Below are 57,671 nucleotides of genomic sequence, written 5' to 3'. Positions count from 1 at the left end.
GAAGAATCTCAAGAAAAGAAAGTGGCTGGTTTAGAAATAATCGAAGTAACCGCCCGTAAAACGACTGAAAACTTACAAGAAACACCGGTTGCTATGACATCAGTTGGCGCAGCCGAGTTAGCTGAAAATGGTATTTCTGTGATGACAGAAGTACAACGTTTCTCGCCAAACACCACACTGCAAACCAGCCGTGGTACTAACTCTACACTAACAGCCTTTATACGTGGTGTTGGTCAACAAGATCCACTTTGGGGTTATGAACCAGGTGTTGGTATTTATGTTGATGACGTCTACTTAGCTAGACCACAAGGTGCGGTATTAGATCTTTTAGATATTGAACGTATCGAAGTATTACGTGGTCCACAAGGGACTTTATACGGTAAAAACACGATTGGTGGTGCCGTTAAGTATGTCACTAAAGAAATGTCTGGTGATGCTGAATTTGACATTCAAGGGACACTTGGCAGCTATAATCAAAAAGATTTAAAAATGACTGGGCAAATGCCTTTAGTTGAAAATACCCTTTACTTAGGTTTTGGTTACGCGAATTTAAATCGAGATGGGTTTGGCGAGTTTTTAATTTCTGATTTACCGAATCAAGATAAAGAAAACTACAACAAGGACTTAACAGCTGCACGTTTAACCTTAGAATATCATGCTACTGATGATATATTTATGCGCTTAGCATGGGATAAAACCCAAGACGACTCAAACGCTAAGGGCGGTTACCGTTTATTACCAAGCTTATTAACCAATGCTCCTGTGCCTAATAATGTTTTTGATTCTTATACCAGTATGCCAACTGAAAATAGTGTTGAATTATCTGGATTAAGTTTTATGGTCAATTGGCAAGCGTCTGACAATTTAGCCTTGAAATATGTCGCGACTTCTCGTGACGGGTATTCAGATACCAACATTGATTTTGACAATACCCCGTTAGATATTTTTGACGTACCAGCTTTCTATGATGATGAAAATAACAGCCATGAATTACAAGCATCGTACAATGGTGAAGGATATAGCATTGTTGGTGGCTTATATTTATATGATGGTGAATCTTGTGGCCATTTCGATGCCATTTTAGGTTTCTTAGGTCGCGCAGCTTATGGCGCTTCATTAGGTGCCACAGGTTTAACGCGTGAAGTAACGGGTTGTAACAACAGTGAAAGTAGCGCGATATACCTACAAAGTAGTATCGATTTATCAGAAAAGCTTTCATTAACATTGGGTGCACGATATACCAAAGAAGATAAAGAAGCTTACGTAAACAACGGTATCGCTTTTTCAAACGTTTACCCAAGTTCTGGTTGGATTGACGGCTACACCAGAGACCCGAGTATCACTTTCCCACAAGTACTAGGTGAAGATACCAATGGCGATGGCACATTAGATGCGCCTAAAAAAGCAGATTGGTCTCAGTTTTCACCGCGTGTAGGTCTTGAATATCAAATGGATAAAGACACCATGATATTTGCCAGTTATTCACAAGGCTTTAAATCAGGTACATTTAACCCACGTGCAACGTTAAACGAAATGGCAGCAAATCCAGAAATTGTTGATACTATCGAATTTGGTATCAAGAAAGATTGGAACGATGAGTTACGTACCAACGTGACATTATTCTCTATTGACCACAAAGATCGTCAATATATTACCATCACACCTGATGCCAATGATCTAACGGTATTGAATCAAAACTTAGGTAACATCAAAGGTTCGACTGGTGACGGGGTTGAAGCTGAAGTTACTTGGGCTGCAACCGATGATTTAAGAATCGACTTTTCTTTCGGTTATATTGATTCAGAAATAGAAGATGATCCTACGGTAGCCGTGCCATTAGTTGGCATATCTAACACACCTAAGTACACAATGAACCTTGCAGCAAATTATACCTTAGATACTGACATAGGTTATTTTGTCTTTAGTGGCGGATATTACTACCGTGACGAATATCTTTTATTTGAAGATAGCGACATGTTAACCCAAGACGGCTATGGCAATGTAAATGCAAGCATAACTTGGGAAAGTACCGAAGGTAATTGGTACGGTGGTTTACATGGTAAAAACTTAACCGATGAAGAAGTGATGGTTGGTGGTTATAACTTTGCCGTAGACAATGGTGATGGTACTTATGGTGCTGGTTTAGGTGGTGATACGACCTTAATTGGTTACTTTGCCGACCCACGTACTATTCACTTAACTCTAGGGTATAGATTCTAAAATCGCCTATATCGGGGGCGTTATACTAGCGCCCCTCTATTCTTTCGTGTTTAAATAAATGTATTAAGGTCAAACATGAGTATAGAATTTGTGAAGTTAGCCATTGCAGATGACCACCCATTATTTCGTGCAGCACTGACTCAAGCGGCAAAAAAATCATTACCTTTCAGTGAAATTATTGAAGCAGAATCTTTCAACAGTATTATTGATGTGATCCAAGAAAATCCAGACATAGAATTAATTTTTCTTGATTTAAATATGCCTGGCAATGATGGTTTTACCGGCTTAGCGACTATCAGAAACGCTTATCCAGATATACAAGTTGTCATGGTATCGGCGACAGAAGAAGCCAATATTATTAATCGTGCCATTGATTTAGGAGCAAGTGGTTATATACCAAAATCAGCTTCCCTCGATGAAATTTCTGACGCGATAGATTTTGTCTTAGATGGTGAAACTTGGTTACCGCCTGGGATCAATTTATCAACCGAGACACCTTCCGAAGAAAAAGAAATTGCCGAGAAACTAAGCAAATTAACCCCAGCTCAATATCGAGTTTTGCAAATGATTGCCGATGGTTTATTGAATAAACAAATTGCTTATGAAATGAATATACAAGAGCCGACCGTTAAAAATCATGTTTCAGCCATTCTGCAAAAATTTGAAGTGAATAATAGAACACAAGCAAGTACGCTTTTTCAAAAACTAAAACAAACACCAAATAATCACACAAGCCTACAATAAACTTACAGTCAAAAAGTCATTTAATAATAAGTTAATTATAGTAATATCTATAAATCGTCCGATTGATGGATAAACAATATCACTTGTATTAAAACGCTACTTTTCTGTTTACCGGTATTTTATTGTTCTTTGCTGCTTGCTGAAGAAAAGGCTTTGGTGACTGTTTATACCTATCAAGAAAAACCGCCTTTAGTAACAAATGCGACTAAAAAGCAAGGTATGTATTACGACTTTACCCGACGTTTAAATACCATAAGCGCTAAATACCGCTTTGAAATAGTGACTATACCGCGTAAGCGTATTGAACGAATGTTAGCAAGTAATACACTTGACGGCATTTTACTCGGCGTAAATCCAGTATGGTTCTCAGATAAAGAAGAATTAAAGTATCATTGGACCCCTCGTATCTTTAGTGATCGAGATGAAATTGTTTCGTTAATACAACAATCCATTGAATTTATTAAGCCACAATCACTTGAGGGTAAAGTGTTTGGTGGTGTAAGAGGCTTTTACTATTACGGGATCAGTGAATTAATCGCTAAACAGCGGATCATTGAAGTGAATACGGCCCATGAAGTTGACTTATTCTCGATGTTGTTGAATCAACGCATCGACGTGGCGGTCATTAGTCGCTCGACCTTTGATCACATGCTCAAGAAAAACCCATGGAAAAATAAGTTTCATTTATCAAAAAAACCACATGATATATACGATAGAAGAATTCTTGTTCCGCTAAAATATTCAGAGGTTTATCAACATATTGCTCCAATTATTGAAGATTTACAATTTGATAAAGCTTGGCAAAATCACCTTAAAAGCTATTAATCATTTGACGGTTTAACTCGCAACGAGTTTTTTAATGGTTCGTTTTAACGCGGCAGGTTTTACCGGTTTATGAATAAACATAAAACCATTGGCAACGACCTGTTCATGAATATCTTCAGAATGATCAGCCGAATTTATAATCACAGGAATATTCGTTTGAAGCTTGTCGTTGATAAAGACAACGGCATCAACGCCTGTTTTGCCAAAATCTAAATGGTAATCGGCAACAATGATATCAGGCTGTGCTTTCTCGCACTGCTGCAAAGCTTCTTGTTGATCTTTCGCTGTTGAAACCACACAACCCCACTCGGTGAGGCGTTTTTGCATCGCCAGCAGTACTGGCGCGTCATTATCTATCACTAAAACCCGTAAACCGACTAAATCTTTTCTCACGATAGTAGTGGTTTGTTTCGGTGCTATCGAATGGCTTTTAATATTGATCACCGGTAAATATAATGAAAATTGACTGCCTTTCCCTATTTCAGAGGATAATTCGAACTCAATACCTAAAATTTTACAAATACGCGACGTGATCGCTAATCCTAATCCCAGTCCAACTTCTTGATGGTTTTTTTCTACAAGTCGTTTTTCTACTTGTTCAAAGTCGTTAAATATCCTTACCTTATCTTTTTCTGCAATGCCAATACCTGTGTCTGAAATAGTGAGTTTAAGTGAACCTTTAGTCTCTTTTATCGATAAAGTAATTTTACCGTTATCAGTATACCTTACGGCATTAGACAATAAGTTTTGTAAGACTCTACGAAGTAAAGTTTTATCTGAACGCGTGCCGACAGCACATAACTTTTCTTCAAATATTAATCCTTTGTTCTCAGCTATAAGCTTAAATTCATCACAAATAGGGCGAATAAATTCGTCGAAATGAAAATCTTCAACAACCGGCTGAGTGGCACCGGCATCTAATTTAGTTAACTCTAAAATCGAACTTAATAATTGTTCAGCATTACTTAACGAATTATGAATATTTTGACTGAGTTCACGTAGTTCTTTTTTGTCGAGGTGATCAGCTAAAGTGCTATCTTCGGTTTTCTCTGCCAGAATAGACGAAAATAAACTTGCCGCATTAAACGGTTGCAACAAGTCATGACTTAGCGCCGCAAAGTATTTAGTTTTATTAATATTTGCCTGCTCAGCGTCTAACTTTGCTTCTTGTAAATGTTGATTAGCTTGTTGTAAATCTAAGGTACGTTTTTCAACGCGTGACTCGAGATGGGCATTAATTTCTTCCAGTGCCTTTTGCGTTTTCACAAATTCAGTAATATCAGCGTAGGTAGTGACAAATCCCCCTCCGGGTAATGGATTACCAGACATTTCATAGACCTTGCCATTTTTTTGCACCCGTTGAAACCGGTATGATTTGCCTTCTTCTAAGTAAGCAATACGCTTAGCAATTTCAAGCTCACCGTACAAATTAGGAAAATAGCCACGTTTAGCATTAAATTTCAGTACTTCTTCGACCGGTCGACCGACAAAGATTTCCGCTTCAGGGTAATCAAACATTTCAATATATCGCCGATTCCAAGCAACGACTTTCAGGTCTTTATCCACCACAGAAATACCTTGTTCTACATTTTGAATTGTGGCTTGCAATAATGATCGATTAAATCGTAAAAGCTCGCTGGCCTCATCGACAATATCAACGACATCATTTAATAACGCATGGCGTCGTCGTTTCGCTGAATCTAATAGTAATTTAGCAGATGCCCCACCAATAACACCGGCTAGTTCTTGCTCTACCGCTAACTCAAAAGTCACAGGGGCAATATGTTCCCAATTCATGCTATTTGATTGAAAATATTTTGCTAACAACTTATCGGCGAATCGTTGTCCAAAAAAGCGCACCACTAAATTGTATAAATCACGCACGGTCAATGGCGAAGTTCTTTGCTGATTATTTTTTTGTTGATTATCAGAATCAATAAAATGAATAGCCTGCATTTGCTCACTGATATCAGGAGCACTCACTAATGAATAATAAACAAAAACCGCCAAACTTGATGCTAAACTCACCACAACACCATGAGAAATAAAGTCGAGCTCTAAGCCAAACATCATCGTGGGTCTTAACCAAGTAATACCTAAAAAGCCTTGCTCGATTAAACCGTCAATGTTGATAAAAGTTTTATTTAATGAAGGTAATAATAAGGTATATGCCCATAATGACGTACCAACAACAATACTCCGGTAGGCTGCTTTCATATTGGCTTTTCGCCATACTAATCCCAATAATAATGCCGGAGAAAATTGTGCAACCAAAGACATTGCCATTAAACCTGTCACGGCTAATAATTGCGTGTTAGACGTTACTCGATAATAGGCATAAGCCGCCAGTAATATCACCACAATAGTAATGCGGCGTATAATTAATAGTTTATTAGGACTTAATCGCTCTTGTTGATGTAAGCCACTTTCATTGGCTAATAATTTTGGCGTTATTAAATCATTTGACACCATTATGCTCAGTACAATCGTTGCCACAATCACCATACTTGTGGCGGCAGAAAATCCGCCGAGATAAGAAACAATAGTCATAAAATCATTTTCTACCAACATAGGCAGTTGCAACATAAAACTGTCTGAGCCAACCGTTGAGCCATCAAATAATATTAATCCGGCATAGGCAATGGGTAATGCAAAAATGTTTAAGGCAATCATATACAAAGGGAATAGCCAACGAGCAGTATTAAGCTCTTTTTCATTGTCTTGCTCGATAAAGGCCATATGAAATTGTCGAGGCAGACAGAACATCATTAAAATGCCTAAGATGGTTTGAGTGATATAAACATAACTCGGCGGTGAACTTATTCTTTGTACTGCTTGATTATTAGCCGCTTGAGTAAATAAATCATTCACCCCATCAAACATCACATAACAGACAAAAAAGCCAATCGCTAAAAAAGTAAAAAGCTTAATGATCGATTCAAAGGCAATCGCCAACAATAAGCCGGGATTATGCTCAGAAGGGCGAATTCGTCGGGTACCAAATAAAATCGCAAACACCGCTAATGTCACCGTAAACAGTAACGTCACATCAATATTATCTAGTGCGGGTGAGTTTAGTGTTACAACATTAAAACTATTGGTTATCGCTCGAAGCTGTAGTGCAATATAGGGAATAATGGCAAAAAAAGCCGTGATGGTAATGAGACCTGCTAAGCTTGAAGATTTTCCGTAGCGTGAAGAGATAAAGTCAGCCAATGAGGTCAGCGATTGCTCCCGACAAATTCGTGCAACTTTTAGCACTAATGGCCACGCTAAAATGAACACGATAATGGCGCCAGTGTAGGTAGGTGTTAGCCACCAACCTGTTTTAGCGGTTTGTCCTGTCACACCATAAAATGCCCAAGAAGTACAATAAACACCTAAACCTAAACTATAAACTACGGGCTTAGCTTTCGACGATATAGTGTATTTATCGCCGAGATAAGCAATCGCAAAAAGCAGAATTAAGTAGAAAAATGTCAGTAAGACTAATATTGAAATTGGCAGCATATCAGCGAATTATTTTTATTATTTAACGACTATCATAAGTGATTCATAAATTATTGCGAATAGTTCGAAAGTAACAGATGCTTGATCACCTAACAGGTACAGTTATTCTTTAATAAAACCTAAACGTTTTAGATGTTTATCGTAAACCTGTTGGTATTCACCACTGGCTTTAAATTTAACTAAGGCTTGATCAAATTCATCACAATACTGTTGTTGATTAAATCCCATTGAACTAACCACAGGCGGAAAGATAGGATGGATCTGATAATCGGCGGCATCATTAGTACCATGAGTCCAATGTTTTAAACTATGTAGAAATATATACTTATCGCCAATACTCACATCGACAAGATCATTGGCAAGTAATTTTGCTTGATCCATCGGATTCGAAACTTCTTTATAAAATGAAGCCTGTGAAATTGCCTTGTTATAAGCCACACCTAATAGCTTTGTCGCTCCTTGATATGACACCACAGAATATTTTGATAAGACTGAAATATCCTCTATTTGATATGCATTCACTTTTTTACTAATCGCAACATCTGAAAAGCCAAACAGTGGCTGGGTAATGCAACCGGTAATATATTGATTTGATACGATATTAGCCGCACCGTCTAATGCGTTAATATTTAACCCCATTTCTAAACGTGCATTAGAAAGCATATATTGATAGGTTATTGTTTTGTTTGGAATATATCGATAAACACCATCGATTAAATCTTTAAATAAAGCAGGAGAACCAGGCGTTGAAAATAATGGAGGAAAATTGCCGAGGCCAATCACTAACTCTTCCCCATGAGAGATTGACGACTTAAATATGATGAAAATAATCGCAAAGCAATTCAAATAATAAGTGATTAGCTTTGTTATTCTTGTCTTCAAAATGATTATTCCTAGTCAATCACGCCTTTCTTATCATGCCTGATTCTTATAGATTTGTGTATTAAAAAGACAATGATTTACTGAAGCAAGTCATTATTAATAGGGAAAAAGTCTGTTGCGGCATTGATAAGTGAATTAGCCGTTAACACCGTGACCCCATAAACTTGCGTGGTCACTTGATAGTTTTCAGCTACTTTTTTTAACAACAAATCAAAATCGCCATCGCCTGATAATAACACGACAGTATCAACTTCAGGGGCCAATTCCATAACATCAATTGTGATCCCTACATCCCAATCACCTTTGGCAGAGCCGTCAGCACGTTGAATAAAGGGTTTGAGTTTTACATGAAAACCAATATGTTTTAATGCTTTTTGAAATTTATGCTGAGCATCATCACTCCGTTGGATCGCATAGGCGTTAGCATGAACAATCTCACCTTGCTCACTTAATTGTTGCCAAAACTTACGATAATTAAACTGACGCCCAAAAGTATCTCGCGTGGTGTAGTAGATATTTTGTACGTCAACAAAAACGGCAATTTTATTCACTTGGATCCTTTAAAGGCCTAACCTTGTTAATCAATGACACTCGCTTTATTAGGCTAAATTGAAAAAGTAAAACACTTGATGCAATCCTAGTTCGAAATAAGACAAGTCTTTTGATTAATGCTACACTATTTATTCTGATAAGTCTGAGAAAAACAAGATGTTAGCACTACGTTCATTTTTTTATATGCTATTAAAATTTCCCGTTCAATTATGGGTAAAATGTCGGATCGTTGCCGATAAAGTCCTTGAAACTCAACAAGGTAATCACAATAAACCCATTTTTTATATTGTAAGACATCAATCGGCAAGCGATTTATTAACGCTACAAAAAGCCTGTAAAAAATTAAATTTTCCTGATCCTTTAGAGACCATCACCATTGATGGTAAAACTTTCCAGCGCACGCTTTGCTTAGAAAAACCAAGCCAAGTACTCTTTTCAAAAGGCGCCATTAAAGGAAAAGCGAAAGAGCAAGGCCTAGCACTATTAGCATTACATAAAAACAACCCACAGCTTGACGTACAACTGATCCCCGCTAATTTAGTGTGGGGCAGAAAACCTACCATTGAAAAAAATAACGCCAATGTAGGTACCATACTCGCCGACCAAGAATCGCCAAGCTGGTTACGTAAATTTTTTATTGTGTTATTTCTAGGAAGAAATACCCTAGTACGTTTTAGCCAGTCATTGTCATTGCGCTATATGGCAGATAAACATGGAACTGACGATGCAATCGCACGAAAATTATTACGGGTTGCTCGCTTTCATTTTCATCGTCAAAAAATTGCGGCAACAGGACCAAGATTAATGCACCGACAACAAATGTTTAAAGCATTAATGAAAAATCCTTCGATTAAAAAATTAATACAAGACGAAGTGGAAAGCAAAGGACAAAGCGAAGCCGTTGCCAAAAAACACGCCTTAAAAATCATGGATGAAATAGCCGGTGATTATCGCGAATCCATGGTTCGAGTAGGTGAACGCGTGTTGCACTGGCTATGGAATCGTCTTTATCAAGGTATTGAGGTCAACAATGCGAATACCTTACGAGAACTTGCCGATGATGGTCATGAAATCATTTATGTACCTTGTCATCGCAGCCATATGGATTATTTATTACTCACTTATATTATTTATCAACAAGGCCTAGTCACACCAAGGATTGCCGCCGGTATCAATTTAAACTTTTGGCCTGCTGGCCCTATTTTCAGAAAAGCTGGTGCTTTTTTTATTCGTCGTAGTTTTCGCGGTAACCGCATGTATTCCACAATTTTTCGTGAATATTTAGGCTTATTATTTGAACGTGGATATTCAGTGAAATACTATTCAGAAGGTGGTAGAAGTCGAACGGGCAGGTTATTAGATCCTAAAACGGGTATGTTAGCAATGACCATTCAGAGCCTTTTACGAGGAATTAATCGCCCGCTCACCTTAGTGCCTGTCTATTTAGGCTATGAACATGTCATGGAAGTGGGTACTTACCATAAAGAATTAAGCGGTAGTAAAAAGAAAAATGAATCAGTATTTGGAGTGTTTAAAGCCATAAAAAACCTGCGCAATTATGGTAAAGGATTCGTCAACTTTGGCACCCCAATTAACATCAATCAGTTTTTGACCGAGCAAGTGCCAAACTGGAAAGATGATATAGATGCCATCGATCCACAAAAACCAAGCTGGTTAACCCCTAGCGTTAACGTGTTAGCTGATCAAGTGATGGTTGCCATCAACAAGTGTGCGGCGTTAAATGGCGTATCACTAATTGCCTTAATTTTACTGGCAACTAAAAACAAAGCTTTGTCTCGTCAAGAGCTTATAATTCAATTGGATTTCTTTTTAGCGATTCAAAAACAAGCCCCCTATAGTGAGGAACTAACTTTACCAGAGCAAAATGGTGAACAACTACTCAATGATGCAATTACCTTAAATAAAGTCACGGTCGATCAAGATAGTTTTGGCGACATCATTTCACTGAGCGAGTCGGCAGCATTGGAAATGCGCTATTACCGCAATAATATTTTGCACGCTTTTATGCTGCCAGCTTTAGTTTGTCGAATTTTAGAAAAAAATGCCAAAATATCGCAACAAGAATTAGAAAAACAGGTACAGCATATTCTGGTGTTGCTTAAACGAGATTTATTTTTATGGCAAAGTTGTGATGAAATATCTCGACAAGTTTCTCAGGTGCTTGCAACACTCGCTTCGCTTAACACGGCAAAACAAAGTAAAGCAGGCTTTTGGTCATTGATTAATGAGAATAAGACTCTCAGTAGTATTAATTTACTCGGTGAGTGCGCTGACGAAACATTACAAAGACTTACGATCATTTCAATCCTCATCAATCGTTTATCGCCCATCAATAAAAACGATTTTGTCGAAAAAGTGGTCGCTATTGCCAAACGTTTAACGGTGTTAAATAGTATCAATGCCGCAGAATTTATTGATAAGAAAACACAAATGACGTTAATTGATGCAATGCGTGATGAAGGGCTTATACAGACGGATGAAGATGGTTTGTTACTGGCCAACAGTACCTTAGATATTACCCGCTCATATGTGACTAATTTAGTGGATATTTCCGTGTTACAAAGTATTTTACGGTAACGAGGTAACGACGCTTTTTAATCACGTTAGTGCTTTTAGCATAACAGCATTAATCAGCGTCACTTTTATATAAATCATGGCTAAGCTTGTCGATTGGTTGCTTCGTTATAAGTATTCAATGTAAACACCGACAAATATAATCAACCCAACCCAGTGGTTATTTAAAAACGCTTTAAAGCAATTGTCTCTATCCCGATTTACAATCAGCATTTGTTGATAACAAAATAACCCTGCGCTTAAAACTAACGCTAATTGAAAAGGCCAACCAAACGCTAAAATATCACCGACGGTAAATAACAGCGCTAAGGTCATTAATTGCAAAAAGCCAACAATGCGTTTGTCATGTTTGCCAAACAAAATAGCCGTGGATTTCACCCCTATTTTCAAGTCATCGTCACGATCAACCATGGCATACATAGTATCGTAGGCGACTGTCCATAATACATTGGCAAAAAATAATAACCAAGCCACAACAGGGATCTCGCCTTGCAGTTCGGCAAATGCCATGATCATTCCCCAACTAAAAGCAGCCCCTAAAACCACTTGGGGTAATTGGGTATAACGTTTCATAAAGGGATAACTTGCCGCTAACAACAACGCAATCATCGATAAATAAATTGTATAAAGGGAGAGGGTTAACACTAGCGCAATCGCGCCACCAATGAGAAAAGCAAATAAGCTTAATGCTTGTTCACTGGTCATAGCTCCTGAAACTAAAGGTCTGTGGGCTGTTCTTTTTACCTTGCCATCCACTTTTCTATCGGCAAAGTCATTGATTACACAGCCTGCACTTCGCATAATAAAAACGCCGAGTGAAAAAACCAAAATAAGATGCAAATTAGGAAAGCCATCTGCGGCAATCCACAATGCCCAAAAGGTTGGCCACAATAATAAATAAGTGCCGATAGGCTTATCCATACGGGTAATTTGTTTAATTGCCAGCCACTTATTTGACCAAGCTTGTTTTTGATTGATACTCATTGGTTAACTTTATCTTGATAGGCAAAAGAGTTAGGTAAAAAGACTTCCGCCACCATTAATGGTTTGTCATTGACCACAAAGACAGAACGTCTACCCCATAAAGGATCAACGACACTTAGTTGATAATAACTCGCTAGTTCAGCTACCTTAGACTGCTGATCAAAACTTGCCACTTCTATACCTTTACGTTTGAGTTCTGGGTGGTTAAATATTACTTGCCCTAACGATTGCTCACCTAATTTAGCTAAATGCGCTTCCTTGCCTGTTAATGATCGTAAAGGTAATAAACTTCGGGCAAAAACTTGCGGCTTATTATCACAAAAAAGCAGTACTTCTCGCACCAACACTTCTTCACCAGCGAGGATATCTTCGTTACTCTCATCTACAGAACAGGTTTCAATACATTGCCCTAACACTTGCACTCGAAAATCTTGACAGTGTTGCTTTAATCTTGCCGTTAACGAACTCGGATCTAATAACCAGTCTTGAAGATAAAGATTTAATTGGGTGGGGTTTTCTCGACACCATTTTGTATGCAACTGCACAGGAAATAAATGATGAGGTTGAGTTTGTTGTACCATGAAATATTTAAACCATTTACGACGAAAGCGCGCGTATGATATCAGGTTTTTATTTCTAGCCAAACCACTGACGGTATGCGACTTTCAATATAATTCTGATTATTAAAATAAATAAAATGAAAAATTTCACTAAAATCGCTACAATTAATGCCGATAACTTAGCATTACTTATCGTAACTTTTATTTTTCTAGGACGTAGTCTATATGCTTAAAAGCTTTCTTATACTTTTCATCACACTAATCACCGTTAATCAAACAAAAGCGGCCGACTATGCTTACTTTGGTTTCGAACCTGAGATCATTACCAATTATGTCGCGGTAAAAAAGAAGATGGGTTATGTCAGACTCACCGTTGAATTGATGATTGAAGATTCGTCCAATTTCGAAGCAGTAGAACACCATTCTCCGTTATTACGTGATGCCATTATTAATATTATTGGTCAACAACCAGAAGCAAAGATTAAATCCATTAATGGTCGCCATGAAATACAAAAGCTTTGTGAAGAGCAAGTAAAAAGCTTATTAACCAAAGAAACCGGACAACCATTAATCAAAAAATTACTGTTTACGCAATGGCTAGATAACTAAGCAATGTCAATAAAAAGTAGCTGAAAAATCGGCTACTTTTCAATATGTTTAGCTGGGTTGGCAAACCTTAACCAAGCTAAAAAACATCCTGATATTAACCCTAATAAATGCGCTGTATTGGCCATTTTCACCGGCAACACATCAACAAAGCCGAGTAACAACCAAAATAATAAAAAACCAATAATGGCTTTAGATAACACTAAACCTTTTTCCGGTGCTAACCAACCAGCCCACCAAACGTAACCCACCACAGCATAAACAACACCTGACAAGCCCCCAAAATTTGGACCTGAAACTATAAATTGGCCGAGGTTTGATACAATAGCCGACAACAAAAATAACTGGATCAACTCGGCTTTGCCCATCACTTTTTCGATACTGCCACCTAATTGCCACCACCACATGGTGTTAAAGGCAATATGTAATAATGAAAAATGAAAGAAAACCGGCCCGATTAAACGAAAAGGATTTTCAAAAAAATGGGCTACGCTCAGTTTATTAAAGAAATGAATTTCGTTAAATATGGTCATTTGCCAACCTAAAATACTGCCCAGATAAATCAACCAGCACAAAGCGAAAACGCTTAACGTCACAACACCAGCATGTGCTAAAAACTGCTGTTTGAAGGTCGAAATGAATGAAGGACCATTCTGCACAATATTTGTGGTTTCACTGCTTTGCCAAGCCGCTTGTTGATATTTCACATCATGAGGATTTTCAATAAATTCATTGAAAATCTCGCGCGCTTGTTCGTATCGTTCAGGTGAACATAAAATCACAAACTGCTCATCTTCAATCTGCACGGCACTTTCAATATTTTGGCTGATTAAATAGTTTGAGAATAGCAGGGCAATATTATGTTGATGAACACTAACCAGCGGTTGTAAAGAATGTGATGAACCCGTCATGAATCTGCATTACTTCCTGAAGCGACCAAATCAGGATAATGTAATTGCCAATCAACAAAGCCACCATCAAGTGAGTAAACTTCCGTAAAATCTTGACTAAGCAGGAACTGAGCGGCTTGTTGACTAGAATTACCATGATAGCAGCAAACGACCACAGGCGCGTCAATGTCTGCTTCACGAATAAAAGTTGATAAATTATCGTTCGTTAAATGAATTGAATCAGGAATATGACCAGCCTGAAATGAATTAGGATCTCGAATATCAACCACCACATGACTCTTATCATTAATCACCGCATGTAATTCGCTGATATGCATATGTTTAAAACCTGCTTCACTCACTTTTCATACTCCTATTATTCTCACTAGTACTTATGGATAAATCCCGCAATTTATTTAGTCTACGATATGACTGTAGAGGTGACTGCTTAATTAATCTTCCCAGTTAAGAATTACTTTACCTGATAAACCTGAACGCATGATATCAAAACCTTGTTGAAAATCATCGATATTAAAATGATGAGTAATGATAGGCGACAGATCTAATCCCGATTGAATTAAGCTTGCCATTTTATACCAAGTTTCAAACATTTCGCGACCATAAATACCTTTTATTGTTAATCCTTTGAAAATAACTTGGCTCCAATCGATTGCCATGTCGTTTCCTGGTATGCCTAACATGGCAATTTTGCCGCCGTTATTCATATTGGCAAGCATATCGGTAAAGGCCATAGGTACACCAGACATTTCCATACCCACATCAAACCCTTCTGTCATGCCTAGATCATTCATGACATCTTTTAAGTTTTCTTGGCTAACATTCACTGCACGAGTTGCGCCCATTTTTTTTGCTAAATCAAGACGGTATTCATTTACATCGGTGATCACAACATGCCTTGCGCCAACATGTTTCGCCACGGCTGCTGCCATAATACCGATAGGACCGGCACCAGTAATTAACACGTCTTCTCCGACTAAATCAAAAGATAATGCGGTATGCACTGCATTACCGAAAGGGTCGAAAATCGCAGCTAAATCATCTGAAATTTCATCAGGAAGTTTAAAGGCGTTATAGGCGGGAATAACCAAGTATTCAGCAAAACTGCCTTCACGATCTACCCCAACCCCCACGGTATTTCGACACAAATGGGTACGACCACCTCGACAATTTCGGCAATGGCCACAGGTAATATGCCCTTCGCCAGAGACGCGATCGCCGATAGAAAATCCTTTTACTTCTTGGCCAATACCAACAACTTCACCGGCATATTCATGACCGACAACCATAGGAACTGGAATCGTTTTTTGCGCCCAATCATCCCAGTTATAAATATGAATATCGGTACCGCAGATTGCTGTTTTTTTAATTTTGATCAATAAATCGTTATGGCCTACTTGAGGTTTCTCCGATTTAGTCATCCAAATACCTTCTTTGGCATGTAACTTAGCTAATGACTTCATCCTGATCCCCTTAAATTATGCCCATTTCTTTACCAATAGTGGTAAAAGCCGCAATCGCTTTATCAAGCTGCTCTTTGCTATGTGCGGCGGAAATTTGTGTTCGAATACGTGCTTGACCTTTTGGCACCACAGGGAATGAAAAACCAATCACGTAGATACCTTGGCTTAATAAACGGTCTGCCATATCACTGGCCACTTGCGCATCACCTAACATCACAGGAATAATAGCATGATCAGCACCGCCACAAGTAAAGCCAGCCGCTTCCATATTAGTTCTGAAATAGCTCGCGTTATCCTTTAAGGTTTTACGTAGCTCATCACCTTCGGCAAGTAAGTCAATCACTTGAATCGATGCATTAACAATCGCTGGCGCTAATGAATTAGAAAATAAATATGGGCGTGAGCGTTGACGCAACCATTCAACCACTTCTTTTTTTGCAGACGTATAACCGCCTGAAGCGCCGCCCATTGCTTTACCTAATGTACCTGTGATGATATCAACACGTCCCATGACATCACAGTATTCATGACTACCTCGTCCTTGTTCACCGACAAAACCAACCGCATGTGAATCATCAACCATGACCATAGCGTTATATTTATCGGCTAAATCACAAACCGCTTTTAAATTTGCAATCACGCCATCCATCGAGAAAACACCATCGGTTGCAATTAACTTAAAACGTGCCCCAGCTTCATCAGCAGCAATTAATTGTTTTTCTAACTCAACCGCATCGTTATTGGCATATCGATAACGTTTTGCTTTACATAAACGCACACCATCAATAATAGAAGCATGGTTTAAGGCATCAGAAATAATCGCATCTTCAGGGCCTAATAAAGTTTCAAATAAACCGGCATTAGCGTCAAAGCACGACGAATATAAAATGGTATCTTCCATGCCTAAAAAGGCTGATAGTTTTTGTTCTAACGTTTTATGAATGTCTTGCGTACCACAGATAAAACGTACAGATGCCATACCGAAGCCATGCTCATCTAAGCCTGCTTTGGCTGCAGCAATTAACGAAGGATGATTAGCTAGCCCTAAATAATTATTGGCACAAAAGTTAACAACTTCTTCACCAGTATTAACAGCAATTTTTGCTTGTTGAGCGGTCGTGATCACTCGCTCAGCTTTATATAAACCATCAGATTTTACTTGCGCGATTTCACTTGATAAATGTTGATAAAAGTCATTTTTTGCTGAAGAATTTTTCACTTTCAGTCCTTAATAATTGAGCTAACTTGTTGAAGGTCATTATCAGCCTAGTCGAGATCACAAAAAAAGTGACATAATTTATAAATTTGACAATTTTTAGTGTTAAATTGACATATTTATCTGTCATTATGTAAATTACGAGTGACTTTATGTGCATAACAAAGATGAGGACGACTGTGTTAACGGAAAAAGATGAAGAGTTATTATCAATTTTACGCTGTAATGCTAGAGCAAGTATTTCGGATATAGCAAGAGCAACGGGAGTTTCTCGTACCGCAATACAAAATAGATTAACTAAGTTAGAAAATAATGGAGTGATCAAAGCATACAGCGTGGTTCTCGGTCATGAATACATCAACAAGTTGATCACCGCTAATGTTTCTTTAAAAGTAAATCCAAACTTAAGACAAACGATTTGTATAGCGATGCGAAAAACCCATCAAATAAGTCACATTTATTCGATCAGTGGTGAATATGATTTACAAGTGACTATTCAAGCGCAAACCCTTGAAAAATTAAACGAAGTGCTAAATATAGTTTGTTCACTTGAAGGAGTGGAAAGAACCAATTCTTCTATAATTCTCGATACTATTTTTGAACGATAAACGATTTACTTGGCAAGTGTGTCGTTTAGCCAAAGTGCAATATCTTGAGCCAAATAACGTTTACCATTGAGTAACGAGTGACTTTGGCGAATACCTTTAAATATTTTAAAGGTTGAACGTGGATCACCATTCCATTCAAACAATTCTTTTGTGGTTTGATAGGTATTGGTGTGGTGCATTGAACCAAGAAAATAAACAGGAATATCAATTAAGTTTTTAAAATGCTCTTTTTCCATGTAATTTAAAACAGGAGTGATCATCACAAAGCTATTAATACGCATTTTTGCGGCTAAAAAAATAGCTTGTGCAGAAGAACACCCCGCAGAAACTACCGCGACATCTCGATTATTCGCTACTCTTGCTCGTAAATATTGATAAGCCGCCAAGACATCATTTGGCCAATAAGATGAAAGCCTAATAAACTCCGATTGATAAGTTAAAATATCTTTTGAATTTCGTTTGATATCCGTATGCGAAAACTTCTCAGAAACACTGCCACCATAGCCTCTTAAATCCAGAGAAAGTGCATGAATACCATAATTTGATAACTGTTTAGTAAGCTTGTCATAACTGCTACTGTCGTGATCACAATCATGAAGCAACAACACGCCTGATTTATCTGGATTACCGGCAAAGTAATGGCCCGATAGCATAAATTTATCTTCGGTAATAAATTTAACTTGATTAATGGTTTCAGGTGCTTTCTTAGGAACACTTGCCGCTTCTTCTTGGGCAAACCCTTGTATACTGGCACTGCAAATCAATAAGCATGTTATTTGCCTAAACACTCTCTTCAGTTTTTTGCTCAAGTTTGCGGTCAAAGTCATTCCCTATTGATTTTATACATTGCCATATCAGAATACCGCAATTTTTAAAGCTCGGCTAGCATGGCAAATATAGTCAGTTCATTACGGGTTTATCGGCAATTCTTCTCAAAATTTTAACTTTTTGAGCAAAAGTCCAAGCGAAAAACTTAAATAGCCATAGGTAGTATTTAGTGGTCATTGTAGAATCGAGTATACTATCGGTAATTTCATTAAAAGAATGTCTGTTGTGCGTTATTCATTATCCTTATTTATCTATCGAATTACCTTGATCTTACTATTTCCTTTAATACTCTTGGTATTCATTATTCGTTCACATAACCATACGGCTTATCGACAACGAGTGTCTGAACGCTTAGGTTTTGTCAGTAAGCTGTTTAAACAAAATGGCGTCATTGTTCACGCCGCTAGTGTTGGTGAAGTCATCGCGATAACGCCTTTTATCAAACAGTTACTTCGCTATCACCCTAACATCCCCTTGACCATCACAACGTTTACCCCAACGGGCTCCGCACAAGTAATAAAAACATTTAATGATCAGGTACAGCACTGTTATTTACCCTTAGATATTTGGCCTTGTACTTGGTTATTTTTAAAGGCGCTAAAACCAAAAGCCTTGGTATTGATGGAAACCGAATTGTGGCCAAATTTAATCGCGCATTGCCAACAAAAACACATCAAACTCCAATTAATTAACGGCCGATTATCTGATAAATCAATGGCAAGTTATCAAAAACTTAGCTGGTTAATTAAGCCTTGTTTACAACGCTTTGATGCTATTTTGACGCAAAGTGAAGAGAATTATCAAAACTTTATCGCCTTAGGCGCTGATCCGCAAAACTGTCAGATCTCAGGGAATTTAAAGTTCGATTTACAGATCAATCCAGACGTAGCATCAAAACAACAAGTGCTTGAACAGTGTATTACCGAACAACGCCAGATATGGCTGGTCGCCAGCACCCACCCGGGGGACGAGCAACTCACCTTAGATTGTTTTACCACCTTAAGAAAAGAGCATCCAACACTGTTATTAATTTTAGTGCCAAGGCATCCGGAACGTTTCGAAAGCATTTTTCAATTATGCCAACAACATCAGTTTCACACAGTAAAACGAAGCGAACACAACTCGGTAACGATACAAGATGACATTTGGTTAATTGACACTTTAGGTGAACTGCTTCCTGCCTGTGCCTTAGCTGATATTGTTACGATGGGCGGTAGTTTTTCCACTATAGGTGGTCATAACCCATTAGAGCCAGCATTATTTAAAAAAGCCGTTATCGTTGGACACGATATGGCAAATTTCAAAGAAGTACTCAACCAACTACAACAACAACATGGCATTGTACAACTCAACACAAGGCCCTCAAATTCTGCTGATGAAATCACCTCAGCATTATCAAACAAAGTAAATCAATTATTAGTTGACCGTTCAGCGCGCAATAAACTGGGTGAAAATGCTTATAAAGTAGTAAAAGCGAATCAAGGCGCGAGTGAAAAGTCTGTTATCGCCTTAGTTCAGTTAATTGATAACCAATAACACAATGCTTGAAGATCAGATAATTATTGAGCGCTATAATAAAAATTGGCCTGATAAATTTGCTGAAGAAGCAGCTAAGCTCAGCATTGTATTAAGTCAATATATTCAAGGCTCCATAGAACATGTTGGGAGTACTGCGGTACCTGGTCTTTCTGCAAAGCCAATTATTGATATTATGGTTGGTATTCAATCACTTGAACATGCTAAACCTACGATAGAGATGCTTAAACAATATGGCTATTGTTACTATCCATATAAACCTGAGGTTATGCATTGGTTTTGCAAGCCAACTCCAGAAATAAGAACACATCATTTACATTTAATTCCTCACCTAAGTCCTTTATGGCAAGAAAGAATACGGTTTAGGGAGGCACTAAAAGCTGACTCTGAGCTTGCCAACGATTATCAAAACCTTAAATATCAGTTAGCAACACAATTTGCTAAAGATAGAGAAACGTATACGGCAAGAAAATGGCCATTCATTAAAAAAGCGATAAAAAAAAGCCTTATAAAATAAGGCTTAATAGTCAATATAAAAACTAAAAGGGAAACTATATTGTTAAAAAGGCCATTTGAAATGGCGCTAAACTCACTTGGCTTTGCTCATTAACGGTAATCTCTTCAAAGCCATGACCAGTCAATGGCTTAATGTCCGCTATTGATGACTGATACAAGGTTTCATCGGCAGTAAAGTTTGCAATAACCATGATTTTACTTTGTTGATAACTGCGGGTAAAAACCAATCTGTCATCATTACTTTCAATAAACTCAATATCACCATACTGTAAGCAAGGCTGTGTTTTACGCCAATGTAAAAACGTTCGGTATGCCTGCAAAACAGAATCTTTTGATGCTTCTTGCACATCTACGGCATTTTCAATATGGGCTTGGCTAACCGGCAACCATGGCGAATTACTGTCTGAAAAACCTGCGTTTACTTGTTTTTCATACCAAGGCATAGGGGTACGACAACCGTCACGGCCTTTAAATGTTGGCCAAAAAGTTACGCCGTAAGGATCTTGTAAATCGTCGAAAGCAATATCGGCTTCCGTTAAACCAAGTTCTTCACCTTGATAACTACAAACACTACCTCGTAGTGAGGCAAGTAACGCATTAAACATTTTACTCTGTATAGCTGAATGCGCTTTATCGGCCCAACGACTCGCAACACGACTCACGTCATGATTACCTATCGCCCAACAAGGCCAACCATCAGTTAATTTATCTTCAAGAGCTTCTACAGTTGAGCGAATATATTGTGGATTGCCATCAGGTGTCAGCAATTCAAAGCTATACGCCATGTGCAAGCGTTTATCACCTTGTGTATATTCCGCCATGGTTTGTAAAGAATCTTCCGACGATATTTCACCTAAAGTCACCACATTAGGGTATGCATTCATTAAGGTGCGGATCTCTTCCATAAAGGCAATGTTTTCAGGTTGAGTATTATTGTAGTAATGATATTGGAACGCATAAGGGTTATCTTCACTGAACCCTCTTCCTTGACGATCTTCAACGGCTTTCGCCGGATTATCACGCAATAATTTATCATGGAAACAAAAGTTAATAGCGTCTAAACGGAAGCCATCAACACCGTGATCTAACCAAAATTTAACGTTGTCTAAGACTGCTTTTCTCACCTCTTCATTATGAAAGTTTAGATCCGGTTGCGAGGTTAAAAAGTTATGTAAATAATATTGCTGGCGACGAGGTTCCCATTGCCATGCACAGCCGCCAAAAATCGACAACCAATTGTTTGGTGGTGTGCCATCTTCATTGGCATCAGCCCAAACATACCAGTCGGCTTTATCATTGTGTTTGTCTTCACGGCTTTCAATAAACCAAGCATGTTGGTCTGAAGTATGGCTTAGTACTTGATCAATAATAACTTTAAGGTCAAGTTCTTTCGCTTTAGCCATTAATGTATCAAAGTCTTCCATGGTACCGAACATAGGATCGATTTCACGATAATCACTGATATCATAGCCAAAATCTTTCATTGGTGATTTAAAAAAAGGTGAAATCCAAATAGCATCAACCCCTAAGTTTTTTACATAAGGTAGCTTTTGTACGATACCCGCTAAATCACCGATACCATCATGGTTTGCATCCATAAAGCTTCGAGGATAAATTTGATAGATAACGGCGCCACGCCACCAAGGTTGATTTTCCATAACAGTCCACTTTACGTTTACAAAACAAAAAACAGAGTAATCACTTTACTTTGTTGTTCATTCTTCACTTCTTTTTATTGATGCCATAAGCATAAGTAGCCACTAATTATTGTGCAATAACACTGCATACGTATGCATGACTATTTAGGCTTATTTTTGTTATGCATACGTATGTAATTTTTATACATAACCAATTGATGTTTGTAGTATGAATGTCATATCTTACTTTTAACTGTTGTTGACGATTGAATTGCTATGAAAAAAACCATAAAAAATAACCTAGCTTTACCGCTGCTTAGTTTTATTATCAGTATATTCCCTTCTTACTTTGCACTTGCCTTTGCAGCAGTAATGGTTCCTGCAGAAACAGTTACCGCCCCCAAAAAAATATTGGCTAAAGACTTAGTGCATTATTCAACACGAGATATTAAAGACGATGTCTTTTATTTTGTTTTGCCTGATAGGTTCAGTAATGGCGATACCTCGAATGATGAAGGTTCAAACACTAAAGTTATTTCACAAGGTGGTTTCGACCCAAGCAATAAAATGGCTTTTCACGGGGGCGATTTACCAGGGTTAACCGCCAAACTACCTTACCTTGAAAATTTAGGCGTCACCGCTATTTGGCTAACTCCGATATTACGCAATCAAGCCGTGCAAGGAGACATCACTGGTTACCATGGTTATTGGGTTTTAGATTTTACTGAAATAGATCCTCATTTAGGCAGTAATGCTGATTTGAAATCATTTATCCGTCAAGCACACCAAAAAAATATCAAAGTGTTTTTTGATATCATCACTAACCACACCGCCGATGTAGTCAAATATAAAGAATGTCACGGTGAAGACGGCTCAGGATGGTCTGAAAGTGGCGAAGCTTGCCCGTATATTTCTTTAGCCGAAATAGCAAAAGGAAAAACTTACACCACGATCGTACCGAAAAAAAATCAACAGTTAAAAACACCCGCTTGGCTCAATGACCCTAAGCATTATCACAACCAAGGCGATTCAACTTTTCAAGGGGAAAACTCACTAAACGGTGACTTTTTTGGTTTAGATGATTTAAACACTGAATCGCCTGAAGTGGTCAATGGCATGATCGATATTTATCAAAATATTATCAGTGAATTTAAACCTGATGGGTTTCGCATAGATACGGTTAAACATGTCAACATTGAATTCTGGCAACAATTTATTCCCGCACTTGAGCAGCATGCTAAACAACAAGGTATCGCTAACTTTTTCATGTTTGGTGAAGTCTATAGCGGCGATCCGAAAGAACTCAGCAGCTTTACCACCAAAGGCAAGTTACCTTCTGTGCTCGACTTTGGTTTACAGTCTGCGCTATATCAAACTTTAATTGAACAGAAAGGTACCAATAAATTAGCTGAGCTTTTTGCCCAAGACAGCTTATATAAAAATGCCAATGAATTACTGAATTTCACGGGCAATCATGACATGGGACGCTTTGCTTATTTGCTCAATGCAAAAGAAAAGCAATTTAATGAACAAGAAACGAGCGCGCGTGTAGCACTGGCAACCGCTATCACCTTTTTTGCTCGCGGTGTTCCTGTCATCTATTATGGTGATGAACAAGGTTTTGTTGGCGATGGCGGCAATCATGATTCGCGTCAAGATATGATGCCGTCGAAAGTTGCGAGTTATAATAACGACAAGCTATTGCTTAACCATAAAACTACCGCTGACGAAAACTTTGATCAACAACACCCGCTTTATCAACTTTTTGCATCATTCGCTCAAATATTTCATCAACATCCTGCACTTAGGCATGGCCAACAACAAACCATATACTCAAGTGAACAAGCGGGAATTTTTGCTCTATCGAGAAGTCTTGCCGATCAACAATACCTTGTTGTTTTTAATACTTCAGCACATGAGAAGCCGTTGTCATTGCCTCTCCATGCGAATTATCACTTGCTCCATAGTAGCCATCAAGCGCCAGCATTATTAAGCAGTAAAGTCACTCATCAAGCCCTTGCTGGATTGAGCTTTGCTATTTATCAACAAAGGTAGTCTAATGTGATTGTTCGAAAGCATGCGCTTTCGACAATCCATGTCAACTAACACACAGCTCATAGCTTCAGCAAACGGTTGTTATTAACACTATCGAGGAAGAAACATTGACAACTGCGATTACTTTTCGAGCATTAACCCGCGATGATTTATCTGCCGTCAAAGCGATAATTGACGATACCGAGATGTTTCCTTCTGAAATGCTTGATGACATGGCTGCACCTTTTTTTGACGATGCAGACTCGCAAGATTTATGGTTCGTTGCCTGTACTGATGAAGTGATTGGTATCGCTTATTGTGCGCCAGAAAGAATGACAGATGGTACGTGGAATTTATTGTTGATCGCCATTGCCCCTAATTGCCAAGGTCAAGGAGCTGGCAAACAGTTTATGGCGTTTATTGAACAGCACATTAAAAATAATCCTGGGCGAATATTGCTCGTTGAAACATCCGGTTTACCTGAATACGCATTAACACGAAACTTTTATCCACAATGTGGTTATGTGCAAGTTGCTTGTATTCCGGACTTTTATCAAGCCGGTGATGATAAAATTGTTTTTCTAAAAAAGCTAACGTAGCAACTAATTTGATTAGTTAATCTACCTTAGCTTAATCATCTAATCACACCATTAAACATGGCCATAAAAAGACTAAAGCCGACTTAAATACTCTTCATGGCTAGTCATTTTATTGACCGAGCGTTCAAAAATCGCTTTCAAATTATCCATTAATTCTGTAATTTGCTCCGCGGATAATGAGTCCACCAACGGATGGTGATCCTCAGGAATTAAACCTTGTCCTATCATCACTTGTTGCCAAGCAATTTCGGTAAATAATTCGTCTTGCTCTCTAAAAATTTTGCCACTTTGTTCAAAAAGAGCCATTTTTTGGCTTAAGGTTTCCGGCACATCCATACGCTGACATGCTCGCCAAAACTCGGTATCGTCACGTTGATTCTGCTTATAATGCAAAATGATAAAGTCACGCATTCGCTCAGACTCTATAATTGCTTGACGGTTATATTCTTTAACCTCTTCCTCTTTAATACCGTGATGCGGGAAAAATTTTAATAACCGTGTTGCAGCAGTTTGCACCAGATGAATATTGGTTGACTCTAACGGCTCGATAAAACCACTAGACAAGCCAATCGCGACCACGTTTTTATGCCATTGCTTTCGTCGTCTTCCCGTTCTAAACGGGATCACTCTTGGCTCGGCGAGTGGCTCACCATCAATATTCGACAATAACACTTCTTTTGCTGCTTCATCGCTCATATGTTTACTTGAATAAACAATGCCATTACCCGTGCGATGTTGTAATGGGATTCGCCATTGCCAGCCGGCGTCATGGGCAATAGAACGCGTGTAAGGAACAATTGGCGAAGTCGCTTCACAAGGGACTGCCATCGCTCGATCACAAGGTAACCAGTGTGACCAATCTTCGTATCCTGTATTTAACGTTTCTTCAATCAGTAACGCTTTTAAACCGGTACAATCAATAAATAAATCACCGTTGATTTTGTTCCCATCAGTTAAGCTAACACTTTGCACATAGCCATTTTCTTTTGCAACGTCGACATGATTAATGATGCCTTCAACACGTTTCACCCCCAAGGGCTCACAAAGACTACGCAAGTATTTTGCATATAATCCTGCGTCAAAATGATAGGCATATTCAATACCTGGTAAGTTCGTCCCTTCTATTTGGTTTAATTTAGCAAATTTGTTGTGTTTAGCAGCAAGGTAATTTAATGAAAAATCACCAAATTCAGACTGATAGCCTAATTGCTGACTTTTAACCCAGAAATGATAAAAATCACAAAAAGGAAAATTCTTACCTACGCCACCAAAGGCGTGCATGTATTTATCACCTTTTTGTTTCCAATTCTCAAATTCGATCCCTAATTTTAAGGTACCTTTTGTTGCTTTTAAAAAGGCTTTTTCATCAATACCTAAAGCATTATTAAAAGGAATAATAGGGGGGATAGTAGCTTCGCCGACACCAATGGTGCCAATTTGATCGGATTCAACCAGAGTAATGTTGAGCGTTTTTCCTAAGACTTTAACCATCAGGGCTGCCGTAACCCAGCCGGCAGTCCCGCCGCCGACAATAACAACATCCTGAATTTTTTTGCTATTCATTTTAGATCCCACAATAGTTCGCAACAAAAAATAAAGCCCTTGGGATATTACATCACAAGGGCTTTATCAGGGCAATTTAGATTAAAGCTTGTAGCTAAAACCTAATAAGTATGTGCTACCGTAATCTTGGTAATCACGTACTTGAAGAGCATTTTCACCCTGTAATGATGTGAATGGTTCTTCGGTTAAGTTTTGTGCTTGGAAGAAAATAGACAAACCTTTTAAGCTTTCTATTCCTGCTTCACCAAAGTCATAACCAATTTGCGCATCCCAAATAGTTTCACCTAAAATATCAACTTGAGCAGTTGAGAAACCTAAGCCGTATACATCACCTTTGAAGTCGCCACGCTTACGCATACTTGCACGTGCTTGGAAACCGTCTTTTTCATAGTAGAAAGTAAGGCTTTGAATTTTGTCTGATAATCCAGGTAATTCATATTCATTGTCATTTTGGTCTTTCAGATCAGATTCAACCGCCGTATGGCTGGCAATTAAACCGAAACCGTCAAGGCTTTCATCAATCATCTTGAATGGGAATGATAATGATACTTCGTAGCCCCATAAAGAACCTTCACCACCGTTAACTTTACCATTACCCGTTGCTGTAGAATTTGAAGGTACTTGGCCAGTTGATGGATCGGCAACACCAGTCATGTCAACTTCAAATGTACCGTCAAAAATCCACTCGCTTAATTCTTTATTGAATAGTGCAAATGAGAAGTAACCTTCATCACTGAAATAATTTTCATAAGATAAATCAATACCAATCGCTTCTTTTGGTTCTAGTGCTGGGTTACCACCACTAACGCTCCAATGGTTACCATTTTGATCTGGTTGTTGATTGTATGATGCATTCACAGAGGCATTCATTTCATCTAAACGAGCTCGAGAAATAGTTTTCGCTGCACCAAAACGTAAGGTTTGTTGATCATCAATTCTTAATGATAAGTTCAAGCTAGGTAATACATGAGAATAGTCATGACTGATATCTGTTGGAGAAGTCACAATTAAACCATCAACGGTATTAAACGCGCTTCCTTGTGAAGATTGCTTCGACTTAACATAGCGCACACCAACATTACCTGTAAGTGGTAAGTCACCCACTTCCATATCAATGTTACCTTGGATAAATGCTGACGTAACTTTTTCTTGTACTGTCCAAGATTGTGTTGAATGAGATGGGTTAGTTAAGCTTTCCGCTAATAAATCATAATAACCATCTTTAATTAAACCGTTGGTATCATAAGCAATCATATCGCCCATACCAATAAAGTCTAAATTAGCTGTGCCTTCACGGTATTGTTCTGGTACTACTAACATACCTGGGTTGCTTGGGTAATCAAACGAAGAAAGTGTCATGAAGTAACCTTCAGAGTCTTTCGTTTTTTCACGCTCACGGTATGAAGCACCAAACTCAACAGAAGCAAAAACATCATTATCTAAATCATGTGTTGCCGCTAATTTAAGTGCCGTTAATTCATCATCAATACTTGGCGCATTAATAAAACCATCTTGTAATTGGTTTTCGTATTCAGTACCTACCACGCCATGTTTAGCATTTAACGCACTACTCCAACCCCAAGATAAAGGACCACCTAATTGAATCAAGTTAAAGTCGCCATAATCTAGTTCGTGTGAGAATTGTGCGCCTGTATTACCGCCATCAAACGTGTAACCTAAGTTATCCGCAACACCACGACCGTCACCACGACCTGTACCTGAGTAACTTTCAATTGACCAAATGTCTCGGTCAACTTGTGAATAACTTGCATCAAACTCTATCTGCCAAGTATCATTTAAGTCGTATACTGAGTTAAAACCAAATGAAGTTAATTCTGCTTTTCTTTCTTCATAATCGTTACGAACAACAACGCGTTGACCTTCAGTAATGGCACTTGTTACAAAACCACTGGCTGGATCAATTGTCGCGGTTTCACCTGAAATTGAACCTTGACCCCAAGCAAATGGTATTTCGATACCACGTAAGATTTTTTCATCTGAAAAGTCTACGTACAACGCATCAAATGTCATATGTAAATTTTCAGATGGTGCGGCTTCAACCACTAACATCATTGAATCACGGTCTAATGTAGAAGAACGAACGAATGGTTTTGCACCACCTAAGATAGAACCTTGTGAACCATCTTCGTATGTAAATTCTGGGTAACCCCATGAATTCCAACGTTTCTCTTGGTTTGGAGAGCTCATTGTTGAATAAGCAAAAGCAACACCGATAGTGTCATCTGCAAATTTATCCATATAAGAGAACGTTCCACGGAAACCTGCATCATTGCCGTCAGGGTTTAACTTATCAAAACTTGTTTGTTCAAGTGAACCGTTAAATTGAATCACACGTTCATCTTGACCAAGCGGCTTAACCGTTTGCATGTCAACGATACCAGCAATACCTTCAGCTTCTAAACTTGCACTTGGCGTTTTATAAACGGTAACACCGCTCATAATTTCCGAAGGGTATAAATCAAATTCAACACCACGGTTATCACTAATTGATACTTGCTCACGACCGTTAAACGTTGTTCCACTTTCGTTTTCACCAAAACCACGAATACTTACTCGACTTGCACGACCGTCTAGACGTTGTGCCGTTAGACCTGGTAAACGTGCAATTGACTCAGCAATAGATGAGTCTGGTAATTTACCAATATCTTCAGCAGAAATTGATTCAACTACTTCTGATGAAAAACGTTTAGTATTAATAGATTCGATAATACTGCCACGAAATCCTCGTACTTCTATAACTTCAACTTCAGCTTCTTTTTTATTGTCATCTGTTGCTTGATTTTCTTGTGCATAGGCAAATGATGATGCGCTCACCGCCATAATACCTGTAGAAAGTATCGCAAGGGTTAACTTGCTTGGTTTAAAATTTAACATTGGTGCTCTCCCCTTTCATCCTTGAACTAATAATTATAATTCAGCGTTCCGTACGACTGATGCAAAAACTATTTCATGTTTATTAATTTGTACCCACCTTTTGTGTGGATAACCCTAATATAGAGAGGTAACAAGTGTAAAAACATACTTTGCATACGTATTCAAAGAAGCAAAACCAATGCATACGTATTCAACACTTAAGTGTAGGTGAGAAAACTTTTATTGAGACAATTTATCTCAAGACCAGATAAATCAATAGCTCAGAATCAAACCACTATGGTTAGTAATTAATCAATTATTTACATATTCACAAAAATTGACACATTTTGAATACGTATGCAAAAAACTGTCATGGGCTTGTTTTCATGCACTTTATGGGTCGTTAGAAGAAAAATAAACGAATAAAGCTATGGGATAAAAATCGATATACAGAGTATGTCATTGTCATTGAATACGTATGCATTTCAACCAAGAGACTATTTAAGCGAATACTTCCACGGTAAATTAATAAGAGAAAATAAAAATTAAAATGATCAGGGAATAATATGCGTAGCTTACATGTAGCACTCTTAACAACCACTTTATTATTGAGCGCTTGCGATAAACCAATCACAGAGCAGCCAACGAATTCAATCTCAAAAAATCAGTTTTCATTGGTGACGCTTAATAAGATCCAAACGGACTTTTCAGCGCATTGGTTAACACCTCACGTAATATTATTACCCAAAAGCCAGCAAAACCATCACTACAGATTAGTTAGTTTGCCGATAAGTAGCTCACAAGATAATAATCTAGATAAGCCTGTCAATGATGCGCTATTGTCTGTCGATCTTACCCAAACATCGTTACCTGAACAGTTATCAGTAAAATTTCCTCATATAAAAGATTTTCAAGCCTTTAGTGTTAATTTACCAACTAAAGAAACAAAGTTATGGTTAAAAAAACCGTTAATGGTTGTTGAAGCAAATCAACAAAATAAAGCGATCAAAGGTGCTTATGTTCAAACGGCTAATGTTATTGATGAGCTATACACCGCCGGTGAAAATGATGCCAACGAAATTGCCGACTTGGGCGCGACTATCCTTGAAAATGCTGTGCAATTTAAATTATGGGCACCTACCGCATTATCGGTGAAAGTAAAACTATTTAACCAAGATAAATCTCCAGCAACACCAGCGAGTGTTACCTTAAAAGAAGATACTCAAACCGGTATTTGGTACACACAAGTTGATACGCATTTTAACGACAAATACTATCGTTATGAAGTTGAAGTTTATCACCCTGCTAGCCAAAAAACTGAATTACTTACCGTGACCGACCCTTACTCTTTGAGCCTCTCGACAAATAGTGAGTATTCACATATTATCGACCTAAACCAAAAAACCACCCTGCCTGAAGGTTGGTTTGAACAACAAGACAATCCTGTAGCAAACCCTGAAGATAATATATTTTACGAAACCCATATCCGAGATTTCAGTGCCCACGACAATTCGATTTCACAACCACTAAATCGCGGTAAATACTTAGCATTCACCGAGCCAAACAGCGATGGCATCAAACATTTAAAAGCGCTAAAAGCCGCAGGTATTAATAGTATTCATCTGTTACCTACTTTTGACATTGGTACTGTCAATGAAAATAGTGAGCAAGTAATTGATCTTACTGACCCTATCAGTAAAGTATGCCAAGCTACAAAGTCTGAATTATTGTGCGATGAAACCATTGATGCTGATATGTCTATTGGTGAATATCTAACGAAATTGCCTAAAATTGACGGTAGTCGACAAGCGGTAGTCACCGCAATTAAAGCTGTTGATAATTATAACTGGGGCTATGATCCATTTCATTACACAGTGCCTGAAGGCAGTTATGCTATAAATCCCGAAGGCAGTGCCAGAATACTAGAGTTTAGATCTATGGTTTTGCAGCTTCATAACCTCGGTTTTCGTGTCATTATGGATGTTGTTTACAACCATACTCACCAAGCAGGCTTAGAGCCAACTGCGATTTTAGACAAAATAGTGCCAAACTATTATCACCGCCTTGACCCAATCAATGGTGCAATAGCGCAATCAACTTGTTGTGATAATACCGCGACAGAACGCGCCATGATGGAAAAACTCATGATCGATTCATTAGTCGTTTGGGCAAGAGATTACAAAATTGACGGTTTCCGTTTTGACTTAATGGCACATCAACCTAAATCGGCGATGTTAAAAGCCAGAGAGGCGGTACAAGCAATTGATCCTGATAATTATTTTTACGGGGAAGGTTGGAATTTTGGTGAAGTGGCCAACAATCAACGCTTTATTCAAGCGAGTCAACTAGAGCTTAGCGGTACAGAAATTGGCACTTTCACCGACAGACTAAGAGACGATGTTCGCGGCGGGGCATTTACAGCTCAAGGTGCAGACCTTAGAAAAGATCAAGGCATTGGCAATGGTTTAGCGACCATCCCAAATGAATTAAACAGCTCGAACATCACCGAAAGCATCAATAATTACAAGATTATGGCAGATCAATTACGCATTGGTTTGGCCGGCAACTTAATCAACTATCCATTACAGACCTTCAACGGCGCAATCACCTTAGGAAAAGAGATTCGTTATGGCGATCAATCTTCAGGTTATGCCCTTGATCCGGCTGACACGATTAATTATGTCTCAAAACATGATAACCAAACCTTATGGGATAATAATCAATATCGTATTGCTTATGATGTTTCAACTCATGACAGAGTAAGAATGCAGCTGCAAAGTTTAGCATTTGCCGTATTCGCCCAAGGCATTCCTTTTATTCATATGGGCTCTGAATTACTTCGCTCGAAAGGCTTTCTACGAGATTCATATGATTATGGAGATTGGTATAATCGCGTCGATTTTAGTAAGCAATCCAACAATTATGATATTGGATTACCGCCTGCGGAAAAAGATCAAGCGAATTGGCAAATCATTACCGAAGTGTTAAAAAGAAATGAAGGGCGAGATATGGTCAGTCCTGCAGATATCGCATTTAGTTCAGACGCTTTTCTTGAATTGATTAACATTCGAATGTCTTCACCTTTATACCGATTGACGACTGCCGAAGACATTATAGAAAAAGTGCGCTTTCATAATACTGGAAAAGATCAACAAATCGGCTTAATTATTATGTCGATTAAAGGGCATCAACAAGTGCCATCACAACTGGTTATTTTTAATACTTCAGCTGAAGCAATGTCATTTACCTTGCCTGAGTTCAACAAATATCAATTACATCCAGTTCTAGCAAAAGGAGTTGATAGTCGTGTAAAACAAAGTATAAATAAGCAAGGAACGTTTACCATTCCAGCACTTACCACTAGCATTTTTACAGAATATCACCCATAACTTAACCAGCAAAAGCATGATTTACTTATGAATAAAAAGTAAATCATGCTCCAGCTTATGCCACATACGAACAGACAAATGCTCACTGTGATTTAAACGTCATATAAACTAAAGTGAGATTGAAGGGACATTTTAATCTCTCAATGGCATTAAACAGTAAAAATTCACTTAAAATGAGTAATGTCTGTGCTGAATACGTATGCAAGTAGCTGTAATTAACGGCCGCTACTTTTATGCTGTGAAACAGATAAAAACCTTAGAGAATTAAAATGAATAAAATACTGTTGATTTTAACCACCTGCTTAATGTCCCCTGTGTTATTGGCGCAGACATTAAAAGTAAGTTCACCTAACGGAAAATTAGTACTCACCGTAAATGACGATGCTATACCGAATTACCGAGTCGATTTAAACAATGAAACAGCAATAGACACGTCACGATTAGGTTTACGCTTTAAAAAAGCAGCCGAACTGGGTGATGGCTTCACTATTAAGTCTTCATCAACGGCAAGCAGTGATACTACTTGGCAACAACCTTGGGGAGAACGAAAAAATATTCGAGATAACCATAATGAACTACTCGTTACTTTTACTACGCAACGAAACAGTGCCAATACCTTTAACGTTCGCTTTAAAGTGTTTAACGATGGCGTAGGTTTTCGATATGAAGTGCCTAAACAAGCAGGTTTAGCTGGTGATATTGAAATCACCAACGAAATGACAGAATTTGCCATTGAAGAAGCTGAAAAATCTACGGCATGGTGGATACCATCACGCGGTTGGAATCGTTATGAATATTTATATCAAACCACCAAATTTACGGAAATTGATCGTGTTCATACCCCGTTTACCTTTAAATTAGATAACGGCACTCATATTAGTATTCATGAAGCAGCATTGGTTGATTACGCAGGTATGACGTTACAACAAATGCGAGGCGGAGTATTAAAAGCAGATTTAACCCCTTGGTCTGATGGTATTTTAGTGAAGAAAAAAGCAAACTTCACCACGCCTTGGCGAACCATTCAAATCAGTGAAAATGCAGTAGGATTATTAAACTCAAATCTTATCTTAAATTTAAATGAGCCAAGTAAATTAGCAGATACATCATGGATTGAACCAGGAAAATATGTCGGCATATGGTGGGGCATGCACATTGCTGAAAACACTTGGGGCAGCGGTGACAAACACGGCGCAACCACAAGTGAAACTAAACGTTACATGGATTTTGCCGCAAAATATGGCTTTGATGGTGTATTAGTTGAAGGTTGGAATATTGGTTGGGATGGTGACTGGTATAATAACGGCGATGTTTTCAACTTTTCAAAGGCTTATGATGATTTTGATATCAAATCAATCACAGAGCACGGTTTAGCTAAAGGCGTTCGTTTAATTGGTCATCATGAAACTTCAGGTAATGTTACTAATTACCGTCAACAAATGGATGATGCCTTCGCTTTGTATAAAAAACACGGTGTTCGCCAAGTAAAAACAGGGTACGTCGCTGACGGTGGCAAAATTAAACGCATCGATGAGCAGGGTATTGTTCGATATGAATGGCATGACGGCCAATTTATGGTGAATGAGTATTTACATAATATTACCCTAGCAGCCAAGTATAACATCAGCATTAACACGCATGAGCCAATCAAAGATACCGGCTTACGTCGTACCTATCCAAACTGGATTTCCCGTGAAGGCGCACGTGGTCAAGAATATAATGCTTGGGGATCACCGCCAAATACACCGGAACATACTACAATCCTACCTTTTACTCGCATGCTTTCAGGTCCGATGGATTTTACCCCTGGTACTTTTGATATGGGCTTTAAAGGGTTAGGAGCCGACACCGATCGACCACAAACCACGCTTGCTAAACAGCTTGCCCTGTATGTGGTCATCTATAGTCCGATTCAAATGGCGTCAGATTTACCGCGAAACTATGAAGCGAACTTACCTGCTTTTCAATTTATTCTTGACGTACCAACGGACTGGCAAGAGAGTAAAGCCATTGCCGGTGAAGTGGGCAAATATGTAGCATTTGCTCGTCAAGAACGTGATGGAAACGATTGGTTTTTAGGCGCATTAACCAACGAAGAGGCTCGCGATATTGAATTACCTTTAACTTTTTTAGATAAATCTAAACGTTATCAAGCACAAATTTATCGAGATGGTGAAAAGGCAAACTGGATCGATAATCCATACGACATGATTATTGAGCAAAAAAATGTGACCGCATCTGATACGCTAACGATTCCTTTAGCGACTAGCGGTGGCGTTGCTATCAGATTTAAAGCACTTTAATGTAAATAACTTAGTAGCGGTATTGAATTAACCAAATCGTATGCAATACCGCTTTATAGACGAAGATAGGTAGAAGGTATAATAATGACGACAACAGCCATACCAACACAACACAAACCCAAACTCAGTTTTTGGCAAATATGGAATATTAGCTTTGGCTTTTTAGGCGTACAGTTTGGTTTTGCTTTACAAAATGCCAATGCCAGTAGGATCCTTTCAGATTTAGGTGCTGACTTACATTCCCTTTCATTATTTTGGTTAGTCGCCCCCATTATGGGGTTAATAATTCAGCCGATTGTTGGCTCAGCGTCAGACAGAACCTGGAATGGTATTGGTCGTCGTAGCCCTTATATATTAATTGGAGGCGTTGCAGCGGCTATTGGTATGTTACTAATGCCAAATTCTGCCACTATTGCCAGCTTTATCACTCCGTTATTTTTTGGTGCAATGATGTTAGCGGTGATGGATGCTTCTTTTAATGTAGCATTCCAACCATTTCGTGCTTTGGTATCAGACATGGTTCCTGATGAACAACGCACGCTCGGGTATTCTATTCAATCATTCTTGATTAATATTGGTGCTGTTTGTGGTTCAATTTTACCTTTCGTATTGACCAATGTTATTGGCTTAGATAATACCGCCCCAACAGGTGAAGTTGCCCCTTCGGTAATTTGGGCGTTTTACCTTGGTGCTAGTGTGATGTTTGGCTCGGTTTTATGGACAGTGATTCGAACCAAAGAGTATGCTCCAGGAGAATTCGGTTTAGCACCATTAGAAGTCGCAAAACAACAACGTTCTCTGTTGAGCAAATTAAGTGATTTTTTCGGTTTGATGAAATCGATGCCAAAAACGATGAAGCAACTTGCTATCGTACAGTTCTTTTCATGGTTTGCCTTATTTATCATGTGGGTTTATACCATGCCAGCTATCACACAGCATATCTGGGGCGTAGAAGCTAAATGGTTTAATCCTGATTATTTAGCTAGTGTTTCAGAAGTGCCGGCTCATATCGCTGCCGCCAAAGGAACCGCTGGGGACTGGGTAGGTATTATTTTTGCTGCCTACTCTCTTTTTGCCGCTATCTTTTCCATCTTTTTAGCAAAAATCGCGAATAAAATTGGTCGTAAACTGACTTATTCACTCTCGTTAATTGCCGGTGGGTTAGGGTATTTAAGTATTTTCTTCTTACATGACGCTTCACTGACAACGGTCAATTTATACATCACCCAAATAGAAGTCCCACAAGGTGCCGTCTCATTATTTATTCCAATGATCGGGGTAGGCATTGCTTGGGCCGCTATATTAGCCATGCCATATGCGATTTTAGCCGGCAGCATTCCGATAAAACAAACCGGCGTTTACATGGGAATATTCAACTTTACCATTGCCGCTCCACAAATTGTCTCAGGTGTTTTTGCAGGTTGGATCTTAACCGCACTCTTTGATAATCAAGCAATATACATATTAATGATGGCAGGTGCTTCAATGATATTAGCCGCGATAGCAGTGTATTTTGTGAAAGATGGTGTAAGTACCATAACTCCTACTTCACAAGATAATGCGGTTGTAGCTTAAACAAGCCATTGATCTTAGTCATTAAAAAAGCCCTATAACGTTTGTTATAGGGCTTTTCACATTGATTCTATACACGCTTCTAACGATACAATTACCAACCTTTAACCATTAACCATTAACTACCGCAAGAGTTACGCACCATAAGTTTAGTCGGCATTAATGTTGTTGTAGGGTTTTCGCCATGGATTAAGGCGATTAAATTATCGACTAACACCTCACCCGCCAGTGTTGTATCTTGTTTTGCCGTGGTTAATGCTGGAATGGTATAGCTTGCCACGGCAATATCATCAAAACCAACCACAGCAACTTGCTCTGGCACTTTAATACCATGCTCTTGCAAGGCTCGCATTGCACCAATAGCGATTAAGTCACTGGCACCAAATATGGCGTCAAATGACAAGTTTTTCTCAATTAACTGACAAGCGGCTTGATAACCAGACTCTTCAATTGAGATCGCATCGACTTGCAACTCACTTAAGACTGAAAGTTTATGATCCGTTAAGGCATTGCAATAACCATTGTAACGCTCTAAAAACTCAGGGGCATGCGTTGAGGCATCACCCAAAAAGGCAACATTTTTTCGCCCCTTTTTAATAAGGTGTTCTGTCATTTGATAGCCGCCATGCAAATTGTCACAACCAACAGAAACAATTTTTTCATCGGCAACATCAGCCCCCCAACGAACAAAATGCGTGTGTTGTTCACTTAATTTAGTCAAGGTATCTTGATAATCTACAAAGTCGCCATATCCCAATAAAATTAAACCGTCGGCTTTTTTACTGTCTTCAAAATCCGCATGCCAATCATCACTTAGTTGTTGAAAGGACACTAACAGGTCATATCCTTTTTGTGCACAAGCGCGAGTAATACTACCTAACATAGACAAAAAGAAAGGATTGATTAATGAATCATCATTGGTTGGGTCTTCAAAAAGTAATAAGGCAATAGTATCGCTTTGTTGCGTACGAAGACTACTGGCATTTTTATCCACTTTATAATTAAGCTCATGAGCTATCGCTTGAACTTTTAAGCGTGTTTCTTCATTCACTAACGGACTATTGCGAAGTGCTCGTGAAACAGTTGATTGTGACACGCCAGCCCGAAAGGCAATATCAAATGATGTGGCTTTAGACATCAAATAAGCTCTTTAATTAATACTAAAAATATATTACCTGACAGATTAATTTAAGTACATAGTCTATTTTCAAGCCATGTATAACTAAGCTATTGTAATTCAGGGTAATGATTAGCGATTAGTTGTTTTAGCTTATCTTTCACCTGACCCACTGTAATAGCATTCATTAACCCCTGACCTTTTGCTCTTATTCCCCAAGGTAGTTGAGCTAAAGATGTTTTGTATTGTTGTTGCACCGAACTTTGGTAACAACTTACAACATAATCTTGGTATAAATAAGGACCTGTACGATGCGGATTAGAGTGTGCGTATAAACCGATAACAGGTGTCCCTACTGTTACGGCCATATGTGCAGGACCAGTATCTGGCGCAATGACTAGGTGAGCAAGCTTTAAAACAGCAAGCAATTGCTTAAGCGTGGTTTTACCCACTAAATTCTTTAATGAATGTTCACTTAAAGCGCAAATTTCTTCAGCTAATAATGTTTCGGCCAGCGTAGGACCGCCACAGATCACCACATCAAAACCACGCTCAATAAGATGGTCAGCAATTTTTACATAGCCTTCACTGTGCCAATTACGTTCTGCTTTGCTGGCAGCTGGCGAAATAACCGCAATGGGTTTAGTCGATGATATCGCTTCACTTGCCCATAGCTGATCTTCATCGGAAATGGGTATCTGCCATGAAGGCGATTGAGGTGTAACGCCTAAAGCTTGTGCGAATCCTAAAAAACCATCTAATACGTGTGGATTTTTTTGCGGCAATATCTTGTGATTAGTAAACAACCATTGCCCTTCTTTAGCCCGTACCCGATCAAAACCAATTTTTACTTTTGCCGAAATGCATAAGCTCGCGATGCTTGCTCTCAATGCCACTTGCATATGTAACAATACATCAAATTTTCGTCCTTTTAAGGTACGATATAAATCTAAATACCCTTGCAAACCCGCTCTTTTATCAAATATGACAAACTCGACACCAGGTAAATCCTTTAATAATAACGCCTCAATTTTACCGATCACCCAAGTAATTTTGCTCGCTGGGTATTGAGCTTGAATTTGTTGTACCATAGCCACGGCATGACAAACGTCACCAATGGCGGAAAGTCGCAATAAACATATTTTTTTTGGCGCTGTCATTTGACCCAGCATAAAAGAATCACCACAATAGTTGGTTGTTAAATTCACAATAATAGGCACATTATCTTGAACCCATCGGCAATTGTAAAACCCTGTCAGGAGAAAATTTTTCAACAAGGCAATAATTTTTATTGTTTTGATGAAAATTCAATCGAAAGTTTCAATGAAGAAATGCTTTCACCCGATTATTGGCAACAGCAGGGAGCAATAGCCGGAACCGCACAAGGGCGAGGCACAACTTATTTTGTTAGGCATTTACACGACGAATGGGTACTACGTCATTATTATCGCGGTGGTTTAATCGGTAAATTCATTCATGACAGTTATCTCTTCACTGGCTTTAACAAAACCCGCGCAGCAATTGAATTTAACTTATTAAAAACTTTGTCATCATTAAATCTACCGGCACCTAAGCCAATCGCTTATCGGGTCAAAAAATCAGGCTTATGTTATCAAGCTGATATTTTAACCGCTCGCATTGCCAACGCCCAAGATTTAGTCGCAGCCTTATCCGTTGATAGTATAGATGCTCAAATATGGCATGACATTGGACGCTGTATAAAAGCTTTTCATCAACAGGGCATTTACCATCATGACTTGAATGCTCATAATATTTTACTCGATAAAAACAGTAAGGTTTGGTTGATTGATTTTGATCGTGGAGAACAACGACAACCAGAGAAAACATGGCAACAAGCCAATATCGATCGTCTGTTACGTTCTTTTAAAAAAGAACAAGCTAAATTAGCTGAGTTTCACTGGCAGGACAATGATTGGCAAGTATTACTGGAAGGCTATTTATCGACATAATTAGCGGGTAAATAGCCAGAAAAATATCATTCACTGTTAGCTCAAAAACAGGGGTATTTAAGCAGCTACTAACGCGTCTTTGTGACGTTGTTGGTACATAGTACGAGCTTCTAAAAAATCAGCTTTGGCTGACTCGGTAATATAAGGGCGAAGCAAAACTAATATTTTTAAAACCCCTTCTAAAAAGACTGAATCGTTAATTTCGGTATTTTCATTTTGGGTTTGATAAAAACTTAACCAAAAGGTATTGATCAAGCGTAAGATACTCACGATATCTGGAAGTTCATCATCGTTAAAATCCATCATATCTGCTTCACGTAGAGACACTAACATTTCACTTAAACGCTGACTAATAGTGTGTTGCACTTCAACATATTTACCATGTAACAATGGATTTTTTGCCAGTAATACCGGTAAGTTAGCGTAAAAGAAACGGAATTTCATTAGGGCTTGGAAAACCGCATCCATGTACAAGATAATGGTATCGAGCGGCTTCATATCAGGTGTAACTTGAGGGAAGGTATCCAGTAGTAAGTTACGTGCATATTCTTCATAAATCGACAGAATTATGTCTTCTTTATTTCTAAAATGATAATACAAATTTCCGGGACTAATACTTAAATGGGCCGCAATATGATTGGTCGTTACGTTTCGCTCACCTTGCTCGTTAAATAACTCGATACTGGCTTGAATTATTTTATCACGGGTTTTCATGCTCATTTACTTCTGCTTAATTAGTCGATTTCCCTATCATACTATCAAAATTCCTTAGATTGAAAGCCTTTTTCGAGTAAATACTTTAACGTTTGTACTTCTATTTAGATAATATTGTACTAACTTAGTTGTCATCGACTTAACCTAGCCCTTACAATGGGGAAAATTATGCCAAGAACTTTGAATAAATCATGACAGTAAAAGCTATTTATCCCGGTACTTTCGATCCTGTAACCAATGGTCATGCCGACTTAATTGAACGCGCTAGTCGCTTATTTGACGAAGTGGTGGTGAGTGTTGCCGCCAGCCCAAGCAAACAACCACGTTTTGATTTAGCTCAACGTGTTGCTATGCTTGAAGAAGTGACCCGAGATTTAAGCAATGTTACTGTGGTTGGCTTTAGCGGTTTATTAGTAAATTTTGCAAAAACTCATCAAGCTAATGTTTTGATTCGAGGCCTAAGAGCCGTTTCTGATTTTGAATATGAATTTCAACTAGCGAACATGAATCGTCGCTTATCTCCCGATTTAGAAAGTGTGTTTTTAACACCTTCGGAAGAAAATTCATTTATTTCATCAACTTTAGTGAAAGAAGTTGCACTTCATAAAGGTGATGTGAGCCAATTTGTTCATCCCGTTGTGGAAAAAGCCTTAACAGAAAATAGTTAGGCTAAATGGCAAACAACACCGAAAGTATGAATAAAAAACAGTAATATTGCTGTTTTCACGTGAACTAAAATAGGCAAATTATGAAATTAATCACCGTTATACTTACCTCATTGTTGTGCATGACTGCCTGTTCATCGAATAACAACGCCATCCAAAAAGCCAAAAATGTCGCGTTTCATGAATATGTGATAACCCAGAAAATTGAGCCTGTAACACGGGTGTCACGCTTTAGGTTTCAAGCTTGGTCAAGTTTAACCGATGAATTTATAATTTTATCTTCTAGTCATAAACGTAAATTCTTAATTGAATTGGCCGGCTATTGTCCAGATTTGCGTTGGACCCAAGCCATTATTTTAAATCGATTAAACACGGCTACATTAAATGCTCGCTCAGATTCTATTTCGACAGTTGAAGCCCCACAAATTCAGTGTCGAATTAAAACTATTTACCCGTTAACTGTAGAGCAACTTGCCGATATTCGTGCAATTGATAATCCGAAAAAAGATCAAACGGATGAAGAAGAAAGTGGGGATACACAAGAACAAACAAGCACTGAAACTAATTCAAAATAACTAAAGCTCTACTCTTGTTGGCAGCTCGGGCAAAAAACTAAGCTGCGGTTCGATTGGCGAATTTCCTCTAAAGTTTCCTGACAGGTAAAACATTTTTCGCCTGCACGACCATACACTTGTAATTTTTGCGCAAAATACCCCGGACGGCCATCTGCTTGCGTAAAATCTTTTAAGGTTGTACCGCCTTGTTCAATAGCATCTGCCAATACTTTTTTAATGATATCCGTTAAGGTATTTAGGCGTTTTTCTTAAATATTTCTACTATCTACGTTGGTAGAAACCCTGCTTTAAACAACCCTAATTTTTAACCATTAAGTTAGACTAAAACATTACTCTAAGGTTTATTTTCAAACAATTTCAATGACTTCATAATATTTAAGAAATTTTAAGTTCACTTCTATCACGTAAAATCGCTAAATGATTCTCAACTTTAGGGTATGTTTTGGAAGCCGCTTGATGCACATTAAAAATTTGATTTGTCTGTTTATCGCTGAGATCATTTCCGCGAATCATTATGATATTTTGTTTGTGTCATTAACACTTTATTTATCATGCTCATGGCTTAGCCATCATCCTTACCGATTTTTAAATCGCCTATTACTACTGACCTATTTAGTCTCAATAACTAAAACTTATCTGTTTAATCAAAAAATAATAAACAAATGTCCTAATGAAATGTTGCGGCGTTAGTAAAACCGCAACAGTTAGACACCTATAAACTAAAACTCACTTTTTGGAGAAAAACTATGACAAATCAGTTGTTAGGGGCTTTTATTGCCTGCATTTTACTGATTGGCTGCAACAGCAGTAAAGATAGCGTAAACAATAACGAAGAAAAACAAACCAATAATCACAGTAAAGTACTCTCTGAACAAGGGCTTGACCCATTTTGGAATAATGCCATTGTCTATTTCATGATGACCGACCGTTTTGCCAACGGTGATAAAAGCAATGATCAAGTTTTTGACCGAAAACAAGATGCGGCTGTGCTGCGAAATTTTATGGGTGGGGATATTACAGGCGTAACGAATAAAATTAACGATGGTTACTTTAAAGCGTTAGGGGTTGATGTTTTATGGATGACACCACTGAATGAACAAGTTCACGGTTACTGGGATGAAGACTGGGGAAGAAGTTACCCATTTCACGGTTATTGGATAAAAGATTGGACCAATGTTGATCCTAATTTTGGCACAGAAGCCGAGATGAAAAATATGATTTATACCGCTCATGCTAATGGTATTCGTGTTTTAGCCGACGTTGTTATTAATCATACGGGGCCAGAAACAAATGCAGATATACTTTGGCCAAATGATTGGGTGAGAACAGATCCAGCCTGCCAATGGCATAGCTATGAGCACAATGTGAAATGTGCTTTAGCGACGAGCATACCTGACATCTTAACTGAGTCAGAAGACGATGTTGAGTTACCTGCTTTTTTATTGGAAAAATGGAAATCTGAAGGTCGACTTGAACTAGAACTTGCTGAACTTGATGATTTTTTCGAACGTACAAAGCTTAATCGAGCGCCTAAATATTATATCGTAAAATGGTTAACCGATTGGGTAAGAGAGTATGGAATTGATGGCTTTCGTGTTGATACCGCTAAACATGTTGAAGCTGAAATTTGGCAGGTGTTAAAAACTGAGGCGTCATTAGCCTTTAATCAATGGAAAGCAAATAATCCAGAGTTAGTTGTAGACGATAAAGAATTCTTTATGGTTGGCGAAGTAATGCATTTTGGCGTAAATGGTTTTAAGAATACTCCAGCAGGGACAAGAAATTATGATTATGGTGATAAACAAGTCGATTTTTTTGATTACGGTTTTGATAGCTTAATCAATATGGGCTTTGCCACGCATGCTGAAGGTTCCATGGAAGATATTTTTAGTACTTACTCAAAAGAATTAAATCAGGGTGCACTTACCGGCGTTGGTGTAATTAATTACGTTGTCTCTCATGATGACCCTGAGCCTTATGATAAAGCCCGGAAAACACCTTATGAAACAGCATTAAAATTGATGCTATCACCTGGCGCTGTACAAATTTATTATGGTGACGAATTAGCTAGAAATTTGACTATTGATGGTGCTATTGGGGATGCGACGTGGCGTTCTTTTATGAATTGGGAAGATTTAGCAAAGAATGACACTCAAGCACTCCTTACCCATTGGCAAAAATTAGGCACCTTCCGTCATGATAACCTTGCTGTTGGTGCTGGAACTCATAAAAAACATAGTGATAAACCTTATGTTTTTAGTCGAAGTCACACTGTTAATGGTAAGGCTGATCAAGTACTCGTTGCTTTAGAGGTAAAAAAAGGTTTAAAAACTGTACCTGTTCATGGTGTTTTTCCTAATGGCAGCCAAGTGAAAGACTATTATTCCAACCAATTAATAACCGTTAATAACAATGAGGTTAACTTTAGTTCACCTTATAACATTGTTTTATTGGCTCCTATTAATCATTAACTGTTGAATTTATATTCACCTGTTTACATATTTAAACCGGTGAATATATTTTGATGAATCTTGCATTTACGAATTGTATTCAATTAACTTCATGTTATAAAACTCTGAGGTTAGTTGAATATCGTTAGGTTATTCAAATGATATTTCGTTACCTTACTATTTTATTGTATTTATTCCTCTTGTTTTTCAATGCTCACTTATTTGCGAAAACGTTAACCAAATTAACTCGTAACACTCAACCGCTGTCAATTCCGAATTATCAAAAATCGATACAACTCGATGGGAAACTTGATGAAGCGATTTGGCAAAAAGCCCAACATATTCCGCTTAATTATATTATTGAGCCTTTTGAAAATACTAAAGCGATCGTGCAAACCGATGTCTATATTTATGAGTCAGGTGAAAATTTATATGTGGGTTTTAAGGCACAAGACCCACATCCTGAACAAATAAGAGCTAACTTACGTGATCGCGATAAAGTTTGGAATGATGATTTAGTTGGTTTTAAACTCGATACATTAAATACACATAAATTGGCTTATCATTTTTTTGTCAATGCGAAAGGAGTACAAATTGACTCAATAGAAAGTGGCATTACCCAAAGTTTTAACGACAACTGGGACGCAGTTTGGCAAGCAAAAACGGCTGTATCAACGCAAGGTTTTACCGCTGAGTTTATTATTCCATTATGCCAACTTAATTTTGCCGACGATACGGGAGTTAAACATTGGTCGGCAGAGTTTATCCGGTTTTATCCGCGAGAGGTTAGTTATAAAATTTCGAACGCCAGCCAAGACCGTGAAAATAATTGTTCGCTGTGCCAAATGCAGCCAATATCAGGTTTTAAGGCAGCTAAACAAAGTAGTAATATGATTTTTGTTCCTAGTATTGTTGTTGGTAAAAATAAACAAAGAAATTTAACGACACAAGAAAACTGGCACAGTGAAAATAATGTTGCAGTAGGAGGAGACTTTAGCTGGAACATCAGTTCTGACAGTTTATTCTCAGCAACGATTAACCCTGATTTTTCACAAATAGAATTAGATAATGCACCACTCAATATCAATAATAATTTTTCATTGTACTTACCAGAAAAACGACGGTTTTTTCTAGAAAATCATAACTATTTTGATAGTTTATATAACTTAGTTTATACCCGAAATATTATATCGCCTGATTTAGGCGTTAAATATACCCAACGTAGTGGTAATAGTACTTTTGCGGCTCTAGCAAGTGATGACGAGAATACCCGCTTATTAATTCCCGGCAATCTTAATTCAACCCTAGCAATTATTGATGAAAAAACCATAAATACCGCGTTACGCTATCGTTACGACTTTAGCAATGATTCATCGTTAGGTGTCACAAATACGGTGAGGGACAGTGAGAATTATCATAATTATGTCTTCTCTGTTGATGGGCGTATTCGTTTTAGTGAAAGTACGTTTTTAGATGCCCAGTTATTATCGTCACGTACTCAATACCCTGATGAACTTGCGAACCGTGTTTGCATTACATGTGTTAATGAATCAAGTTTACGCGTGAAAAGTAATGAAGAGCTTTCAGATGTTGCTTGGCAATTAGAATTTAAACATACCAAAAGAAATTGGTGGTTAACTGCTTATCATAAACATAAAGGAGAAGACTTTCGTGCCGACCTAGGCTTTGTGAGTAAAATTGATAATAAAGAAAGTCAAATTAGATCAGGTTATGTGCATTATCCTGAATCCACAACTTGGAATAAAATTGAATTTTGGCTTGGTGTTGATAAAGAAACGAATATTGATAATGCATTAATAAGTGACAATGCTGAAATTCAATTAAACTTTAATGGCGTAATGCAATCGAGAATAAGTACAGGTATGGGAAAGCAAACCAAAGTGGGTTTACGCTTCGACCCAAGCATTACCAATATAGCCGATAATAGCAGCCAGTTTGATATCGATTTCAGCTTTATCTATGGTGAAATACGGCCAATGGCTAATTTTTACATTAGTGGCTTATTACTTAAAAGTGATGCTGTGGATTATGCAAATAACCGTAAAGGAAATAAAATACAGTTATTGCCAATTGTGCAGTGGGATGTAAATAATGCTATGAATATCAGGCTTGAGCACACCTTCGAGAAAATGAAAGTGTTCAACGAAGCATTATACACCGCAAACTTAACCGATTTACGTGTTAATTATCAATTTAACAGTGACAGTAAAGTGCGATTATCTTTGATTCATAATAATGTGGTTTTTAACCCGAGTAATTATACTTTTGATATTGATAAGAAAAGTAAAAGCTTAGGGTCTCAACTGGTGTACTCTTATCGTTTTGATGCGCTTTCGGCTTTTTACTTAGGACTGTCAAACAACGCAATTGCTAATGATGCTAACGGGTTAACAACGAACCAAAAAAGTGTTTTTTTGAAGTTAAGTCATACTTTGTAAAAACACTTATCGTTAATTTATGTGTTTGGTTCGGTTTTGTTTTTTGTTTTGACGAAATTAACTTTAGTGTAAAAAGCATGAGAAATTAAACAACTAATTTAACTGATCCTAACTAACAATATTTGATAACATCATATAACTATCTTATTCACATGCCGTTTTAATGAAATACCACGTTGATACTTTTGTTCTAGATGTACAAGCGCGTACGTTATCTGCTGATAACAACTGTCAGAACATTCGGCCTAAAACGTTAGAAGTTCTGCTATATCTGGCTAATAGGGCTGGAGATACGATCAGTAAACAGGAGCTATTGGACTGTATTTGGGATGATGTAAACGTAGATGATGGTGTTATCTTTCAGTCTATTAGGGAAATTCGTCAATTATTCGGTCACTCGGAAATTATTCTTAATTTTCCGCGAAAGGGATATCAATTTACCTCAAAATTAGAACCTATTACCCACAGTCAACCAAACAAACTGAACGGTTTAATAAAACCTCCGATATTGAAATTTTTTGTTGCTGCCATTTTATTCATCTGTTTAACCTTATTTACGTTTTTTTTATCAAACGAAGACACTGCCAACGTTAATTTCGATCAAAGTATTCTTGTGCTACCAATAAAAAATAGTATTCCTTACGGAGAAAACGATTGGATTTATTTAGGCGCGATGGAACAATTGATTGCAAAACTAAAAGGCTTACCTGCTTCAATTTTTATTTATCAAGGCACTTACATTCCTCATTTAATGTACACCGCAGGTTTGGAACGAAAGTTCTCATCCAATGATGTCGCTAAAATATTTAGTATATCTGGTGCTACATTAATTGTTGAAGCAGAGATATTAGGCTATGTCTCTGATTATAAATTGGTTTATAAATTTCATGCCGTAAATGGTGTAAAGCAAGGCGTTATTCTTGATACCTCAATAGATGCTGCACTTGTCACCTTATCAAAAAAGTTAGCCGACTTTATTAATCAACCACGTCAAAAAAGTGAATATAAGCCAATAAATGAGTTTAACGATGCATTATTTGCTGAAGCCATGATTAGTTATGAATCAGACTGGCATACCTCGATTAGTTTTTTTGAAAGTTATCTATCATTAAATCCTGACTCGATTATTGCCATGATCTATTTAAGCAAATTGTACTTGTGGAATAATCAAACAGATAAAGCAGCTGATTTACTAGATAAATCCTCTAATGTCTTGATAGAAGATCCACTCGAAGTAGCGAATATTCAATTACTTAAAGGGCGAATTTCAGCTAAAAAGCAAGATTTTAAACAAGCATTACAATGGTATAAACAAGTGGCTAAGATCACGGATAAACACCAAGATTGGTTCCTAAAAGCCAGTGTAGCCGAAGAGCAAGGCTTAGTTTATCTTAAACAAAAAAGACTTAACAAATCCTTAGCGGCGTTTACAAATGCGCTGTCTGCATACCAAATTATTCAAAGCCAAATAGGCATAAACGCCACACGACTTCATTTAGCTGAGGTGTTTTTTCTGCAAGGAAATATTGAGCAGTCCAAAGAAAGTTATACAAAGGCAAAGGAAAGTATCGAAAGCATCAAACTAGAGTTTTTATACTCGATGTTAGAGCAGTATGAAATCAAATTCGAAAATCTAGTTAAATATTAGTTCGTTTGACAACTTGGACAAAAAACTGAGCTGCGGTTCGATTGGCGAATTTCCTCTAAAGTTTCCTGACAGGTAAAACATTTTTCGCCTGCACGACCATACACTTGTAATTTTTGCGCAAAATACCCCGGACGGCCATCTGCTTGCGTAAAATCTTTTAACGTTGTACCGCCTTGTTCAATAGCATCTGCCAATACTTTTTTAATGATATCCGTTAAGGTATTTAGGCGTTTTTCAGATAAATTTCCCGCTAAGGCAGTGGGTAAAATACCCGCTTTAAATAGTGCCTCGTTGGCGTAAATATTTCCAACACCGACAACAACCGGATTCGACATTATAAAAGTTTTTATCGGCACTTTTCGATTTTTAGCCTTGTTAAATAAGTAGCCATGAGCAAAGTCATCACTTAACGGTTCGGGCCCTAGTTTACTTAAAAATCCTTGTTCATCAACATGTTCCGCAAGCCATAACACCGCACCAAATCGTCGTGGATCATTGAGTCGTAAGGCTTTTTTATTGGCAAACGCTAAATCAAAATGATCATGTTTAGCGACAGGCGTACTAGCATCGATAACACGAATAGTGCCTGACATACCTAAATGAATTAATAACGTGCCATGACTAAATTCAATCATTAAGTATTTAGAACGACGTTTAATTGCTAAGACTTTTTTACCAACTAAACTTTGCACTTCATCAGGAATTGGCCAACGTAACTGTTTATGACGCACCACAACATCGGTCACTTGTTGATGAATAATATGGGGCGTAATGCCTAAACGACATACTTCAACTTCGGGTAATTCTGGCATTTATTTCATTCTTTTTTAGTTATAAGGCAAGGTGATTCATTCGTTTCACAAATGCTTGTGCGAAGCGAAGAGGTGATTGCTCATCCATATTGAAATATAAGGACGGTTCAATCAGTTCTGCTTCCATCAGCGCAAAGCCAGTTTGGTCACGAACAAAATCAACTCGAGCATAAAGTGGCATAGTAAATAATTGACTGATCGCTTTCAGACATTGCGCCGCATGTTCAACCAAGGCGGGTTCAGGTTCAATCGTGGTTAAACGGCCACCATGCTCTTCTTGTACACGAAAATCATCGGGTTGTGGTGTTTTTAAAATGGCATGACTATATTCACCATTAAAATAGAACAATGAGTATTCTCCTTCAGCTAGGATAGCCTCCATAAAAGGTTGGATCATAAAATCACGACCACGAAAAGCACGATTAATTGCAGCAAGTGACTGTTTAGCATTGGCTTTAGTTAGCCAAAAAGTATTGTCGGCATTGGCGCTAATTCGTGGTTTCAACACAATTTGTGGTTGGCTAAAATCGGAAAAATACTGATGTAAATCGTCTTCAGTAATTTCCTCATTGGCTTGTAATGAATCTCGCCACAGCGTTGGCACTATATTTACGCCACGTTCGGCTAGTTCTTTTAAGTAAATTTTATCAATATTCCAACGAACAATAGCTAAACTATTTTCAAGATGCGCGGTAGATTGTTCAATAGTTTCTAGTACTTGCAGAAAAGCTTCAGCATCTTCTTGATAGTCCCAAGGCGTTCGAATAATCACAGTATCATACTTATCCCAATCAACATTTTTTGCTCGCCATGAAACCACCTCAACGTGCCAACCAAGTGCAGATAAATGAGGCTCAAATAAATGATCATAAGCCTCAAAATCCTCTAATGTATCCATTGATAACACCGCGCATAATTTCATGATAAACAACCTTAATTGCCAAAAATTTGTGTAGGTAATAATTGAGCATAAATTTGTAGTGGTAAAACTGACCATAGTTGTGTTTGATGATTAAAAATCAGTAACTCATGTTCAGTTGTATGCAAGCTTAATAATAAGGCTTGCGGGTGTCCCGCCAATTCTACGCTTACAAGTAAAGCTAATTGTTCATCGATTCCGATGGGTTCATCAACGGGTGTAGCGATACTCTGTTGCCACGCCATCATCATTTGTTCAAGTGCTTGCCCAGAGATGTTGTCTGGAATTGCACGCCACGTTTTTCCGATGCGTTCTATCTTGATTTGCTGATTAATCGTTAACGTTAATACCACAGCATTATTACCTAGTATGGGTGTTTCTTGCCGGACTTGTTGCTCAGTATTTTCCGCAGATGTAAAAACGTTATCATGAGTTGCGTTGATCAATAAAATAAAGCCCAATACCGCAAAAATAATAACGTTATTCCATCCGGCACGAGAAAACTTAATCATAATAAATACCTAACAAACCCTAAATTACGCAACAAATTAACAACACATGATACGAAACTAACTAACAAAGCGCAGCGATTATTTTCATTAATTACCGTATAATAGCCACAACAATAACAATCCCCTAAATAGGTTAATGACAATGAGCAACACCTTTAAAAGCACTTGGTATAGTGTGTTATTAGCGCTTGCAATAAGCTTTTCAGTACAAGCTGGTGATAACAATACTAGCCAACAATTTAAACAATTAATTGATGAACATTGGCAAACCGCCAATAAAGAGCAAATTTTTTTCCGTAAAGACCCTGATGCATTTCGTATGAACGGGAAATTGCCTGATATGTCAAAAGCTGGCCGTGATCGACGAGAAAAATATAATAATGAGTTATTACAACGATTAGCAAAAATAAACGTTAATGATTTATCGAGTGAAGACCAAATTACTTATCGACTATTTAAATATGAACGTCAAACTGAAGCCAATAGCTACCAACAACTTGATCACTTATACCCGCTAAACTACTACTCAGGATTTGATAGTTACTTCGCCGGTGCTCCTGCCAATATGTCATTTTTAACTAAGCAAGATTATCAAAATTACTTGATTAGTTTGGCAGACTTTCCACGTTACAACCAAGAGCATATTGATTCATTAAAAGAAGCTATTTCTGTAGGCCACGTGCATTATTGTGAAACATTCAGTAAATATCATAAAGGCATTAGTCAACACATTGTTGATGACGTGCAGCAAAGTGTTTTTTACGCACCATTTGCCAATATTCCCGCTAATTTTTCAGCCCAAGATAAACAACATTTTCGTGCCGCTGGATCGAAATTGATTAAAGAGTCGATTATTCCAGAATACAAAAAATTCTATGAATTTTTCACTCAAGAATACATGGCCAACTGTCGCAGCAAAGTAGGCATTAGCGAATTGGCTGGCGGTAAAGATTATTATAAATATTTAATCGAATTTTATACCACCACAGACATGACGGCGGACGAAATACATCAATTAGGTTTAAATGAAGTCAAACGTATCCGCGAAGAAATGCAGACCATTATTGAGCAAGTCGGTTTTCAAGGTGATTTTAAAGCTTTCATTGAATTTTTAAGAACTGACGAACAATTTTATACGACAACCGAACGCGATTTACTCGAAAAGGCCAGCTATATTACACGTAAAATGGCGGCACAATTGCCAAAATGGTTTTCCAAATTACCTCAGCAAACTTTTGATATTAAATCAGCACCCAATGGCGGAGCTTATTACGTGGCATCTGATGGAAGTGGCACCACATCGGGCACTTACTTTCTAGATACCAAAGACTTAAAAAGCCAGCCACTATATACCTTAGAAGCATTAACATTTCATGAAGCAGAGCCTGGCCATCACTTTCAAAGTGCCATTGCGCAAGAAGTGGATATGGCAGAATTTAGAAAAACCCTATACCACGCAGCGTATGGTGAAGGCTGGGGGTTATATTCTGAAAGATTAGGTAAAGAAATTGGCTTTTATCAAGACCCTTATAGTGATTTTGGTCGTTTAACGTATGAAGCGTGGCGCGCTTGTCGCTTAGTAGTCGACACCGGTATGCATGCCAAAGGTTGGTCTCGACAACAAGCTATCGATTATTTAGCCGAAAATACCGCGTTAAGTATGGCTGATGTTATTGGCCAAATTGACCGCTACATTAGCTGGCCAGCTCAAGCGTTATCTTACAAAATTGGCGAAATTAAAATCAGACAATTACGTGCTCTAGCTGAACAAGAGTTAGGTGATAAATTTAATATCCGTAAATTCCATGACCAAATGCTCAAAAATGGCAGCTTACCATTAGCCTTGTTAGAAGAGTTAACCAAAGATTGGATCGAACAACAGAAATAACCTGTCATGCCCTGCCTGATGTGGATAATAGAAGATTTATTGTCACATCAGGTATTTCACGTCATCCCATTGTATATTATCGATTCGCCATTAGTTTTTTCGATAATATTTGTACGCTATATTATACAAAGCCCCAAGTGTGATTAATTATTATACTATTGTGAGCGACTCAAAGATAAGTTACCGTTACTTATCTATTTAAAAGTCAATACAGGAAGTTACTATGAACTTTACCAAAACATTGTTGCTAACCATCATGTTTTTAGTGAGTGTAAATGCCCTTGCGCTCGATAAAAAAACCTTAGAGAAGTTTAGCCAATACGATAATAATTCTGAGTTTGTCATCATCTATGACGATGTAGAAGCGATCTTAAAAGCCTCTGTTTTATATATGGGTAATTCAACTCGACAAAAAGCGAAAAAATCTAAGGCCAGCATAGGCACCCGTTTTAGAAACAAAGTGAAAGCGTTAACCGATTTAGAAGGCAATCGTTTTCATTATGAAGCTTTTGATACCCCAGAGAAAATTCAGTTAATGACCAATGTCAGAAAAAGCTTAGAGTCGTTACCTAGCAATTCACCGTTACATTTTTTCTCTAAAGATGAACAACTTGCCTATTGGCTCAATTTATACAATGTTTCTTTGCTTGAGCAATTATTACTGATATACCCACGAAGAAATCTCGAATCACTCACTGAGAAAGGGCAATTATTTGATCAAAAAAACTTACTGGTTGACAACGAGAAGCTTAGTTTAAATGATATTAAGTCAATTGTGATTCATAATTTTGGCTATGATCCGTTATTAATATACGGCTTCCACCAAGGTTATATCGCAAGCCCAGATATCAGAAGAGAGCCCTATACCGGCAAAAGAGTATGGAAAATTTTAGAACGCAATGCGAATTTATTTATTAACTCTAATCGCGGTACTTTTAGTGATGGTTCAAAAACCTTTAGAGTGTCGAAATTGTATGAACAAAACAAAGCTTTTTTTAAAGATTTTGATGAAGACTTAAGAGACCATTTAAAGAAATATTTAAATCGTTCTTATAAAAGCAAACTTCTTGCCACCGACGAAATTAAAACGAATACCACAAACTGGAAAATTGCCGACTTATACGGCACAGAAAGAAAATATGGTGGAAGTGTTTCAACAAGCTCAGCAGCACTGATTGATGCGTTTGTCGCTAAAGGACCAGATGGCATAAAAGAAAATGTTTCTTTTACAAATAGCGGTTATATGAACAGTAATATCACAAATTTCTCGCCACTCAAAGGAAGGTTCTCTGAGGCTCAAATTCAAAAAATGAAAACAATGATGAAACTGCAAGAGATAAGAAAAGGCACAGTAACCATCACTGACGAAGAAGAGAATGAGAGCCAAGAAAAATAACACGTCCGAATAAGTTTAGGCCATAACATTACAGCGATACCTACCCATCGTCTTTGTTATGGCCATTTTCTTAACCTACTTTATGAAAACCACAAGATTTTTATTATGTGCGGCAGATTTAATGCAACCTTTGATAGCGGCGTAAAAAAGCTTTATACCCGTTTAAATATTAATAAAGTTATCGATAAGCCAATTGATAAACGTTTCGTTAAGGCGGCAGATGTTGTTTCTATTGTCAGAAACAGAAACGAAAGTAGAGTGGTAGAAAATGCTATTTGGTGGTTATTGCTTGAACAAAGTGATAACGGCTTTAAACCGTCGAAATATACCTCGTTTAATACCCGATATGATAAATTAAATACGCCTAGAAGTGCGGGATATCATGCTTTTCGCCATTCTCGTTGTATTTTTGCTGTCAAAGGTTTTGGCGAAACAGAGTTTAAAAATAAAAAACCGGTTCATTATTATGATATGCACGCAGAAAGCGGTGGGTTGTTACTAGGAGGCTTGTGCCGAGATTGGTTGCATCCGCACACGGGTGAAGTGAAAACGTCTTGCTCCATTATTACCTTGCCTGCACATGACAAACTCAAGCACATTCACAGCAAAGCCATGCCTTTAATTCTTCCGCAAGAAGATAACCTCGTCGATGATTGGTTAAATACTGAAATTACCAATGTGGAACCATTTCACGACTTATTAATACCGCGGATACCGCAAAATTTACTCGCTCAGCCAATCGATAAACCTTTGACTCATCTGGCGCTAGGTGAAGTTGAATTCATTGTAAAAGATGCGATTTGAGCATTGTTCAAAGTATTAATTGACGATCTCATCGGCTAAAGAAGCTAACATGATGGCTAAATTCGCTTTTACCTCAAAGAAAGCTACCGACGAGTCTTATTCATCTTTTGTGTGAAACTCCACCGTATGATCATCAACACCTAGCACACTAGCTTGCACAATATGCTCGTCATCAGTCAAGGTGATCAATCCAATACCGCTGCCGTTATAAAGTGTATTGTCGACAGCATCATTTGGTTTTCTTACCCGTATTTTCATTCGTCTTCGCTTAGTAAACCAATTAAGTGGCGAATACGGTGCATACAAATAACGATTTAATGTATCCAACCAATTCAGCAACTTAGCAGGAAATTGATTTTTAATACCGCTACAGGTAATTTGCACTATTTTTGACTTGCTGCGTTGAAAGCGATGCGTCACATCGTAAACAAAAGAGTAATGCACATCACCCGAGAGAATAATAAACTCAGGCGGTGTTTTTACATGACGAAAAATATTCAGCATGACATTAGCCGTACCGGCGTGTGCCATCCAGTTTTCGGCATCCACCATTAATGGTTGACCGAAGAAGGTGAATATTCGTTGGATCGTTTCTATCATTTTTACCCCATAAATGGGTGCAGGTGACACTAAAATAACTTTTGGTTCGTTAATCAGCTCTTGCTGTAACTCTGACAACGCTTCCCAGTCCATTAAACCAGATGGCTTAGATGAACGACTTTCTGAACGCCAACGTTGTGTTCGGGTGTCAAGCACCACCACTTTTGGTGATGTTGCTAAACTGTAGTGCCACTGTTGCCAATCAAACAGTTTTTCAATTAAATCTGCGTGCTGTTGAATGCCTTCGTCGGTAAAAAAATTATCGCATTGCTCATTTAACTCAGTGAACTTCTTTGGCGCATTGCCCCAGCCTTGACACAACCAATAACTGATTAAACTATTGCCAATGATACGTTTTGAAAATGGATGTCCATATGCTGCTTCTTCCCAACCGCGAGTTAAGTTCCAGTCGTCGGTGATGTCATGATCATCAAAAATCATATAACTTGGAATATGTGCTAATGCTCGTCTTACTTTCGATAAGCCTTTCACAAAACCTTCAATAATCATTTGTTCTTGTTGATATTGCTGTTGATATTCAACCGGTATTTTCGCCAGTGAAAAATCAATCAATTGCCACAATTGAGGAGACCAAACCAACAGATACATGGCGATATTTTCAGAAAAAGTGACTAAATGATTTTTCGAGTTAACTGAAGTAAAGATAGGCTTTTTACTGGCTGCAAAAAATTTTTCATAAACCGCTTTATTGGCTTTAGTGTAGGGTAATAATTGGTCGCGTTGATAATAACAAAGTTCGCTGTTAAATAACCCTTCACTCTCGTTGACAACCGCTCCTTCCCAGCTTTCGTGATACAAACCCAATAGCTCAATTACTTGGTGAATTGCCACTAATGTTGGGCCAGCCACATCATCCGCATAAATTTGATCACCCGACATCATTAACATGGCAGGACGTTCATCATCACCATTTAAACTGCTAGCAATAACATCATCAACTCGTTGTAAACCATCAGCACTATCAAAATGTGGTTTTCGACAAGAACCATGCAGCATAGTGTTGATATCGTGCGTAATAACAAAGCTTGGGTACTTTTCATCTTGATATAAAAACTCAGTCAGTTGCTCACTAATCGATTGAGTCACGCCGTCATCAATAAATTCAAAGTTATAATGAAGCTTGCTTTTATAAGGAAGTGCTTGGTCAAAATCAATAGAAATTAGGTGTATAAATGCGTGCTTACCAATGGTGATCACTTGTTGCTCTTGTGGCGTTAGTGCACGGTCAAACAGTGAATCATTATCATGAAATAATTTAAAACTTAACGGAAAAGGCTTACTGGTAGCGAGCCAAAAAGTAAGTTGCTTCGCTTCAACATGCCTAACAATAGGCCCTGACAATAATGCTGGTAAGGTAGACAAATTATTGATAATAAATTTCACTTATGATTAACACGTTGTCGCTAGTGTATATCAAGGGAATTTACATTATCAATAGGTTTTATAATTGGGAAACGTCAAGCTGTTTATGTGAAATAGGGGGAGTAATATGCTCCCCCAATCAGCTAAACATTATTGCTAAACTAATAACCAAAGCACTCGCTATAATAGTATAAATCACTTTTTGGTTATCTTGCTGCTGCTGTTGTTGCATTTGTTTTAGCAAAGCCACTTGCTCTAATTGACTTTCTTTACCATTTTTTAAATAGTCATAAACGAGATCAGGCAACTCAGGTAATTTTTCATTCCAGAAAGGGATATTTTCTCTGATTTTATTGAAAACCGCTTTCACGCCCATTTGTTCTTTGACCCAATTTTCGAGAAATGGCTTTGCGGTTTGCCATAAATCTAATTGCGGGTAAAGTTGCCGTCCTAGACCTTCGATATACAACAAGGTTTTTTGCAGTAGCACTAACTGCGGCTGCACTTCCATATTAAAACGTCTTGCGGTATTGAATAAATTAACCAATACCTGACCAAATGAAATTTCAGCCAAAGGCTTATTAAAAATAGGTTCGCAAACCGTACGAATAGCAAATTCAAATTCATCGACACTTGTCCCAGCTGGCACCCAACCTGAGTCCACGTGCAATTGAGCAACCTTGCGATAATCTCGATTAAAAAAGGCGACAAAATTTTCAGCTAAATAGCGTTTATCATCACGATTTAACGTCCCAACAATACCGCAATCGATGGCAATCCAAGTAGGATCGGCAGGTTTGGTAGCATCAACAAATACATTACCAGGATGCATATCTGCATGAAAAAAACTATCACGAAATACTTGGGTGAAAAACACTTCGACACCGCGCTCTGCTAATAATTTCATATCAACATTTAGCTGGTGGAGCTGTTCAATATCGGCGACACCAATACCATAGATACGTTCCATAACAAGGACATTTTTGCTACTGAACTCACTATAAATATCAGGCACATAAAGCACATGATCATTTTCTCGACCTTGACTGAAGTTACGCTTTAATTGAATGGCATTAGCGGCTTCTCGATTTAAATCGAGTTCATCTAAAATCGTCTTTTTATATTCAGCAACCACTTCTTTAGGTCGTAATCGTTTGCCGTCGGGTAACCATCTTGAAAAAATACCGGCAAACATCGCCATTACTTTAATATCAGCATGAATCACTTTGTCAATC

General features: G+C 38.0%; 43 protein-coding genes and 1 pseudogene (2 of these 44 only partly in view). 22 read left to right on the top strand and 22 right to left on the bottom strand.

What is annotated here, in order from left to right; genetic code table 11:
- The 3 genes from ABXH06_RS09295 to ABXH06_RS09285 all read left to right on the top strand — a co-directional run.
- Nucleotides 1–2,220, top strand: partial view of a TonB-dependent receptor gene (locus ABXH06_RS09295; RefSeq protein ID WP_311581863.1) — the 3' portion only. 111 nt of this gene lie to the left of the window's left edge; only the last 2,220 of its 2,331 coding nucleotides appear in the window; the start codon falls outside the window, past its left edge; the stop codon is at nt 2,218–2,220.
- Nucleotides 2,221–2,295: 75 nt separating this feature from the next.
- Complete coding sequence (locus ABXH06_RS09290) at nt 2,296–2,964, top strand: response regulator (protein ID WP_353518065.1); 669 nt, start codon at nt 2,296–2,298, stop codon at nt 2,962–2,964.
- 156 nt (nt 2,965–3,120) lie between these two features.
- Nucleotides 3,121–3,789 (top strand): substrate-binding periplasmic protein, encoded by a 669-nt coding sequence (locus tag ABXH06_RS09285; protein ID WP_353518064.1) that lies wholly within the window; start codon nt 3,121–3,123, stop codon nt 3,787–3,789.
- Nucleotides 3,790–3,801: 12 nt separating this feature from the next.
- Here ABXH06_RS09285 and ABXH06_RS09280 read toward each other — a convergent pair whose 3' ends face one another.
- The 3 genes from ABXH06_RS09280 to ABXH06_RS09270 form a co-directional block, all read right to left on the bottom strand.
- Nucleotides 3,802–7,299, bottom strand: a complete 3,498-nt coding sequence (locus ABXH06_RS09280; protein ID WP_353518063.1) for a hybrid sensor histidine kinase/response regulator — start codon at nt 7,297–7,299, stop codon at nt 3,802–3,804.
- A 102-nt stretch (nt 7,300–7,401) separates the two neighbouring features.
- Nucleotides 7,402–8,082 (bottom strand): transporter substrate-binding domain-containing protein, encoded by a 681-nt coding sequence (locus ABXH06_RS09275; RefSeq protein WP_353518062.1) that lies wholly within the window; start codon nt 8,080–8,082, stop codon nt 7,402–7,404.
- 176 nt (nt 8,083–8,258) lie between these two features.
- The gene (locus ABXH06_RS09270; protein WP_353518061.1) at nt 8,259–8,732 is read right to left on the bottom strand and encodes a LabA-like NYN domain-containing protein; all 474 of its coding nucleotides are present in this window, start codon (nt 8,730–8,732) and stop codon (nt 8,259–8,261) included.
- Between the two features lie 157 nt (nt 8,733–8,889).
- On the opposite strand from ABXH06_RS09270, the gene plsB reads away from it, so the two are divergent.
- Nucleotides 8,890–11,331: a glycerol-3-phosphate 1-O-acyltransferase PlsB gene (gene plsB, locus ABXH06_RS09265; protein ID WP_353518060.1), complete on the top strand. Its 2,442-nt coding sequence runs from the start codon at nt 8,890–8,892 to the stop codon at nt 11,329–11,331.
- A gap of 105 nt (nt 11,332–11,436) precedes the next feature.
- Here the strand turns inward: plsB and ubiA are convergent, their stop codons facing one another.
- On the bottom strand, nt 11,437–12,312 hold the full coding sequence (gene ubiA / locus ABXH06_RS09260) for a 4-hydroxybenzoate octaprenyltransferase (protein ID WP_353518059.1): 876 nt from the start codon (nt 12,310–12,312) through the stop codon (nt 11,437–11,439).
- Nucleotides 12,309–12,893, bottom strand: a complete 585-nt coding sequence (locus ABXH06_RS09255) for a chorismate--pyruvate lyase family protein (RefSeq protein WP_353518058.1) — start codon at nt 12,891–12,893, stop codon at nt 12,309–12,311. Before ABXH06_RS09255 ends, ubiA begins: the two co-directional genes overlap by 4 nt.
- Before the next feature lie 204 nt (nt 12,894–13,097).
- Between ABXH06_RS09255 and ABXH06_RS09250 the strand changes: the two genes are divergently transcribed.
- On the top strand, nt 13,098–13,481 hold the full coding sequence (locus ABXH06_RS09250) for a flagellar basal body-associated protein FliL (protein ID WP_311581657.1): 384 nt from the start codon (nt 13,098–13,100) through the stop codon (nt 13,479–13,481).
- Nucleotides 13,482–13,513: 32 nt separating this feature from the next.
- Here the strand turns inward: ABXH06_RS09250 and glpG are convergent, their stop codons facing one another.
- The 4 genes from glpG to ABXH06_RS09230 form a co-directional block, all read right to left on the bottom strand.
- Entirely contained in the window at nt 13,514–14,389 is an 876-nt protein-coding gene (gene glpG / locus ABXH06_RS09245; RefSeq protein WP_353518057.1) for a rhomboid family intramembrane serine protease GlpG, read from the bottom strand.
- Nucleotides 14,386–14,730 carry a thiosulfate sulfurtransferase GlpE gene (gene glpE / locus ABXH06_RS09240; protein ID WP_432280236.1) on the bottom strand — a complete coding sequence of 115 codons (345 nt, stop codon included), beginning with the start codon at nt 14,728–14,730 and terminating at the stop codon, nt 14,386–14,388. Before glpE ends, glpG begins: the two co-directional genes overlap by 4 nt.
- A gap of 90 nt (nt 14,731–14,820) precedes the next feature.
- On the bottom strand, nt 14,821–15,849 hold the full coding sequence (gene tdh, locus ABXH06_RS09235; RefSeq protein ID WP_353518056.1) for an L-threonine 3-dehydrogenase: 1,029 nt from the start codon (nt 15,847–15,849) through the stop codon (nt 14,821–14,823).
- A gap of 10 nt (nt 15,850–15,859) precedes the next feature.
- Nucleotides 15,860–17,068 (bottom strand): glycine C-acetyltransferase, encoded by a 1,209-nt coding sequence (locus ABXH06_RS09230; RefSeq protein WP_311581663.1) that lies wholly within the window; start codon nt 17,066–17,068, stop codon nt 15,860–15,862.
- Between the two features lie 176 nt (nt 17,069–17,244).
- Between ABXH06_RS09230 and ABXH06_RS09225 the strand changes: the two genes are divergently transcribed.
- Entirely contained in the window at nt 17,245–17,673 is a 429-nt protein-coding gene (locus ABXH06_RS09225) for an Lrp/AsnC family transcriptional regulator (protein ID WP_311581665.1), read from the top strand.
- 5 nt (nt 17,674–17,678) lie between these two features.
- Here ABXH06_RS09225 and ABXH06_RS09220 read toward each other — a convergent pair whose 3' ends face one another.
- Entirely contained in the window at nt 17,679–18,494 is an 816-nt protein-coding gene (locus ABXH06_RS09220; protein ID WP_353518055.1) for an alpha/beta hydrolase, read from the bottom strand.
- Nucleotides 18,495–18,726: 232 nt separating this feature from the next.
- Here ABXH06_RS09220 and waaA point away from each other — a divergent pair, with 232 nt between their 5' ends.
- Nucleotides 18,727–20,037 carry a lipid IV(A) 3-deoxy-D-manno-octulosonic acid transferase gene (gene waaA / locus ABXH06_RS09215; protein ID WP_353518054.1) on the top strand — a complete coding sequence of 437 codons (1,311 nt, stop codon included), beginning with the start codon at nt 18,727–18,729 and terminating at the stop codon, nt 20,035–20,037.
- A 4-nt stretch (nt 20,038–20,041) separates the two neighbouring features.
- Nucleotides 20,042–20,554, top strand: coding sequence for a GrpB family protein (locus ABXH06_RS09210; protein ID WP_353518053.1), 513 nt, complete (start codon nt 20,042–20,044; stop codon nt 20,552–20,554).
- 34 nt (nt 20,555–20,588) lie between these two features.
- Here ABXH06_RS09210 and ABXH06_RS09205 read toward each other — a convergent pair whose 3' ends face one another.
- On the bottom strand, nt 20,589–22,211 hold the full coding sequence (locus ABXH06_RS09205; RefSeq protein WP_353518052.1) for an alpha-glucosidase: 1,623 nt from the start codon (nt 22,209–22,211) through the stop codon (nt 20,589–20,591).
- A 255-nt stretch (nt 22,212–22,466) separates the two neighbouring features.
- On the opposite strand from ABXH06_RS09205, the gene ABXH06_RS09200 reads away from it, so the two are divergent.
- Nucleotides 22,467–24,245 (top strand): alpha-amylase family glycosyl hydrolase, encoded by a 1,779-nt coding sequence (locus ABXH06_RS09200; protein WP_353518051.1) that lies wholly within the window; start codon nt 22,467–22,469, stop codon nt 24,243–24,245.
- Between the two features lie 107 nt (nt 24,246–24,352).
- On the top strand, nt 24,353–24,823 hold the full coding sequence (locus ABXH06_RS09195; RefSeq protein WP_353518050.1) for a GNAT family N-acetyltransferase: 471 nt from the start codon (nt 24,353–24,355) through the stop codon (nt 24,821–24,823).
- A gap of 72 nt (nt 24,824–24,895) precedes the next feature.
- On the opposite strand, the gene ABXH06_RS09190 is transcribed toward ABXH06_RS09195, so the two are convergent.
- On the bottom strand, nt 24,896–26,386 hold the full coding sequence (locus tag ABXH06_RS09190; protein WP_353518049.1) for a tryptophan halogenase family protein: 1,491 nt from the start codon (nt 26,384–26,386) through the stop codon (nt 24,896–24,898).
- Nucleotides 26,387–26,467: 81 nt separating this feature from the next.
- A complete protein-coding gene (locus tag ABXH06_RS09185; RefSeq protein ID WP_353518048.1) occupies nt 26,468–29,281 on the bottom strand; it encodes a TonB-dependent receptor in 2,814 nt (937 codons plus the stop codon).
- A gap of 545 nt (nt 29,282–29,826) precedes the next feature.
- On the opposite strand from ABXH06_RS09185, the gene pulA reads away from it, so the two are divergent.
- The 3 genes from pulA to ABXH06_RS09170 all read left to right on the top strand — a co-directional run bounded on the left by pulA (nt 29,827) and on the right by ABXH06_RS09170 (nt 36,527).
- Nucleotides 29,827–32,649, top strand: coding sequence for a pullulanase-type alpha-1,6-glucosidase (gene pulA, locus ABXH06_RS09180; protein WP_353518047.1), 2,823 nt, complete (start codon nt 29,827–29,829; stop codon nt 32,647–32,649).
- 269 nt (nt 32,650–32,918) lie between these two features.
- A complete protein-coding gene (locus ABXH06_RS09175; protein WP_503012491.1) occupies nt 32,919–34,952 on the top strand; it encodes a glycoside hydrolase family 97 protein in 2,034 nt (677 codons plus the stop codon).
- An 84-nt stretch (nt 34,953–35,036) separates the two neighbouring features.
- Nucleotides 35,037–36,527, top strand: a complete 1,491-nt coding sequence (locus tag ABXH06_RS09170; RefSeq protein ID WP_353518046.1) for an MFS transporter — start codon at nt 35,037–35,039, stop codon at nt 36,525–36,527.
- A gap of 115 nt (nt 36,528–36,642) precedes the next feature.
- On the opposite strand, the gene ABXH06_RS09165 is transcribed toward ABXH06_RS09170, so the two are convergent.
- Nucleotides 36,643–37,665: a LacI family DNA-binding transcriptional regulator gene (locus tag ABXH06_RS09165; protein WP_311581687.1), complete on the bottom strand. Its 1,023-nt coding sequence runs from the start codon at nt 37,663–37,665 to the stop codon at nt 36,643–36,645.
- 86 nt (nt 37,666–37,751) lie between these two features.
- A complete protein-coding gene (locus ABXH06_RS09160) occupies nt 37,752–38,801 on the bottom strand; it encodes a glycosyltransferase family 9 protein (RefSeq protein ID WP_353518045.1) in 1,050 nt (349 codons plus the stop codon).
- Between the two features lie 66 nt (nt 38,802–38,867).
- On the opposite strand from ABXH06_RS09160, the gene ABXH06_RS09155 reads away from it, so the two are divergent.
- Nucleotides 38,868–39,611, top strand: a complete 744-nt coding sequence (locus ABXH06_RS09155) for a 3-deoxy-D-manno-octulosonic acid kinase (protein ID WP_353518044.1) — start codon at nt 38,868–38,870, stop codon at nt 39,609–39,611.
- A 57-nt stretch (nt 39,612–39,668) separates the two neighbouring features.
- On the opposite strand, the gene ABXH06_RS09150 is transcribed toward ABXH06_RS09155, so the two are convergent.
- A complete protein-coding gene (locus ABXH06_RS09150) occupies nt 39,669–40,331 on the bottom strand; it encodes a TetR/AcrR family transcriptional regulator (RefSeq protein WP_311581693.1) in 663 nt (220 codons plus the stop codon).
- 185 nt (nt 40,332–40,516) lie between these two features.
- On the opposite strand from ABXH06_RS09150, the gene coaD reads away from it, so the two are divergent.
- Both coaD and ABXH06_RS09140 read left to right on the top strand, forming a co-directional pair.
- The gene (gene coaD, locus ABXH06_RS09145; protein ID WP_311581695.1) at nt 40,517–40,993 is read left to right on the top strand and encodes a pantetheine-phosphate adenylyltransferase; all 477 of its coding nucleotides are present in this window, start codon (nt 40,517–40,519) and stop codon (nt 40,991–40,993) included.
- 80 nt (nt 40,994–41,073) lie between these two features.
- Entirely contained in the window at nt 41,074–41,565 is a 492-nt protein-coding gene (locus tag ABXH06_RS09140) for a DUF6491 family protein (protein WP_353518043.1), read from the top strand.
- Nucleotides 41,566–41,573: 8 nt separating this feature from the next.
- Here ABXH06_RS09140 and ABXH06_RS09135 read toward each other — a convergent pair.
- Nucleotides 41,574–41,810: pseudogene (locus ABXH06_RS09135) on the bottom strand (zinc finger domain-containing protein); the annotation flags it as partial.
- Between the two features lie 501 nt (nt 41,811–42,311).
- Here ABXH06_RS09135 and ABXH06_RS09130 point away from each other — a divergent pair.
- The 3 genes from ABXH06_RS09130 to ABXH06_RS09120 all read left to right on the top strand — a co-directional run bounded on the left by ABXH06_RS09130 (nt 42,312) and on the right by ABXH06_RS09120 (nt 48,122).
- A complete protein-coding gene (locus ABXH06_RS09130; RefSeq protein WP_353518042.1) occupies nt 42,312–44,036 on the top strand; it encodes an alpha-amylase family glycosyl hydrolase in 1,725 nt (574 codons plus the stop codon).
- Between the two features lie 137 nt (nt 44,037–44,173).
- Nucleotides 44,174–46,474 carry a carbohydrate binding family 9 domain-containing protein gene (locus ABXH06_RS09125; RefSeq protein WP_353518041.1) on the top strand — a complete coding sequence of 767 codons (2,301 nt, stop codon included), beginning with the start codon at nt 44,174–44,176 and terminating at the stop codon, nt 46,472–46,474.
- Between the two features lie 163 nt (nt 46,475–46,637).
- Nucleotides 46,638–48,122 (top strand): winged helix-turn-helix domain-containing protein, encoded by a 1,485-nt coding sequence (locus ABXH06_RS09120; protein ID WP_353518040.1) that lies wholly within the window; start codon nt 46,638–46,640, stop codon nt 48,120–48,122.
- On the opposite strand, the gene mutM is transcribed toward ABXH06_RS09120, so the two are convergent.
- The 3 genes from mutM to ABXH06_RS09105 are packed head-to-tail and all read right to left on the bottom strand — an operon-like array spanning nt 48,119 to nt 50,365.
- Nucleotides 48,119–48,934, bottom strand: a complete 816-nt coding sequence (mutM, locus tag ABXH06_RS09115) for a bifunctional DNA-formamidopyrimidine glycosylase/DNA-(apurinic or apyrimidinic site) lyase (RefSeq protein ID WP_353518039.1) — start codon at nt 48,932–48,934, stop codon at nt 48,119–48,121. The genes ABXH06_RS09120 and mutM overlap by 4 nt on opposite strands.
- Nucleotides 48,935–48,953: 19 nt before the next feature.
- The gene (locus ABXH06_RS09110) at nt 48,954–49,856 is read right to left on the bottom strand and encodes an ATP-grasp domain-containing protein (RefSeq protein WP_503012490.1); all 903 of its coding nucleotides are present in this window, start codon (nt 49,854–49,856) and stop codon (nt 48,954–48,956) included.
- 11 nt (nt 49,857–49,867) lie between these two features.
- Nucleotides 49,868–50,365 carry a hypothetical protein gene (locus ABXH06_RS09105; protein ID WP_353518037.1) on the bottom strand — a complete coding sequence of 166 codons (498 nt, stop codon included), beginning with the start codon at nt 50,363–50,365 and terminating at the stop codon, nt 49,868–49,870.
- 142 nt (nt 50,366–50,507) lie between these two features.
- Between ABXH06_RS09105 and ABXH06_RS09100 the strand changes: the two genes are divergently transcribed.
- From ABXH06_RS09100 to ABXH06_RS09090, 3 genes are all read left to right on the top strand, one after another.
- The gene (locus ABXH06_RS09100; protein ID WP_353518036.1) at nt 50,508–52,253 is read left to right on the top strand and encodes a DUF885 domain-containing protein; all 1,746 of its coding nucleotides are present in this window, start codon (nt 50,508–50,510) and stop codon (nt 52,251–52,253) included.
- Between the two features lie 223 nt (nt 52,254–52,476).
- A complete protein-coding gene (locus ABXH06_RS09095; protein WP_353518035.1) occupies nt 52,477–53,649 on the top strand; it encodes a DUF547 domain-containing protein in 1,173 nt (390 codons plus the stop codon).
- Nucleotides 53,650–53,754: 105 nt separating this feature from the next.
- Nucleotides 53,755–54,453 (top strand): SOS response-associated peptidase family protein, encoded by a 699-nt coding sequence (locus tag ABXH06_RS09090; RefSeq protein ID WP_353518034.1) that lies wholly within the window; start codon nt 53,755–53,757, stop codon nt 54,451–54,453.
- A gap of 96 nt (nt 54,454–54,549) precedes the next feature.
- Here the strand turns inward: ABXH06_RS09090 and ABXH06_RS09085 are convergent, their stop codons facing one another.
- Nucleotides 54,550–56,457, bottom strand: coding sequence for a metallophosphoesterase family protein (locus ABXH06_RS09085; RefSeq protein WP_353518033.1), 1,908 nt, complete (start codon nt 56,455–56,457; stop codon nt 54,550–54,552).
- A gap of 118 nt (nt 56,458–56,575) precedes the next feature.
- Nucleotides 56,576–57,671, bottom strand: the 3' portion of a protein-coding gene (ubiB, locus tag ABXH06_RS09080) for a ubiquinone biosynthesis regulatory protein kinase UbiB (RefSeq protein ID WP_311581714.1). It continues 470 nt past the right edge of the window; only the last 1,096 of its 1,566 coding nucleotides appear in the window; its start codon lies beyond the right edge, outside the window; it ends in the stop codon at nt 56,576–56,578.

Source organism: Thalassotalea sp. SU-HH00458 (assembly GCF_040362795.1).
In the GTDB taxonomy this organism is placed as follows: domain Bacteria; phylum Pseudomonadota; class Gammaproteobacteria; order Enterobacterales; family Alteromonadaceae; genus Thalassotalea_H; species Thalassotalea_H castellviae.
This window is presented reverse-complemented; position numbering and strand designations above follow the sequence as displayed.

Excerpts from the sequence above, each read along its gene's own strand:
- ABXH06_RS09250 (WP_311581657.1), top strand. The coding sequence starts at position 13,098 with ATGCTTAAAAGCTTTCTTATACTTTTCATCACACTAATCACCGTTAAT.
- ABXH06_RS09290 (WP_353518065.1), top strand. The coding sequence starts at position 2,296 with ATGAGTATAGAATTTGTGAAGTTAGCCATTGCAGATGACCACCCATTA.
- tdh (WP_353518056.1), bottom strand. The coding sequence starts at position 15,849 with ATGAAGTCATTAGCTAAGTTACATGCCAAAGAAGGTATTTGGATGACT.
- ABXH06_RS09120 (WP_353518040.1), top strand. The coding sequence starts at position 46,638 with ATGAAATACCACGTTGATACTTTTGTTCTAGATGTACAAGCGCGTACG.
- mutM (WP_353518039.1), bottom strand. The coding sequence starts at position 48,934 with ATGCCAGAATTACCCGAAGTTGAAGTATGTCGTTTAGGCATTACGCCC.
- ABXH06_RS09130 (WP_353518042.1), top strand. The coding sequence starts at position 42,312 with ATGACAAATCAGTTGTTAGGGGCTTTTATTGCCTGCATTTTACTGATT.
- ABXH06_RS09175 (WP_503012491.1), top strand. The coding sequence starts at position 32,919 with ATGAATAAAATACTGTTGATTTTAACCACCTGCTTAATGTCCCCTGTG.
- ABXH06_RS09205 (WP_353518052.1), bottom strand. The coding sequence starts at position 22,211 with ATGGAAAATCAACCTTGGTGGCGTGGCGCCGTTATCTATCAAATTTAT.
- ABXH06_RS09095 (WP_353518035.1), top strand. The coding sequence starts at position 52,477 with ATGAACTTTACCAAAACATTGTTGCTAACCATCATGTTTTTAGTGAGT.
- ABXH06_RS09170 (WP_353518046.1), top strand. The coding sequence starts at position 35,037 with ATGACGACAACAGCCATACCAACACAACACAAACCCAAACTCAGTTTT.
- ABXH06_RS09140 (WP_353518043.1), top strand. The coding sequence starts at position 41,074 with ATGAAATTAATCACCGTTATACTTACCTCATTGTTGTGCATGACTGCC.
- ABXH06_RS09125 (WP_353518041.1), top strand. The coding sequence starts at position 44,174 with ATGATATTTCGTTACCTTACTATTTTATTGTATTTATTCCTCTTGTTT.
- pulA (WP_353518047.1), top strand. The coding sequence starts at position 29,827 with ATGCGTAGCTTACATGTAGCACTCTTAACAACCACTTTATTATTGAGC.
- ABXH06_RS09105 (WP_353518037.1), bottom strand. The coding sequence starts at position 50,365 with ATGATTAAGTTTTCTCGTGCCGGATGGAATAACGTTATTATTTTTGCG.
- ubiA (WP_353518059.1), bottom strand. The coding sequence starts at position 12,312 with ATGAGTATCAATCAAAAACAAGCTTGGTCAAATAAGTGGCTGGCAATT.
- ABXH06_RS09100 (WP_353518036.1), top strand. The coding sequence starts at position 50,508 with ATGAGCAACACCTTTAAAAGCACTTGGTATAGTGTGTTATTAGCGCTT.
- coaD (WP_311581695.1), top strand. The coding sequence starts at position 40,517 with ATGACAGTAAAAGCTATTTATCCCGGTACTTTCGATCCTGTAACCAAT.
- ABXH06_RS09210 (WP_353518053.1), top strand. The coding sequence starts at position 20,042 with ATGCTTGAAGATCAGATAATTATTGAGCGCTATAATAAAAATTGGCCT.
- ABXH06_RS09280 (WP_353518063.1), bottom strand. The coding sequence starts at position 7,299 with ATGCTGCCAATTTCAATATTAGTCTTACTGACATTTTTCTACTTAATT.
- ABXH06_RS09150 (WP_311581693.1), bottom strand. The coding sequence starts at position 40,331 with ATGAGCATGAAAACCCGTGATAAAATAATTCAAGCCAGTATCGAGTTA.
- ABXH06_RS09190 (WP_353518049.1), bottom strand. The coding sequence starts at position 26,386 with ATGAATAGCAAAAAAATTCAGGATGTTGTTATTGTCGGCGGCGGGACT.
- glpG (WP_353518057.1), bottom strand. The coding sequence starts at position 14,389 with ATGACGGGTTCATCACATTCTTTACAACCGCTGGTTAGTGTTCATCAA.
- ABXH06_RS09185 (WP_353518048.1), bottom strand. The coding sequence starts at position 29,281 with ATGTTAAATTTTAAACCAAGCAAGTTAACCCTTGCGATACTTTCTACA.
- ABXH06_RS09160 (WP_353518045.1), bottom strand. The coding sequence starts at position 38,801 with ATGACAGCGCCAAAAAAAATATGTTTATTGCGACTTTCCGCCATTGGT.
- ABXH06_RS09200 (WP_353518051.1), top strand. The coding sequence starts at position 22,467 with ATGAAAAAAACCATAAAAAATAACCTAGCTTTACCGCTGCTTAGTTTT.
- ABXH06_RS09090 (WP_353518034.1), top strand. The coding sequence starts at position 53,755 with ATGTGCGGCAGATTTAATGCAACCTTTGATAGCGGCGTAAAAAAGCTT.
- ABXH06_RS09110 (WP_503012490.1), bottom strand. The coding sequence starts at position 49,856 with ATGAAATTATGCGCGGTGTTATCAATGGATACATTAGAGGATTTTGAG.
- plsB (WP_353518060.1), top strand. The coding sequence starts at position 8,890 with ATGTTAGCACTACGTTCATTTTTTTATATGCTATTAAAATTTCCCGTT.
- ABXH06_RS09255 (WP_353518058.1), bottom strand. The coding sequence starts at position 12,893 with ATGGTACAACAAACTCAACCTCATCATTTATTTCCTGTGCAGTTGCAT.